The organism is Bifidobacterium sp. ESL0764 (genome assembly GCF_029395515.1).
In the GTDB taxonomy this organism is placed as follows: Bacteria; Actinomycetota; Actinomycetes; order Actinomycetales; family Bifidobacteriaceae; genus Bifidobacterium.
This window is the reverse complement of sequence record NZ_CP113919.1, coordinates 57,672-115,342: the sequence shown is the minus strand read 5'-3', so window position 1 is coordinate 115,342 and position 57,671 is coordinate 57,672. Positions and strand designations below refer to the sequence as shown.

Below are 57,671 nucleotides of genomic sequence, written 5' to 3'. Positions count from 1 at the left end.
CGGTCAGGACCCAGACGGCCACGAATCGCGTGATCGTGGAGATATTCGAGAGCACGTTGAACTTGATGAATTCCCACAGGTTCGGGTACTTGGCGATCAGGCGCTTGCAAGCGGCGACAACGCCTTTGCTTCCTTTTCCGGCATCCGACGCAGGTACGGAATCCACTGTATCGGCCGAATCGACCTGGGCTTGCTCTTTCTTGCTCATGCTGTCCTCGTTTTCATTTACGGTCCCATTCATTGTCTTACTCATCTCGCCCGCGGCCGCTCACTGCCTTTCAAGCTCCTTCGCCACGCGCTTGTTGGCCGAGATATTGCGGAAATAACCGGCGACGAGCGAGCCGATACCACGGAACGTGTGGCCATTCGCGATCTTGACGACGGCCTCGACCATCGCCGAGTCGACCATGCCCTGCGTCATCTTGCACATCGCGCGCGGCGGCATGTTGAGAATGAAGAGGGTGTTGAGGTCGGGCTGGCCGGTTTTCTGGCGAATCTTCGCCTCGCGCTTGCTCAACGTTTTGGCGATGGTTCGCGCGAGGAAACCGCGGGAATCCGCCCAAGAGGAGATCGGATCGTTCTCACCGAAAACCGTCGGCTTGCCGGGAGCGATCACGCCGTGGCCGAAGAGCGCGGTCATCTCGTTGTCGGTGACGTCCTTGACCTGGCCTTTCAAGTAATGGCCGAGCACCGGGTTCGGCGGGCAGAGATCGATGTCTCCTTGAATCATCTGGGTGGCCTTGAGCGGCAGATTTTCCACGCTATCGCCGACCAGAATCTCACGCTCGCCGGTCTCGGTTTTCCACGTTCCGGGCACCACGTCGTAATGACGGAACGTATAGCGATCAAACGGGATCGTGACCGTCTGGGTCTCGTGCGCGGCAAGGAACACCTTCCTGAAGCCCTTGAGCTCGCGGTCGGGACGCATCGCGCCGCCCTTTGGCCCGCGTACATACATCTGGGCAACGGTGGCGCCGGCGACGTCGGAATCGTTGGTGACGGTGAATGTCACGCCCTTTTCGTCACTGGTCAAGCCGGAATACGTGAACGAGCTGTAGCTCAAGCCATAACCGAACGGGAAGCGCACGGGCACGCCGGCGGTCTCGTAATACCGATAGCCGACGAACGAACCTTCGCGGTAGATGGCGTCGCGGCCGATGGCCGGGTACCAGCCGGAGCTGGGGGAGTCCTCATACTTAAGCGGCCAGGTTTCGGCGAGATGGCCGGAAGGATTGACTTTTCCGGCGAGCACACGGGCCGTGGCGGAAGCGCCAGCTTGCCCGGAAAGACCTATATATAAGAGAGCGGCAACGTCGTCGAACCACGGCAGCTCGACAGGGGAGCCGGCGACCAGCACGATCACCACAGGCTTGCCGGTGGCCACCAATGCTTTCACCAGCTCGTTCTGGCCTTCGGGAATGGCCATCGTGGAACGATCGAGCCCCTCGGATTCGCTGCGTTCGTCAAGTCCGACGACGGCGAGCACCACATCGGTCTTGTCGGCTGCGGCCAAGGCGACGGCATCCTCGATCAAAACGCAGTTCCTGCCGCCGTGACGCTCATAGCCCTGCTCGTAGCCCGCGACCTCAACGCCGTCGATCTTCCCCAGTTCGTCAAGCAGGTTTTCCTCCTGCGTCGCGTTGACTTTGGATGAGCCGGAACCTTGATAACGTGCGGTTTTCGCCATATCGCCGATCACCGCCACGCGAGTGCCGTGCCTGAGGGGGAGTACCGGCACGGCCTTACTGCCGACCGCGCTGCCGTTCTTGAGCAGCACAGCGGTATTTTCGGCTACGTGACGGGCAATCATATGATGCTGCTCGGCAATATAATCGCTCAACAGATCATCACGGCCGACACCTTCGAAACGCGTGCGCCCCGCGAGTTTGGCCACTTCACCAGCCCGAACGTTGAGATCGGCCTCAGCCAGCGTCCCGGCTTTGACCGCGCCGACCAGCTCACGTACGGAAGTGTAACCGGGCGACGGCATCTCCAGCGTTCCGCCGGCCTTCACCGCCGCCACGGCGGAATCGGAACCGCCCCAATCGGAGATGACCGCACCGTCGAAACCCCATTCTTGACGCAGGATTTCGGTGAGCAAATGCTTGTTCTCGTGCGCATACGTGCCGTTGAGCTGGTTGTAAGAACTCATGATGGCCCACGGACGGGCCTCACGGATCATGATCTCGAAACCAGTCAGATAGAGCTCACGCAGCGTGCGCTCGTCAACCACGGAATTGGAGGCCTGACGGCGCAGCTCCTGGCTGTTGACCGCAAAATGCTTAGGGCAAGCGGCCACGCCGTTGCTCTGAATGCCTTTGACAAGACCGGCGGCCATGCGCCCGGCAACCTGCGGATCTTCGGAATAATACTCGAAATTACGGCCGCACAACGGGTTGCGCTTGATGTTCATGCCCGGGCCAAGCAGCACGTTGACGTCGAGATCGTGCGCCTCGCGACCCAACGCCTCGCCCATTTCCTCGGCAAGAGCGGGATCCCAGGAATTGGCCACCGTGCCGGCGGTAGGGAAGCAGGTCGCGGGCTTGGAGGCACCGATGCCAAGGTGATCGCCCTCGCCCAGCTGACGACGCACCCCGTGGGGGCCGTCGCTCATCACGAAACTCGGAATCCCGGCCCGCTCGTTGCCCCGAGAGTCCCACTCGGATGCGCCCGAAAGCAGCGCGGCCTTCTCGGTAACGCTCAGTTCTTCGAGTTTCATACCTACTCCTTATAATCCTTGTACCAATGACGCAATCGTCCGGTTCCGATGGCGCAACACCGCCCACGCCAATAGCCGCACCGGCTCAACGACCGTCATGAACCTAGTCGGCACATATATGCGACACCGCACACCTTGTGCTACATCGCATACCATCCACCACTAGCAATTGTTTATTTAACCAGCAACCCGGCAATCGCAGAAACGTATCGCCCAAGCTGTCATTTCCCTGACACGAACAGCACTGTCGCGCGCTTCCACGTGCCTTTGTCGTCTATAGTTCCATCGCTCGGCCGTATAACGCCGAACGGCCGGCAGATAACCGGTCGGCCAAATCCTTATGGCTGGATCTGGCCGACCGATTAATAGCCAACCGGTTACTGAACCACCGTATCCGACGTATCAGCGGAATTTGCGGGCTGGTCAGCAGCCTCGACGGACTCAACCGTCACCGCGGTCTTGGCAGCGGCGCGACGACGACGGAAGCGCATGATGGCAACCACCTCGAGGCCGATGAAGAGGACCGCGACGACGGCCCAGACCACGTACATGACCGGACGCCAGAACGGAACGTCGACCTTGGGCTCGCCGTTGGCGTACTGCCAGCCGTTCACCACGGAGTAGAGCACATTCTTCGAAGCCTGACGCATCGCGAGAAGCGAGGTGGCGGACTTGTCGGTGATGTGGTTGGTCACCTTGGTGGTGGCGAGCATAGTGTCGCCGCCATTGCGGATGATCTGGTCGGCGTTCTGCATCGGGTCGCCCGAGAAGTAATCGGTGACCACGAAGCCCTTGAAGCCCCACTCGCCGCGCAGCACGTTGTTGAGCAGCGCGTTGCTGGCACCGTCATAGGTGGGTCCGAGGTAGTTGAACGAGCTCATCGCAGCGGTCGCGCCGCCGGTCTTGACGCCCATCTCGAACGGCTTCAGGTAGATCTCGCGCATCGACTGCTCGTTGGCCCAGGTGGCCAGCATGTTGAGGCGGTTGGTCTCCTGGTCGTTGAGCGCGAACTGCTTGATGAAGGCGTAGACGCCCTTGGACTGCGCGCCCTGGACCTGGCTGGAGGCCAGAACGCCCGCGAGCTCGCCATCCTCCGAGAAGTACTCGAAATTACGGCCGGAGAAGGCGCTGCGGTGCGTGTCCATACCCGGGGCGTACCAGCCGTCCACGTGCATGTCGTGCGCCATATCGGCGATCATCTCGCCGAACTCCTTGTTGAGGTCCTTGTTCCAGGAGCAGGCGAAGGAAACCTCAGCCGGGAAGCCGATCGAGCCGACCTTGGTGAAGTTGTTGTTGAGCGCCGCGGGGCCGTCGGCGTCGGTGGTCTTGATCTTGCCGATCGAATCCACCGCCGGGGTGCCGTAGCCGCCGTTGGCGATGAGGTTGTCCATATCCTTGAACGTCATCTCGTCGAGCAGCTTGTTCCACTCCGGATCGTCGTAGGACTTGCCGCGCAGGTCTGCCAGGCGGATGTTGTTCTTCGCGCCCGTGGTCGGCATCTTGTCGCTCGCCTTGTTGTGGGCGGCGGCCTTGTAGTTGCCGTTGTTGACGAACTCGGACTTGATCTTGTCGCTCATTGAGAAGCTCTTCGGAGCGGCGGTGGCCTGCTGGTAGTTGGCGAAGTGGTTGGCGCGCGACAGATAGGTCACGTCGCCGGCAACGTCGTCGAACTCGTTGGTGGCCGGAGTCTTGTCGCCATCGTGGGTCTTGGACTTCGTGTTATAGGTGATGGTCGCAGGAACGTTGACGTTCTGCTGGTCGATCACCGTGTGGGAATCGGAGTTGATGGAGACGGCGTAATCGCCCTTCTCCAGCACCCAGGCCTTGGCTCCCTTGGAATCATAGGAAGCCATGTCATCGTCCTTGAAGGAGATCTTGACGTTCTGGGATTCGCCGGGATTGAGCACGCGGGTCTTTTCGAGCGCGACGAGGTTGGCCGAGGCCTTCTCGATGCCACCGTTGGTATACGGCGGGTTGTAGTAGGTTTCTACGACGTCCTTGCCGGCTTTGTTGCCGGTATTACGAACGGTGACGTCGAAGCTGACCTTGCCATTCTCATGGCTGATCTTGCCCATCGACTGGCTGAACTTCGTATAGCTCAGGCCGTAACCGAACGGATACTGCACCACGTCGTCATAATTAATCAGGCCTTCCTTGGCGGCCGTCTCATAGAACTTGTAGCCCAAGTAGATGCCCTCGGAATAGTTGACGAACGTCGGGGTCTTGGTCTTGGTCTTGCCGTCGAAACCGGTGGTGGCCACGCCGAGGCTCTGCGCATTGTCGTACTTGAAGTCGCCGAAGTTGTTGAAGTTGACGGCCTGCTTGAGGTTCTTGAGGAACGTGTCGGAAGTGCGGCCGGACGGATCGATGGCGCCGGAAAGCACCTTGCCCAGGGCGTTGAAACCGGTCTGGCCGGCGGGCGGGCACCACAGCACGGACTTGATCTGCGGATAGTTCTTCAGGAAGTCGAACTGCATGGTGTTGCCACCGTTGTATACCAGCGTGACGTTCTTGAAGTTCTTGGTGACCATGTCGAGCATGTTGCGCTCGGTCTGGTCGAGCTCGAGGAAGGACTGACCAGCCTTGAAGTCCTCATAACTCTTGGAATTGTTGTTGAACGAAACGCCCTTGGCCTTCATGTCGGTCGGCAGATCGTTGCCCTCGCCGCCCTGGCGGGCCAGGAACACAACGGCCTGGTCGGAGAACTTCTTGGCGTCGGCGATCGTCTTGGCCGGGTACTTGTCGACCGGGGTCTCCGGAAGCTCCCAGTTCGGGGCGAACATGGCGCCCTTGACGACCGGGCGCTGCTTCATATAGTCGGTGTAGACCTTCGTAAGCTCGGTGTTGGTCTGGATGCCGGCGTTCTTCATGCCGTCGAGCACGCCGACGGTCTTGTACTGCGTGCTCATCGAACCGGAGCCGGTGCCCGAGAAGATCGGGTTGGTCGAGGCCCAGCCGAAGACGTTGACCTTCTTGCTTGAAAGCGGCAGGTTCGCGTCGTCGTTCTTGAGCATGGTGATGCCTTCGCCCTCAACCTTCTCGGCGAGCGTCTTGGCGCGGTCGATGGTGGACTGGGAAAGCGTGTACTTCTTGGATGTCACATTGTTGAGCAACGTGGACATCGGGCCGGTGAGCATCATCGAGACGGCCGCGACGATGGCCACCAGGGCCACCAGCCAGGTTTCGCTGCGCACGAGCTTGCGTGTTCCTACATTCTTGACCGTCTTCTTGTTGACGGCGACACTGATGACGATCGCCAGTACCAGCAGGACGCCGATGACCACCAGATAGGGCACCAGCGACTTGATGACGTTGACGACATCGGCGATGTTGATCTGCAACATGGCTTTGTCTCCTCCTTATTCCTCTTACGGAATAACGGCATGGCACCGATAACCTTTACCGACGCCGAGCAGACTCGCGCGACATCCCCGCCACGCTCGTCTGTCAGAGGCGTTTGCCCTTGCAAACAGACATCGTACGACACTGCGGACCACCACTGCGCTACCCGCTGCCTCGCTACTTATCCGTTGGCCCAAACCAACACCTCGTTATGCCAAGCTGCTTCATTTCACCAGATTTCGCACCACACCTCACCACAACAATCATGTTCTGTAGCCACAACCGCATAAATTGCATCCGCAGGGCCCATTATGTCGTATGCCCCGCCGCTCTTATGCCCACGGCCCACCCTCATCCGTGCAGCCTCATCAGTGCAGCCGCATCCGCGCAGCCTCATCAATACGGCCTCATCAGTGCAAAAAGTGCGTTTTAGTACCGCCAAATCGCACCTTTCGCACGACCATGTGCAAAAAGTGCACTTTAGTGTGGGTAAATCGCACTTTTTGCACACGGAAGCGTAGAAAGTGCGCGCAACCGGCCCACAACGCAAGACGCACCCCGGCGGCGGACTCCGGAATCGAACCGGAACCCACAACCGGGGTGCGCGGGGATGTCGGCAGCGGCACGGAGGAGACCGAAACCGCCACCAGCCAAGTCGCCGGGCCAGGCGCCGCACGATCACGCCGCCGGGCCCGTCAACAAGCCTTGCCTTTATCCTCTATCCTTGCCAGCCATCACTTCTTCCGTGCAGCGCGCTTTTCGGCACGCTTCGCCCTGCGCTTTGCCTTACGGGCATCCACACGACGAACTGTAGCCGGGATCCAGCGCCAGACCGAGAAGAACAGGAGCAAAGCGATGAGGATAACGCAAACGGCGTTGAAGATCACCTGAATCGTGGTCACTGTAGTCGAATACTTGAACCCGGCTCCAGGCAGTGCGCCGTTCATGCAATTGCTGTTAGCAGCTGTGTACAGCGTGCGGTGCATAGCGTCACGGCCATATTGGTACGTCGCGGGATCATTGAAATTGAGCTTCTCGCCGGTCGGATCCTTGGCGCTCAGCAGCTTCAAATCAGAACCGGCCTCAATCATCTGATAGGCACTGATGAACTTACCGGTATTGGCGTTGTCGGTCATCACCAAACCGTTGAAGCCCCATTCGCTACGCAGCAGATTGTGAATCAACGGATACGAGCCGCCAACCCACGTGGCTCCGATTCGGTTGAACGAAGTCATCATCGCCTGGGCCGCAGGCATCTGGGCCACAGCGTTGCGATACTTGCCGTCAGCACCTTTCTTGACGTACTTCATGGGCACAGTGCCCGACTTGATGCACATCTCAAACGGCTTGAGGTACAGCTCACGAATCGCTTGCTCGTTGGACCAAGTCGCCACCGAGAAATTACCCGGCCGGTCGCCACGATGGTCCTCCTGATCGTTGAGCAGGAAGTGCTTGATGTACGAGTAGACTCCTCGGGTCGCCGCACCTGTGATCTCCTGCTTCGCCATCGAGCCGGACATGAATCCGTCTTCGGAATAGTATTCGCCGTTGCGCCCGGAGAAGGGCGTGCGATGAATATCCATGGAAGGCGCATACCAGCCATTGGCGCCGCCGAGCAAAGCCTCATCGCCAATCATCTTGCCGTACCTCGTGGCCAAATCCGTATTGTAGGTCTGAGCCAGAGTCATCGGGCTGGGGAACATACGATTAGTGCCGCCGTAGACCAGTCCGGTCGCCGAATCGGCATCTACCTGATACGGTTTCTGCACGGATTTCAGATATCCGATACCGTAACCGGAGAAACCGATGGTCTGCTGATAGTCCTTTTGCGTCAATTCATCGAGCAGTTTGTCCCACTTCGGGTCGTTATAGGCCGCGCCGCGCAAATCGGAGACTTTCAGCCCGTTCTTCTTGCCGAAAGTCGGGGTGGCCTTGACGGAAGCGCGCTTCACGGGCGTACCGGAATCATTGCCCTCCAACTGCTTCAACAGCTGCGAGCTGGCCGTCTTCTTCCAAGTGCAGGAAGCCTTGGCACCCTTCTTGTCGGTGCAGTTGATTTCGTCGCCCCAGGTGTCGATGGAGTCCGAAGGCTCGCCGTAATGCTTGGGGAAAGTCTTCGTCCAATCGGCACGGGTCAGATATTTGACACCTTTATCCGAGGCGAAGTCGAAGACATTGCTGATCTTCTTCTTGGTCTTGGAATCAAGCGCAAACGTGGTGGAATCAACGTCGGTGTTCGCCGGAGTCCAATGCGCCACCATCGAGGTGTCGCCGTCCTTGGTCATGCCCGCGGACTTGTTTTTGCCTTTATCCGCGAGGAAGTTGTTGGTGGCCTCGTTAGCGTTTCGAGCGGCGGTGAAGCGATATTCACCAGGATCCATGATGTAGGTCTTAGCTTTCCTATAGTCGTAGGACTTCAGTTGGTCTTCGTTGAATTTCACCGTGACGGTCTGGCTTTCACCGGGCTGCAGCACCTTGGTCTTGGCGAAACCAACCAGGTTCGCGGATGCCTTCTCAACGCCGTTGTCCTTGTCATACTGCGTGTAAGGAGCCTGCGCATACAGTTCGACCGCGTCCTTGCCGGCTTTGGAACCTGTGTTCTTTACCGTCACGGTGGCGTTGAACTTCTGCCCGGCAGCGTTTACCGAGAAGCCGCTCCAGTTGAATGTTGTATAGCTCAGGCCATAACCAAACGGATACACGACCTGCTTGGCATAGTTATAGTCGCCGGCGTCACCCTGGCCGAGCACCTTGTCTTCGTAGCGGGTCTCATAATACTTGTAGCCCACATAGATGCCCTCAGCATAGTCGATATAGTTGTATTTCGTGGGCTTGCCGTTCTGGTCGTAATACTGGTAGCTGCCGAAGTTCTGCGCCGCGGGCGAGGCAAGCGGATCGGCCGCGAATGTGTCGGTGGTACGACCTGACGGGTTGACCTTGCCCGCAACGATCTGCGCGAGCGAATTGGTGACATTCTGCGAATACAGCACGGCCTTGATATGAGGGAACTGCTTCAACCAATCAAGTTGCAGCGCGGCGTTCGACTTGACGTACAGCAATACGGTGCCGAAATTATCGTTCAGGTATTTAAGCAGTTCGAGTTCCGTTGAATCCGGCTGCAGGTAGGTCTTTCCCTTGTCCGCCTGCGAAGTCGCATGGTTGTACATGGAACGAGGCATATCGCGCCCTTCGCCAGCTACGCGGCTCAACACATAGACGGGAACCGTGCCTTTCACCGAATTCAGAAGCCCCTGCTGTGAGCGCAGAACGGACAGCGGTGCTTCGTTGATGCGGAAGTCCTCGGCATCGCCGAAATTCACCGAGCCCTTGGCGAGACCATACTTTTTGCCGGTCTTCGACTGGTAGAAATCCCAAAGTTTTTGGTTGACTTTGAAACCGGCTTTCTGGAAGCTGCTTTGCAAAGTAACCGATTGCGCACCCTCGCCGATGGGAAGTACCGCGCGGGTCGTCCCGTCTTTGCTGTTGGCGCTGAAGAAACTGAATTTCGTGCCTTGCTTCATCGGCAGAGCATGATCGTCGTTTTTCAGCAGCACCGTGCCTTCGTCGGCGATATCGTTATAAAGCTTGTCCTCGGCCTTCTTGATGCTGTCCTTGGTATAAGAAGTCGAGTAGTAATTTGCGTTGACACCTTGCGCGTCGATCTTCGAATTATCCGCCGACTGATGATTCATGCCGAGTATATTCGACAGCATTTTCTTGTTCATCGACAATTGCGGATTCGCCAGTGCCATTGCCACGATAAGCACCACCGCAAGAATTATCGAAAGCACGGTTTTTATTATTCGCGCGACGGGAATCTTCCTTTTCGCTTCCATATGCTTCTCTTTCTCTAAAACGCCAAACTCCTGCGATTGGTGCGCTCGAACAGCTTCCACGCCTCATACACCATCGTTACAGCTAACGACCACCTTGGTCTTGTTGCGCCTATTTTTAGGAAACCACTATTCCAACAGACTATTCTCACCTGCACTCATCCTGTCGTTTATCACGCACAGTCTGTGCCGCGAATCACATCGATGGCTCCCGACCGCTTTTCGGCATCCGTGCAAAAAGTGCATTTTAGACATGCCTCATCGCACATTTCGCACTGTTATGTGAAAAAGTGCATTTTACCTCGTGTAGAACGCACTTTTTGCACACGGGAATGAAAAATATGCATGAACCGGTTCAAAGGTGGATAAGTTTGGTGCGACACGCCCGAATTGTGCATAACCTCGAGCATTCGACCACAGTAGCCCGCAAAACTTGCGCTCCTTTTATTGCAACACGTAACGTCGAAAGCATGCGACGAAGCCCAGAGATAGAACGCCTAACAGGCAAGGCTGAAACGCAACGCCACTTTATTTTCGGCACAACAGCCAATCAGCGTAAAGTCCTGCGAACGCGGTGGCTGGCGCACGAATACATACGTCTGTGTCCAAACGTCTACGCGCGGCTGGAATATTTCAACGAGCTTAACCCAGTCGAGAGGACGTTGCACCTCATACGCACACTCGCACTCAAAAATCCTCGACGCGTATTCGGCGGCCTGAGCGCGGCGCTGGTGTTGGGACTCGAATGTCCTTGGCGACTGAGCGAAATGGGACATGCGCAAATCGCGACGGAGGAATCCATAACGCGACAGCCGGCAGGGGCCGTGGAGAAAATCCATGTTCATCCACTGACATTCATTGTGCATGATGGCATTCGGGTCACACCTCCAGCCCAAACATTGGTCGATTGCGGACTTCGATACCCCTACGCCCAAGCTCTCGGTATTTTCGACTCCGCTTTACGCATGGGACTAGTAACAACTGACGCAATCGAAAGAACCTGTCAACGAAGCAATAACTGCGAGCCCATGCACAGACTTCTTCGCGACGCCGACCCCAAGAGCGAAAATGGAGGCGAATCGTTCTGCCGCGCAGTAATACTTGATTCCGGATTCGCGAAACCGGAATTACAACACGAATTTCGCGATCCCGCTAATCCAACGCATATTTTTCGCACTGACTTTCTTTGGCTATGCAACGGCAACGCCGTAGTCCTCGAATACGATGGCATGGAAAAGTACACCAACCAGCACATGACAAATGGGCGCAGTACACGGCGGGTGGTCTACGACGAACGGAGGCGTGAAGATGCGCTACACCGCGCAGGAGTCGCAAGCATTCTACGCACCGATTATCAAGAAGTGACTTCGCGAAAGCCACTAATTCAGAAGCTCATCAGCAATGGCATTCCCATGCAGCCAAGCCTCAACTAGCTTAGCCGCCAGTGGCCCTGTAGCCAATCACCTTCCCTACCTTCGTGCAAAAAGTGCCTTTTACTACCACCAAAACGCACTTTTCTCACTTACCGATGAAAAAAGTGCGATTTACGTAAGCTAATTAGCACTTTTTGCACTCTTCAGTGATTAATGTGCCAGATAAGTACAAAGAAGCGGATCTCCTACCTCAGATTTGACCGACAACTTTCACACACCAGAACCCGTACCCGTTATCCACCAAGCGCAACAATCATTTCAATGACGATTACATATACAGCTTCATAAAATAATTATGAAGTTACGCACCAAACTTCTAACAATAATTATGAAGCTGGCTGATAGTCTCTATTGAGGTCAATCACCCAGAAAAATATTCGCGCCGAGAATGACACCCTCTCGACCGACGCCCGCAGTCATTATCTGGTCCTTGTCGATATAACCCTGATCCAAGTTACATGGGCCAGAATCGAAAGCGACACGACGGGTTTGTGCCAGATTCTTCTTCCTGTCTTTGGCACTGCGCTCGCGGTACGCAATGACTTCGGAAGCCAGAACCATGCGACGGCCTGAAATTCCGCGCCGTTCACTTGGCATCTCGCCGGCGTCCACCATGCGGGCGACGGTTTTTGCCGACACCCCAAGTATCGTCGCCGCTTCGCCTGTCGTCAGTATCTCCTGCCGACCCGAAAAGCCGCAATCACGCTCTGGACGACCTTATACGCTTCGTCTCCCAGAAAAGTCTTCTTGCCGTCGCGGCTCATTACGTACGGAGCCCGACTATCAGCCATAGCAGAAGAACCACTCATAGTCATCGTTCCCTTGTCAACAAGTAATTTGATATAAGCGTGCCGCAAACGGACAAACCGGACAACATAACCAATCCATAGCCGCCCTAACGCCATCCATTTGAGCACAGCAAGAAGTCCACCGAAACCGAATCATGCCTAAACGGCACCAAAACCGCCGAACAGATTGCTATGGCGCAAAAAAGAAATCATGGACGCCTTTTCTTCGAAGCCGCACAAGACAGTAGTATCAATAGAAATAGCAGAAAAGAGACCTTATGCAGCCAACGGGATTGAACAGACACTGGCAGGTCCGTCACCTGAGCAGCGACGAGGCGTTTACGCCGGTGACGCTGCCGCATGACGCCATGCTCTATGAGCCGCGCTTTGAAGACGCGCCGGGCGGCACCAACACGGGGTGGTTCGACGGACGGGATTACGAGTACGTCCGCCACTTCAAGCCCGGTGAAGCGCTGCGCGGCAAGGCCATGATCCTCGAATTCGAGGGGGTCTATCGGCTCGCCGAAGTCTTCGTCAACGGCAGGAAAGCCGGTTCATGCGACTACGGATACAGCGGGTTCACGGTGGACGTCACCGACCTGGTCACCATCGGCGAGGACAACGAGATCCGCGTGGTGGCACGTAACGCCGACCAACCCAATTCCCGCTGGTATTCGGGAGCCGGCATCTACCGGCCGGTCACGCTTTGGACAGGGCCGCGCGAGCATATCCGTTTCGAAGGCGTCGGGGTACGCACGATTTCGGCGGCACCGGCGAAGGTCGAAATAACGTTGCAGACCACCGGAACCGGCAAAGCGCATATCGAAATTTTCGAGGGGGAGCGGAATACCTCTATATCTATGGGCACTACGCCAAGCGTTTCTGCATCAATGTCCGCTGCCTCACTGGTCCCTTTACCGGTATCCGCTACGTCAATTACACCCGCATCTGCACGTATTGCACCAATAACTTCCGCACTACCGACAGCAGCAGCATCGGCCGACTGCGAAACCGACGAACAGGGCAACGCGACCGTTGCGATCGACATTCCCGACGCGAAGCTCTGGAGCCCCGAACATCCAGATCTCTACACCTGCCAAGTAACTTACGAGGCCGAAAACGGCCAATTTGCCGCGGCCGATGACACTGGCAACACCAACGACACCGGTACAACAACCGACACCGCCAGCACGGTGTTCGGCATACGCACGCTGGACTGGGGCGACAACGGATTCCTGATCAACGGCGAGCGCACGATCATGCAAGGCGCATGCGTCCACCACACCAACGGCATACTCGGGGCCGCCGCATTCGACGACGCCGAACGACGCAAGGTCCAAGGGTTGAAGGCCCAGGGTTACAACGCCATCCGTTCGGCCCACAACCCCTGTTCCAAGGCGTTGCTCAAGGCCTGCGACGAGCTGGGCATGCTCGTCCTCGACGAATACATCGATCACTGGTACATCCACAAGACCCTCTACGACTATGTCGATTACTTCGAGGCCAACCGGCAGGACGACCTCAAAGCCATGGTCCGCAAAGACCACAACCACCCCAGCGTCGTCATGTATTCGATCGGCAACGAAGTCAGCGAAACCGCGGAAAAGAAAGGCATCGCGCTGACCCGTTCCATGGTCGGCCTGCTGCACGGCCTAGACCCCACCCGACCGGTGACCTGCGGGGTCAATATCTTCTTCAATTTCCTGAGCTCCATCGGCTTCGGCGTCTATTCCGACAAGAAGGCGCGCAAAGAGGTCGAATCGCAATCCGCAGAGCACGTTTCGGCGTCACACGGGGAGTCCGTCGTTCCGGGAGCGTGCGTGGCTCCGCGCGCAACAGACGGGTCGGCAAAATCCAAGCACAAGGCCGTGGGCAGCGAGTTCTTCAATAATCTGGCGGGCATCATGGGTGCCGATTTCATGAAAACCGGCGCCACGCTGCACGCCTGCGACGTCAAGACCCGCGACGCGTTTGCGCAGCTCGATATCGCCGGCTACAACTACGGCATCAAGCGCTATCGCAAGGACCTTCGCCGCTATCCGCACCGCCTGATCCTCGGTTCCGAAACCTTCTGCGCCGACGCCTATCGGTTCAAGACCATGGCCAAAGACAACCCGCGCCTCATCGGCGATTTCGTCTGGGCGGGCATGGATTATATGGGCGAGACCGGCGTCGGCGCGTGGGAATACGGGGACGACGCCCCGGCGGAAAACGGCTTCGGCTGGCTCACTTCCGGCTCCGGCCGCCTCGATCTGACGGGGAGGGTGACCGGCGAGGCGCTCTACACCCGCGTCGCGCTCGAAGAAAGCCATGGCCCCTACCTCGCGGTGCGACCGGTGAACCACACCGGCGACAAGCATTCGCCGAGCGCCTGGAAAATGACAGATGCCGTGCCTTCCTGGAGTTGGGAAGGCTATGAGGGGCACAAGGCCGACGTCGAGGTCTACGCGCGCGCGGCGAGCGTCGTCCTGATATTGAACGGCAAGGAAATCGCACGCAAGACGTTGCAGCATGACTGCCTGGCACGGTTCGGTTGCACCTACCAACCCGGCACCCTCGAGGCCGTGAGCTTCGACGAAAGCGGTGCGGAAATCGGCCGGTGCGCGGTGACCAGCGCCGAAGGGCCGACGAAGCTCACCGCCTCGATGGAGCCTGTCGACGGTTTCGAGGAGTCCCAATACTCTTCGTCCGATACACCAAAACGCAGGGACGGCAACGCTTCCAGCACCTGCAGCCCCGGGCATCTGGCGTACGTGCGCGTGCGCTATACCGACGCCGCCGGCATCACCAAACCTCTGCAACACGGCACTCTCAGCGCAACAGTCAGCGGCGGCCGGCTGGTCGCGTTCGGGTCCGCGGCCCCCTACAATCCGGGCAGTTTCGTCACCGGCAGCACCGGCACCTACCGCGGCGAGGCGCTGGCCATCATCGAGATGCCCGATTCACAAGCAGGGCGGCAATCCGGCGGCAAACCAGTGGCGACACTCAACGTCACCGATGGCAAACTGGAGACCAGCTTCACCATCAAGGCAGAGTAGACGGCTCCAAACGCTCAACGCGAGTGCAAAAAGTGCGTTTTAGCCTCCCTAAAACGCACTTTTCTACCGGCCCAGTGAAAAAAGTGCGATTAAGACGGGCTAATTGGCACTTTTTACGCTTTTCTGCCATTATGCCGCGGCCAAACCAGCCCGAAGCTGTTTCGCGCCCTCGGTAGTATGAGGGTATGAGCGACTTGAACGCGTTGGATTTGGAACCCGGGGAGATTGTCGGCGGATATACGCTGATCTCGCGGCTGGGCGGCGGCGCGATGGGTTCGGTCTGGCGCGTGCGCGACGACGGCGGGCAGATATACGCCATGAAGATCCTGCGGGATTCGCTCAAGGACGATAACGAAACCGGCGATAATCATTATCAAAACGAGGATATGCCATCGGAAGGCAATCCTGAAGGCTACGGAAACGCGGACAGCAACGCGACAGGCAACGGTTCCGCCGGTTACGATTTTACAGGCAACAACGCGGCCGACAATGAATATGGCACTTCCGGTTACGGGCAAGGCAACGGGAAGGTTGGTGCATATCCGTCTCAGCCGAAGTACGGCAGCGGCGGGCAAAATGGCGATCGAGGCGCCCAACCGCACCACCGCAGCCGCGATCCGCACGTCACGGCCCGCGAGCGCATGCGGCGCGAGGCGGTCGCGATGCGCAAAATCAACCATCCCGGGGTATGCGCCATCGTCGACATGGAACTTGACGATTCCCTCGCCTTCATCGTCACGGAACTGATTGAGGGCAAGAACCTGCGCGACGACGTGGCGGCGAACGGACGATACGTCGGCGACGACCTGCAACGCCTCACCTCCAAGCTCATCGACGCGGTCCGCGCGGTGCACGCCCAAGGCATCATCCACCGCGACATCAAGCCCACCAACGTCATGGTCTCGGCCGCCGGCCCGGTCTTGGTGGACTTCGGCATCGCCATGTCCGCCGGCGAAAGCCACGTCACCCGCACCGGCCTGGTGATGGGCACGCCCGGCTTCATCGCCCCGGAGATCATCGACGGCGCGGAAAGCAACGAGGCCACCGACTGGTGGTCGCTCGCCAGCGTCATCGCCTTCGCCGCCACCGGCAGGCCGGTGTTCGGCAGCAAGCCGATGATGGCGGTGCTCGAGCGCGAGGCGAGCGGCAACGCCAATCTCGCAGGCCTTCCACCCAACACGTTGAACGCCTTGCGCAGCGCGCTCAATCCCGACCCGGCCAAACGCTGCAGCCCCGACCAGCTGCTGCAAGCCGTCACGCTTGATGCGCTGAATCCGTTCGAGAACGGTGAGCTGGACGACGAAGCCGACGAAAACGGCGGTCCCGAAGGGGTGGTGCCCCCTTTTGGCCGAACGCCTCGGCCTGATCCGGCTTCCCAGGTCGCGTCCACGGATAATCCCCGTTCCGCCTGGACCGACGACATTCCTACGGCTGTGACCCAAAATAGTAATACAATATCGGGTAGCACCACCGACAACGCCGTCACCACAACCCCGGTATCGACGGGGCAGCAACGCCGCCAGATACGCGGGTCAACGCGAGCGATGCCATTCGCGCCGGCCACAGACCGGCTGGCCGGAACGCAAGGAACCGCATACAACAGCGCCCGACCGTCAATGCATCAAGCGCCGCAAACACTTCTCAGCCTGTCGTCACTTCCAAGCGACGACGCCACCCAAACCTTGCCGCCGCCTTCGACGCAAGATCTGACGGCAACCTCCGCGATGGTGCAGGATGGGAGCGTGGTCGGAAACGGAAACGACAACGCAACCGCCACCATGCCGCTTGACCCGGCTGCGACGCGAGTCCTCAAGTCAACCACACCACTGCCTGCCGCGGCGCCGAACACGGCAAACCAGACAGGCCAAGCGAATCAGACAGGCCAGACAGAAGCCGGCACGATGCCGATGGCAGTCGCCCCGGCCACTCAAATCCTGCAGCCCGTGCAGAACGCGCCCTACGCACCTGCACCTTATATATATGGACAGTCTGCTCAGGCCAGCCCGGCGCCCCAACCGATGGAATCGGCCCCGATTGCGAACCCGGCTGACGTGCGGCGCGGCAAGCTTCTTTCGCGCTCGATTCTGCCGCTTTGGCTGCTGGCGATTCCGCTCGCGTTGCTTTCGGCTTCGGTGCCCCTTATCTCGATCTGCTGCGCCACGGCCTTGCTTTGGTTCCTTCTGACACTTGGCTACAGCGAAGAAGCGCAACTCGAGCGCGAAGGCCGACGCGGCGGTATCCGCAAAGGCGGGGACACAGCGCTGCGTACGGTCAGCCTGCCCTGGCATATCCTCAAAGCCCTGCTCTTCACCGTCCCGCGAGCGCTGGTTTTCGTCTTCATCGCCGGCGTGGGCCCGGTGGTCTTCAATCTGGTTTCGGGACTTCCCACGCATATGGTCGCGTTGTCGGCCGGTTCTCTGAACCTTCCGCTTCCTCTCCCCGCCGATCTTTCGCTTTCCTATTCGAGCCTTTCACTGGCGGTATTCATGGCCGCCGCATGGCTTGTCGTTACTTTCGGGCCAAAAGCCACGTCGCTGCGCATCGGTGCCGGCCGACTGCGGGGCGCCGCCTACCCCGAGCCGGACCAACCGTACATCGCAGCGCAACCCGAGTTCAGTTCGCCGAATTCGGCAGATGACGGATACAGCAATCTGCAGAATCAAGAAAACGATACCGACGGCAACGAAGACGACATCGGCATAAACAGCGCAGGATCCACCAAGCACCATTCGACCCACCACTGGCTATTGTTGGCGATTTGGCTGGTAGCAACGCTCGCGGCACTTGTGTTCGCCCTCGCCAATCACCAAATCGATTGGGTTCCGTTTCCAAATCCGCAATTGTAATACACGTTGACTAAGGCACGCACCTTACTATTTGGACAAACTTGCAATATCCGCAATAAAATATCAACGCACTCGGCTCTCAGACTATTTCATCCACCCGTACGTGCAAAATAAGAAAGCATCGAGTCTACAGTACGTTGGTTGCGTTGTCGCCATAACGGCGGATAAACCGGCGGTTGACAGCATTTTGCAATCATAAAGAAGGACATATGGCACAGCAAGGCAATAACAAGAAGCAAAAACGCCAGACGAGAGCCAGACGTCAGGCCGAGGAAGCGGCACGTCAGAAAGCGCTCGAGGAGGCCGCCGCCAAGGAACGCAAGCAGCAGACCATCATCGGCGCCCTCGTCGTGGCCATCCTCGTCATCCTCGTCGTCATTGTCGCTGCCGTCAGCTTCCGCTCCATCCACAAGAGCAACGAAGCGAAAAAAGTCACCGCGGACGCCTCTTACTCTTCGCTGCAGAAGGTCAAGACCAAGCCGAAGTACGCCGACGACAAAGGCGGCATCCTGATTTCCAAGGATGGATACAACAAGAAGATCGACAAGGTTCCGACCGTCGAAATCTACATGGATCCGCTTTGCCCCGGTTGCGGTTCACTGCACCGCCAGATCGACACCGACCTCGCTAAAATGGTGAATTCCGGCCAGATCAATCTGGTCTACCATGTCATGAATTTCCTGGATCAGGATTCGACCGACCAGTACTCCACCCGCGCGGCCGGAGCCATACTCTACGTAGCCAGCCACGACCCGAGCACGCAGCATCTGCTCGATTTCGTCAGCAACCTCTATAAGAAGGACTACCAGCCCGCCGAAGGCCCTGATTACAAGGCTACGAGCAATGACCAGATTCAGGCGCAGGCTGTGGCCGCCGGGGTACCTCGAGACGTGATCAGCAAGGCGTTCAACGGCACTTACAACAAGTGGCTTGAGGCCTCCTACAACTACACGATCAGACGCAAGGATCTGCTGAACACCGATGGCCAGCTGAGCACGCCGGCCGTCACGGTCAATGGCAAGCTCATGGATATGAGCTCGTTGTCGCAACTCGGCCTCACGCAGCAGCAGGCCCTGCTCAAGGAGCTGGGAATCAAGGAAGCGCAAGTAGGCATGAAAGGCGTTACACCGAGGATCGGTACCGGAGCACCTGAATCCTTGGACTGACCAACCGATCCAAGCCTCATAAAAACGGCGGCAGACCACCATTCGTGCGTGGCCTGCCGCCATTTTTATTCGCGATTGACACCGCTGCTTGAGGCATCCGACTGAGGGCATCAGCCAAGAGCCCAAGGTTATAAGGCACAGAATTAAGTTGCAAACTCAAGGCATCGCGCCAAGGCAAAGGCTGGCTACAGACGAGAGCGTCTGCTCAAAAGCGAGCTACCGAAATACGGACAAACCGCTGAAAGCGTACCGAAGAACCGAGATGCAGACTCATGGAATCAGAGTACATTCGCGAGGCCAGAATACGAAACCAGAATACGAAACCAGAGTAATTCACGCCGAGGGCTGGGTCTTCGGGAACGTAGGATTGCCATCGGCGCCGATCGCCGGCTGCTTGCCAGCCACGCCGATGTCTTCATTGGCGAGACCGATCGACTGCAGGATAGCCACCTTATAGGTGAGCCCGATGTCCGAAATCCCCGAAATATCAAGCATCTTGCCGTTGATGACCACCACCGGCGTGGTGAGCTTGCCCTTGAACTGGCCGCCGATGTCCTTGAGTTCCGGGCGACGCAGCGTATATTGCGCGGCGGCGGAAAGCCATGGTTCGTATTCGTTGCCGAAAGCCTTGCTCGCAATGTCCTCCGGAACGCCTGCCGCCATGGCTTGTTCCTGCAATTGCCGGTTGTTCACCGGTTTGTAGTCGGCGGCCTCTTCAGGCTGGAAATCGTCGCTATGGATGTTGGTGATGAAATCCAGAAGGTGGTTGGGATCCGGGTCATTGGATGCAATATAGGCCACGCCGTTATCGGCACGCGACGAATAATGGTCCGTCGACATATTGTCAAGGAACGTTACGGGATGAATTTCAAGATTGATCTGACCGGAATCCAGCAGCGCACGCAACGTGGCATCCATCTGCTGATGCAGGACGGCACAGCCAGGGCACATCGGATCGGTGTAGATTTCCAGCGTGGGAGCATTCGCGGTTTTCTTGCCGTAACCGGCCTTCGAAAAAAGTATGCCGCCTTTGTCGTTTGCGAATTTAGGTTTCAACTTTACGCCCTGCAACGCGCTGTAGGCCTGATCCTCGGTCACATTCTGCGCTGCGTTGCGCTTGGCGATGGAACGGTAACTCACCAGACCGATAACGGCAACGAAAATGACGACGACGATAAAAGCAATGAACCCGACAATACGACGCTGCTTACGTTCTTTGGCTTCCTGCGCCTGCCGCGCCTGAATCAATAAATCGCCAACGTCGGCGCCGCCATACCAAGAAGAATCCGCTGGCGCCTGTACGTAGTAGCCATTGCCTGTATGCCGAGCCATACTCCGTCCTCTATACTCTTTGCGCTAGCAACGTTGCCCCTTACCGTACCTTTGCGCATTACCGGCTAGTCATGTCCTAACATTCCTACCCCCAACATGCTATATGACATTCCTCTAAAAGAGGCAACACCATGAAAGATGTGCGAGAAGCAACGCTCTTTAGAATATATCATGAGTCAAAACCCGACGAATTTTGTCTCGTTTGGCGAAGTCGTTTTGCGCAAAACGCAACACCCTTCCATATGACGTAAAACTAAAAAAATATCGAGAATCCATTCATACCAACGATTCTGAGTTCCCGATATCGTTGTATTCAGAAAGTAAATCATACGTAGAACGTTTTACGCATTATTTGATACGAACAATTTCTATTCCATGTTATTTCTTTCACAAATACTGCGTGCGAGAGAAAATCGATGATTCAAATTCCCCGGTCTACAAACCGGACCAACACACACAAGTAATCGAGCCTTGCTGTTAAAGTGAGGGTCTGTCTGGTTTTGTCGGATACGATTGAAACCAACGCCTCCTTAGCTCAGATGGCCAGAGCGGCCGCCTTGTAAGCGGCAGGTCGTCGGTTCGATCCCGACAGGAGGCTCACCGGTGCAATGTTGCGGTGAGAGACATGAGTTGTTTGTGTTGTAGATGTTTTCAGTTGGAGCAGACGGCACGCTTTAACTGAGGCAGTAATGAATTTGTTGTGAAGCCCACGAGAGTGGGTTGTGTGCGTTGTGGCGGCAAGCATTGTCAGACCCAACGATTCCGGCGTGAAGGAGGCGCCGACGGCATTACTCGCGCTCGAGTAAGTAAGCGTTGTTCCTCTTCCATATGGGGAGCGACGTCCAAGGGCGAAACTTCCCCCAATTTGCTTCGCCCTTTAGGGGCGGGAATATCCCCTTCTCTCCCGCCCCTTTCCCCTTTTTAAAGGGCTTTCCCACTGGAAGCCATTCATCTGACGGCTTCGCAAGGGACCCCGGCACCGGTTCGATCGCACTCGTTACTTGCTGTGGTTTCTTTGTAAAAACTTGCCCCCGCAACCCGAATACGTATTGCAATCTTCACGGTGAAACCGATAGACTGTAGACTGGGTATAGCAGTAGACATGGCCGGTACATTACGACATGTCAGATACATCATTTCAGGGGGTTTGCATGGCACGTCGATGGACTCCGCGGCGGTTCGTCACCTTGCGCAGGGTTCGCGTGGCGATTTGCGTGGGAGTGGTGCTGCTGGCCAGCATCGTCTTCTTCGCCATCACCGCGCGCAAGAGCGTGGCCCTGACGGTCAACGGCGCGACCAAAACCGTGACCACCTATTCCGCCTCAGTCCCCAGATTCCTTGAATCCCAAGGCGTGAAGGTCAAAACCCACGATTTCATCGACTCGACAGACGAGAAGGCGGGCCTCAAGAACCACGACGTGGTCACCGTGCGCAGCGCCTATCAGTCCACCATCAACATCGAGGGCCAGGACGTGCCTTTCTGGACGTACGCCACCAGCGCCGACCAGCTGCTCGGCTTCTTCAAGGCCAATGCCAAGAACGCCACAAAGGTGTCGGTCAATGTCACCAACGTCTACAACCAGCTCACCGGCGGATTCGTGATCAACAAGGCCGGCCCGGTCACCGTCATCGCCGACGGCAAGACCAGCGTGGCACCCAACGGCAAGCTTACGGCCGCCTCGATTCTCGATTCCAAGAACATCACCATCGGCAAGGAAGACCGAGTCAGCGTCAGCGAGGACAACGGGCAGACCATATTGCGCGTCCAACGCGTCACGCACGGTCAGGAGACGAAGGACGTCGCCGTGCCATTCGCCACACGCACCGTGGTCGATTCCAACCTGCAGCCCGGCCAGACCGAGATTCGTCAGGCGGGCCAGAACGGCAACAAGCAGCAGGTCTACGACGTCACCTACGTCGACGGCCAGGCCGAAAGCTCGACGCTCAAATCGGAGACCGTCACCCAAGTGGCGGTAGACCAGATTGTGGCGGTCGGGCCGGCCGCTGCTGCCACTCCCGCACCTTCGACCGGCGGCAGCGGCAATGGTGATTCCAGCACCGGCACCGGTTCAAACGGCAGCAGCGATTTCGGCACAAGCAAAGACAAGGACAAGGGCAAAGACGACTCCGGCAATTCGTCTTCGTCAGCCCCGGCACCTTCAGCACCTGCACAGCAGCCGAACCAACCGTCGCAGCCTTCAACGCCTGCTCCGGCACCGGCGCCAGCCCCTGCACCCGCACCTTCAGCTCCCGGTCACGGCGGCCTGTGGCATGCAAGCCCTGCGGCGGCGCAAGAGTATGCCTGCGCAATGGTGATGCAACACAGTGATTGGGGCTGGAACCAGGCAGACTGCCAACCGCTCATCAATATGTGGACCCTCGAATCCAGTTGGAGCTGGAGCGCGCTGAACCGGCAAATGGCGGACGGCACTCCGGAAAACGCGCCATACGGCATACCGCAGTCATACCCCGGCAGCAAAATGGCCTCGTTCGGGGCTGATTGGAAAGACAACGCCGGCACCCAGATCGATTGGGGCCTGAGCTACATTCACAGCGCGTACGGCAGCCCACGAGGCGCCTGGAGCTTCTGGCAAACCCATCACGCCTACTGACCTGCGCGTACGCGAGGATCACTGGCTCCTTACCGAATCTGACAGCTACCGATATCGCCTGTCACGTCAACAATCCGCGCATTTGGCCCGTGTTTGAGAACAATCGCAGCAACTCAATCTGAGCCGTTTGAATCCCGGAACGTAAGCTGTGCCTGGCACCGTCAGTCAACTATGCAAAGACGTCAGCGTCATCCACCGCTTACGATTTCATATTGAGAAGAAGAAACGCAAGCAATAGCCGACGCTTTTAGCCATGCATCGGCCAAGCCTCGAACACATCGATTCGCGCGTCAAGGGTATCTTTGAAAGTATGAGTGAGCAAACAACGAACGGGAGCAGTGTGACAGACGGCGTGACGGCACATAACGGCCACCTGCTGGGGGCGGGGGACATCCGGCGGATCGCGGCGGACGCCGGCATCAGCCCGACCAAGAAATTCGGACAGAATTTTGTCATCGACCCGGGTACGGTGCGGCGCATCGTGCGTGAGGCCGGCGTCACCGCCGATACCCGCGTGCTCGAAGTCGGGCCGGGTTTGGGCTCGCTCACCTTGGCGCTGCTGGAAACCGGGGCCGCGGTGACGGCCGTGGAAATCGACCCGGCGCTGGCGGCACGGCTGCCCGAGACCGTTGCCGAATTCATGCCGGAAGCGGCCGACCGGCTCACCGTCGTCACCGCCGACGCGATGAGCCTAAGCCCTGAAACACTGCCGGAGTTTGCAGCGAATGCGCCGAACGCAACGCACACACCAAGCAGCCAGACCGACGCCACCAGCAGGGGAGAAGACACCCACACGGCATCCGGCAATCCGTTCACCCTCGTTTCCAATTTGCCATACAATGTGGCGACTCCGATACTGCTGACGTTGCTCGAGCGGTTCGAAAACCTTGACCATTTTCTCGTCATGGTGCAGAAGGAAGTCGCCGACCGGCTCGCCGCCAAGCCCGGCTCCAAGATCTACGGCACGCCTAGCGTGAAGCTGGCGTGGTACGGCCAAGCCGAACGCGTGGGTCTCGTCGGCCGCAACGTCTTCTGGCCCGCGCCGAACGTCGATTCCGCGCTGGTTTCGTTTACGCGGTATCGCAATTATGATGGCAAAAACACGTCGACAAGCAAGATTGCCGCAGAATCAAGCCTTGACAACGACAACAAGCGCGACCAAAATGTATCACAATCAGCAAATACCATATTCGCGCCCACCTCGTCTATCACCCATCAAGCCAACCGCGAGAAAGTGTTCCGACTCATCGACGCCGCCTTCAGCCAGCGCCGTAAGACCCTTCACGCAGCTCTGAAAAAGCTGGTGCCATCCGAGGCATTCACGGCCGCCGGCATCGACCCCACCAGACGCGGCGAGACCTTGACCGTCAACGAATTCGCCGCTTTGGCCGCAGCGGTTGAGAACTGACTTCCTCTGTTCCTTTTATCGTTCACAAGTCAATATAATCCAACGAATTTTACTATGATATACAAGAAATAATCTTCATCGACGGTATCTTCTGTGCGTCACACTCTCACGGTAAAGTAAAAACGTCGGTATTTCGCCAAATCCTATGCACGCCAGGCAAGGCGCGCGTTTTGAGAGAAATGGCGCAGGCACGGGTTGACAGGAATGAACAATGCAGCAATTTAGCGACGAACGCAAGGCGCGCAAGGAGTACGTGCATCACCGTCAGGTGCGTGTATTTTCAACGATTGCGGCCGTATTGGTCGTGGCCTTGGTGGTCTCGTTCCTCGTCTTCTTCCGCACCATCGGCAAAAGCAATGCAGACGTGCCACAGGCACAGACCAACTACGGCGCACCGCTTGTCTGCGCATCTGAAGACCCCAAGAAAAGCCCGGCCACATACCAGCCAAACGGGAGCGTGGAAGTCAACGTGCTGAACGGCACCAAATCGGTGGGTCTTGCGGGAGCGGTAGGCGAGGCCTTGCGGAATCGTAATTTCAACGTTTCCGCCGTCGGCGATTTCCCTTCGCGAAAAGTGGAGCGGACCACCATCTACTACGGGGTGAACAACATGTGGCAGGCCTATACGGTCTACAGCAACTTCACCGACGCCGAACTGGTGATGGACAGCAGGACGGACGGGGTCGTCAGCGTGGCCATCGGCTCGACATTCAGCGACCTGACCCCCAAAAAATCAGTGCCGCCCCAAGACTCTAAAATAAAAAACATTCCAGGCTGCACACTGCCCAGCAAAATCGACAAGGCCAAGCTGCCCAAGGATTTCCGCCAAAAGAAGTAGCACTTATTGCGGATTGTCGGTTCAGCTGGCAGCCTGCACAAGTTTCCTTTGTGGCCATCAGGGCCATCAATTCGGCTATTCGGAGACTAAGCCAACTTCAGCGGCCCAACGCCTGAGCTCGGTAACCGCGGTGTCGTGGTCGGCAGGGCCGTGGTCCAGGCGGTAATCGAGCATGTGCTTGTAGGCGCGGCCGACTGCCGGGCCGGGCTTGACGCCCAGGATCTCGATGATCTCGTTGCCGTTGATGTCCGGGCGGATCGCGTCGAAGTCCTCCTGTTCCTTAAGCTTCTTGACGCGGGCCTCGAGCTCGTCCATCGCATCCGAGAACATCAGCGCCTTGCGCTTGTTCTGTGTGGTCGCGTCGGCGCGGGTCAAGCGGTTTAGGCGCTCGTAAAGATGCCCGGAATCCTTGACATACCGGCGAACGGCGGAATCCGTCCAAGGCTCATCGACGTAGCCGTGGAAACGCAAGTGCAGATTCACCAGTTCACTGACGTCCTGGATAAGATGCTTGTCGAAACGCAGCGCCTTCAAGCGCTTGCGCACCAGTTTCGCACCCACCGCGTCGTGGTGGTGGAAGCTCACCTTGCCGTGCGGCTCGAAGCGGCGCGTGGCGGGCTTGCCGATGTCGTGCAGCAACGCGGCCAGACGCAACGTGAGATCAGGCGCGGGCACGGGGCCGTCGGGGCCGGTTTCCAGGGCGATCGCGCGGTCGAGCACCATCAGCGTGTGCTCGAAAACGTCCTTATGACGGTGATGCTCGTCGATCTGCAGCTTCAGCGCAGGAATCTCAGGTAATACAATATCGGCCAAGCCGGAATCGACCAGCGCCTCGATACCCTCGTGCGGACGCTCGGAGAGCAGCAGCTTGGTGATCTCGTCGCGAACGCGCTCGGCGGAGACGATGGAAATACGATCGACCATATCGGTGATGGCCTCGGCGGTGTCCGGCTCGATGCGGAAACCGAGCTGAGCGACGAAACGCACCGCACGCATCATGCGAAGCGGATCGTCCTCAAAGGACTGACGCGGATCGACCGGCGTGCGCAGCACGCCTTTGGCCAAGTCGCTGGCGCCGCCGAACGGATCGACGAATTCAAGGTCGGGCACGCGCAGGGCCATGGCGTTGACGGTGAAATCACGCCGCGAAAGATCACCTTCCAGCGAATCCCCATAGCTTACTTCGGGCTTGCGGGAATCGGGATCATATTTATCGGAGCGGTAGGTGGTGACTTCGACCTTGACTTCGGTGCCGTCCTTGCGGCGCCGCATCGCGCCCAACGTGCCGAACTTGCGGCCCATATCCCAGAAACCATCGTGACCGAAACGCTTGAGAATCGGTTCGAACTGCTCGGGCCTGGCAGAGGAGCAGAAATCGAGGTCGTGGCTTTTGCGGTGCAACAGCAGGTCGCGCACGGGCCCGCCCACCAGCGAAAGCTCGTACCCCTGCTCGGCGAACATGTGCCCCAGCTCAATGGCCTCAGGCCACACCTCAAACTCCACAATTGCCTCCAACGTTCGGATTTCACGCGACTTCCAGCATACCGTCACCGTTGCCCGCGCCGCATGCCGGCAATCGGCCGGCAATTGGCCAACATCAATCAATATCCAACCGCCCTGCCAGTTTTTGTGCCACAAACCGGTCATTCATGCCCCTTGGAGTAGGTTTCCGGCCATCAAGCCACCGTGATGGAGCTCGTACCGGTTTACGGCACAAGTCAAGCAGAACAGCCGGTTACCGGCGATATCTCTAAAGCAAAAAGCGGAAATCGCTAGTCCCTTCACCCTGATTCCGGCCGGTTTTGTGCCCTTTGCCATCCCGTTACCCTACCTGCACATCCTTCTGAGTAAGCTAGGTTGTATGATAACGCCCGCAGACATGGCTCGTATGATGGCCAACGCCTCGGGCAACCATGCCCAAAACGCGAATGGCGAGAATTCCGACAGGCGTGACGACGGCAACAGACTCAACCAGCCCGACACATTACTGTATACTTCGCAATCCGAACGTCATATCGTCCGTTTCATCGAACCGGACGGTGCGCCGACGCCGAAGATGATGCCACATCACCGCGCCGGCCATGGTCCGACCAAGTTCGCCACGCTCGACGCCCAGGAACTGCCGGTGGCCCGCGAATATTCAGCCGGCGGCTTGATTTTCGATTCCCACAACCGGGTCGCGCTCATCGCCCGCCATTCGCGCAGCGGCCACCTCGAATGGTGCCTGCCGAAAGGCCATATCGAAAAGGGCGAGACTCCCGAGCAGACCGCCGTCCGCGAGGTCCACGAAGAGACCGGCATATTAGGCGAGGTCATCGATTCCATCGCCACCATCGATTATTGGTTCACCGGCCAGGCAGAGCGCGTACACAAGCTCGTCCACCATTTCGCACTTCGGCAGATCGGCGGCTTCCTCACCGTGGAAGGCGACCCCGACCATGAGGCCGAAGACGCCATCTGGGTGGATTTCGACGACCTTGACAACGTGCTGAGCTATCCTAACGAGCGTAAAATCGCGTGGCTTTACGCCAAGAAACTGAACAGGCAGGCAGAAGGTTGAAGCACTGGCACCCCTGCGTCCCCCGCACCAATATGGACAGCAAACAATCGCCCCTCTCTTCCAAGATCTCGGCGATCGTTTCATCTGCCATAGCCCTGCTGTGCGCATCCGCATTGGTTCTTTCGCCCGGTGTCGCAATGGCTGCGGAAACCTCAGAGACCGACGCATCCTCGGATACTTCAACGACCAATCCGGGAGGCTCGGGCTCTTCGACCACTCCGGCCAATCCTTCCACTCCCGGCGACAACACCGGCAAGGAACCAGCCAAACCCGCAACACCGTCGCAGCCGACCCAGACGCCGGAAGACGGGACTTCCGAAGAACAGACTCCGGGCCTGCAGACATCGCCATCGACGCGTTCCTTCAACAATCTTTCCCCTTCGTCGAGGCAAACGCTGCAAGGCACTGCGGGCAATGCCGATCAAAACGGCTCAGCGTCCAACGAACCGGGCGCCAAAGGCACACAAAAGGATGCCGAGGTGACGATTACCGCGTCAACACCCGTGGTCACTTCGAACTCCGGCTATCATCTGAGCGCGGTCATCAAAAACACCAGCGACAGCGCGTTGCCGGCGGGCACACTGAGCGTGGCCGTCAACGACTATTACACCTTCGTCTCGCGCTCGGACCTGCAGCAATGGGCACAAGGGGATTCACGAATCCAAGTGCCCAACCAAATCGGGCAAGTCAACGTGCCCGAAATCGCAAAAGGCGAGAAGACCAGCGTCACCATCGATGCAAATCCTGACCAGCAGAGCCTGAAAAACATGCTTTCGTGGGGCCCGAAGCCGGTGCGCGTCGACTATTCGTTCGTTCGGAATTCAAGCGACGAAGGCAAATCTGCTTCAAAATCACAGAAGCCATATCTCAATACCACGCATACGTTCCTGACCCGTTCCGGTGACGGCCTCAATACCGCCAACACCCCTCCGATGGACATCACCATCGCCATGCCGCTGACCAGCGAGGGCTGGCAGGTCGACGGGCAGAAGCTCACGGAGTTCATGACCTCAGGCGTTGGGGACAGCGCCAAAATCCTCAGCACACACAAACTTTCGCAACCCGTCGAACAATTGATCAGCAAGCATCCGGGCCTGCAGGTCATCACGGATCCGACGCTGGCGCAGAGCCTTCCCGTGCCGCCGAAAACCAGCGGAATCATGCAGTCCGGCGACTTCGACATCACCGCATATTCCGCCCTGAACAATGGCAGCGAGTACGAGAAGGCAGGCATTGCGTCCAAAGACTGGAACGCGGAAACTGGGTTGAAGCAATATCGTGACGCCACCGGCGACACCAAGGCCAATATGCCGTCCTACGCTTGGCCGGGCCGCGGACGGTGGACGATGGGTTCGTTACAAACGGCGAGAGCACAAGGATATTCCACCGCCATCGCCACCGACGTTACCGGCGTGGAAGACGCCGATGACAATTCCACAATCCACACCGGCAAATACATCATCCATACCTCGGCCGGCGACATCACCGTGCTCACCGCGCAGGACGAGTTGAGCCGACTCGCGCAAGGCCTGCCCACCGACAAAACCGTCGACGGAGAGTCGAGCGCTGCCGGCAGGCTTGCGCGTTTTATGGCGCAAAGCGCTTTTTACCAGATGGAGAGCCCCTACGCCGCGCGCAATCTGCTGATCTGCTTCGACACCGGCACCGCCAATTCCGAAAACAACGCGCAAAATGCCGATACCTTGATGCAGGCGGTGGAACAGGCACCATGGCTGAAATTGCGCAGTATGAGCGAGCTGAACCAGACCGAAGCCTATCTTTCCGGGGAGAAAGCCGCCAGTGCGGTTCCCGATTCGGCCAACATACACGCATCCGTTCTCGAAAAAATCCGGCAGTCACTTTCCACGCTCGCCGCAAGCAAAAACGACATCGACCGATTCACCAATTCCATTCTCGACGAATCTTCGGCAAAGACGTCAGAGAACTCGGGCAATTCGGGAAACTCGGAAAAATCCAAGACACCAAACGATAAAAACAGTCCATCCAAGGCCGATTTGAGCTCCTCATCCGCAGCAAGCTCCGGCTCAGCTTCCAATTCCGGCTCAGCAGCAAGCTCCGGCTCAGCTTCTAACTCCGGTTCAGCATCAGGTTCAAACGCGACCTCGGGTTCCTCAGCAGACGAAACATCGGGGCAATCCGGAACGTCTTCCTCAAAAAACGGCAAATCCGGTAAATCTGGTAATACAAATAAGTCCGAAAACTCGTCACCCTCTTCATCTTCAAACGCCAACAGCAACTCAGCCAACGGGGGCACCACCAACAACGGCAATGTCAAAGGAAACGCAAACGCGGGCAACACCAAAGTCGACACCGGCGACGCGCAATCCCTTGCCCGCCAGGACGCGGACGCCACGGCGAAGCGCTCGAAGAACGGCTGCGACTGGATGGCCGCCATCTCCTCCTTGCAAAACGCCATCGCCCTCCACGCCCTTTCCTGCAACGACACCGTCGCCAAACGCATGGACGCAAGCGCCCAGAACCTCGCCGGCCAGCTGATGGGTGGCATCAAAATCACTCCTTCGGAATCCATCACCGTCTTGAGCGAATCCGCGAAAATGCCGGTGACGGTGAGCAACAACCACCCTTACCCGGTCACGGTCAAGATCTCATCGCTGTCCAATTCGATGGAAATCGTCACGACACGTTTCGCCACGCTTTCCATCCCGGCGCGCAGCGAAGCCCAAACCACGTTCAACGTCCGCGTTTCGACTTCCGGCACAGCCACGGCGCATCTGACCCTTACCGACCGCCGAGGTGACGCGTTTTCCACCCCGGAATCGACACGCATCACGAGCACTTTACGCCTGAGCGACATGAGCGGCATGATCTTCATAGTCATTGCGCTGTTTCTAGGCGTGCTCGGCCTCTGGCGCCAATTCAACCGCAAGAAAGATCCTGACGAATGAGCTCTTCCGTAGGTCATAATTCGATGGTTATGGCCGTGGGGACGGCGGCAAGCCGCATCACGGGCCAGGTTCGCACCATCCTGCTCGCCGCCGCGCTCGGCACGACAGGCATGGCGGCCGACGCCTACCAGGCCGGCTCGCAGATTCCCCAGGTCATCTTCACGCTGGTTTCCGGCGGCATCTTCAACGCCGTGCTCGTTCCGCAGATCGTGCGCACGCTCAAAAAGAAGGACGCACAGGACCGGCTCAACAAGCTCGTCACCCTCGCCATCGCGCTGCTGCTAGGCGTGACGCTGCTCGTGGCGCTGCTGACCCCTCCGCTCACGCGTCTCTACGTCAACGGCGACCACGACATGCTGGCCTTGGCGACCTCGTTCACCTTCTGGTGCGTCCCGCAGATCTTCTTCTACGGCCTTTACACCGTGCTCGGCCAGATCCTCGCCGCCAAAGACCGTTTCGGCACCTACGCCTGGAGTTCGGTGGGCGCCAACGTCATCAGCTGCATCGGTTTCACCGCGTTCATCCTCATGTTCGGCCGCGCGAACAGGCAACCCCTGAGCTTCTGGACCAGCGGAAAAATCGCCTTGACGGCGGGCATGTGGACGCTGGGCGTGGCGTTCCAGGCGCTCGTCCTGTTTCTGCCGCTGCGCAAGATCGGCCTGCACTATCGGCCGAGCTGGGGCATCCACGGCTTCGGCCTGCGTTCGATGGGTTCCGTGGCGGCCTGGGGCATCGGCATCGTCGTGGTCGATCAGTTGCAGACCATCGTCAACCAGCGCGTGCTCACCAGCGTGCCCGGCAAGGCGGCGCAGCTGCGCCTCAACGTGCTCGATATGGCCGGCAACGCCAGCTATTGGAACGCCAACACCATTTACATCCTGCCCTATTCGCTCATCGCCACCTCCGTCGCCACGGCGATGTTCCCCAAGATCTCGCAGGCCATCGCCGACCACGACCTCGACGGGGCGCGCGAAGATCTCAGCGGTTCGCTGCGCAATGTCTGGCTGATGATGTGCCTGTTCACCGTGATGTTCATCGTCATCCCCACGCCGATCACGCTCGCCCTGCTGCCCAGCGTGAGCGTCAAGGAGGCGGTGCTGATGGCCGGGCCGCTCGCCGCGCTGTCGATCGGGCTGCCGTTCTCCTCGACCTATCTGATCATCCAACGCACGTTCTACGCCTTCGAGGACGGCTACCACCCCTTCTTCTTCACCCTGTTGGTCTCGGGCGGGCAGGCGCTGATGATCGTCATTGCAATCCTGTTCATCTCGCCGTTCAACTGGGCCACCACGGTAGGCGTTACGATGTCCTTGTCGTTCATCCTGGCCTTCCCTGTCATCATCACTATGATGCGCAAGCGTTTCCAAGGCCGGCTCGACGGCAAACGCATCGCCACCGCGTTCGGCAAAGGCATCATCGCCTCACTGGTCGCCGCCGCGGTCGGTTGGCTGCTGCGCTACCCGGTCTACGGGCTGTTCGGCGCCGATATCGAGCCGGGCTCGGGCGTGCGCGGCGGGCATATGAACTGGTTGCAGGCCGTGGGCGTCTGCTGTGTGCTGGGCATCATCGTCACGCTGCTGTATGTGGGTACGTTGTGGGTACTTCGTACGCAGGAACTGATGCCGATCGCACGTTCGCTGGCCGGCAGATTCGGTATCAAACTTCCCGGCAATGACGGCACCGGCAGTCAGGGAAACGGTTATCAAGGAAACGGGCACGACACCTCTGATACCGAAGAGAAGGATTCCCAGACTGCGGGAGACAAATTCCCTTTCGGTACAGGTCATCCGCGGCATTATGACCCGATTGGCTTCAACCCGTTGGACAGTGGCACGACGGACGATGATGTGGATCGCGAAAACCTGAAAGTCGACGCAGAAACCGGCAATGGTCCCGAGCCCGCTTCGGCATCGCACGAAACCGAGCCGGCGGCAGCAGCCCCTGAATCCCAAAAGCCGAATCAATTCCCGGTGGTCGAGATATCGGACGACCTCACGTTTGCTTCCGTTTCCGCGATTTCACCATTAGGCGAAACAGCCGATACGGAACTTCCGCCGCTTCCTATCGAACCCGTCAATTCCGCCGATACGTCTTATGGCGATCGCTCGGCCCAACAAATCAAGCCGCTTTTCGACCTCGGCGACGCATCGTCACACCAAAACGGCGCTGAAATCGAGACCGACGGCGACGATGCCCAATCCGGCAATCCCACCGAATCCGGCCTCGAACGCCCGACCTCAGCCGCTGATTTCTCGTGGCTTACTGCGGCATCGTTGGGCTTGCCACCGGTTGCCGCGGACGACGCAATGGCGTTGGAACGGCAAGTCGGCAAAGCCGCCCGTCACCGCGCTCGCTGAGACGGCACCGAATCCACACGCGCCAAGCCGCAGACACCAAACAAATCGACACGAAACCTTGCCACAAAACCTTCCGCCCCGGCCACGGCCATGGATAGAATAAAAGAGGCGCTTTGCCGCCTGATATTGTTTACATTCGTTTGCGCGTAGGGTCGAGGACATTATGAAGCCACAGCTGGGAGATATCGTCATCAACAGATATACGTTGGTGTCGCCGCTGCGTAGCGTACCCGGGCTCGAGGCGTGGAAGGCCAACGATCGGGTCCTCGCGCACGACTGCCAGCTGTTCATCGTCACCGACAAGGCCGCCATCCCCAGTTTCGAGGCCATAGCCTCGACGCTTACCCTTTCTCGCAACCCTCATTTCACGCCGGTCATCCAGATGCAGCGCGTCGGCGACGTCCCCGTGCTCATCACGCAACTGGATCGCGGGCTTTCGCTCAACGATTTCATCGGGCACGGCAAACGCAAGCTCGGCTACGATGCCATGCATTCCGTCATCGCCGAAGTCGCCGATGGGCTCGAAACGCTGTTGCGTGACGATTTGAGCATGAAGTCTCTGAGCACCGATATCGTCCGTATTACATCAAAAGGCGTCCAGATTGCCGACGTCCCTCTTCAGGCGATGTTCACCAATGGCCCCGTGAAGCAGCACCTCAAACCGGAAATGCTCGCAGTCCACGAGCTCGCATCGCTTCTTTACGCCATGCTCATCGGTAAATGGACTTCGGAAATCAAGGATTTCGACCTTTCCGCGCTGCCGGAAGACACTCCGGAAGAATTACGCATCATCTGCGAACGCGGGTTGTCCATCAACGACGCGAACGGCAGTCCGACCCTTTCGATGGTTTCCCTGTCCGAGCTTGTGGCGCTGCTGGGCGAAGTCAAACCGCTGGCAAAGCTTCCGGCAAACGAAGTGAAACGCCCCAATTCCGATGGCGAGGCTTCCATTACGAGGCTTCCGCTGCGCAGGCCACGGCCGAGCGATCTGCTTGATTTCCCGCAGGACCTTTCGACCAACCAGTTGCAGTTCCGCGCGCGTCAAGCCTCCAGTGCAGCGAAATCCGGGGCGGCACAGGGCGTCGCCGCTGCCGCTGCAGGAACCGGCGCTCTCACCGGTGCAGCGCAGAAGCAGGCGGGTGCTGCGGCCAACCGCGCCAGTTCCGCTGCCGCTGCTGCAGCTTCTGCAGCTTCTTCGTCCGCTGACGTCCAGCACGGTGGCAAACCGGCGAAGGCGGATTCAACGAATCAACCGGAAACCGCAGAAACAAGCCACGATTCCGCTGCCGGCAGCGCGCCGACCGGACCGAAGCCGGCGTCGTCTCAGAGCAGCCCGGCAACTTCACCAAATAAAGGCACCGCGTCAAATTCTCAGGCCGCTTCCAGCACTTCCGGCGCTGCCGACAACGCCCATAGTACCAACGAAAACCCAGCCTCCGCACAGAATTCGGATTCGGCAAAGCCCGCACAAGACAAATCCTCGAAGTGGTGGCGCCAACGCGGCAAGTCCGGCAACAATCAATCCGGCGCCTCCGACGATTTGACCAACGCCCCGGCCCCGCGCTTGGATCTGCACGATCTGACCGCCGCAGAAATGGCGGACGCTTTCAAATCCTTCGATTCGACCGCCGACGATTCCATCTTCCCGGATTTCGATCAAAATACCATACAAAACACCAATCCGACGATGCAATTCGACTTCGCCGTCAAAGGCAACGCCACCGGCACGCCGGACATCACCCCCGGCAACCGCACCGAAGCCACAGGGCGTATTCCGCTGTTCGACGCCAACGGGAATCCCATCGAGCCCGGACACGAGTCCGCGCAGGCGCTCCAAGCAGAGCAAGAGGCCATCGACGCGGTCAATCCTGTTACACCTCCCAGCTTCACCCCTCAGCAGCGGGCCCAACAGCAATCCGCCAACCCGACCGGCGATGACATCGCCGACACCCCGTTACTCGGCAGACTCACGACCAAAGTCGTCGCCATCGTCGCCGTCATCGTCCTGATTCTCGCGGCCGCAGGGGTCGCCGCGTACGTGCTGGTCGGCCACAACAGCAAAAGCACCGGCACTTATCAACAAACCAGCTCCGACCCGTGGCCCAAGATGAACCTCAACAAAGTGCCGTTCGGCGCTCAAAGCAACGGCGGCGGTGAGGAACAGGGCTCTGCCGATTCCGGCAACTCCGGCGAGCAGAACGGCGGCTCCGCCAATGACTCGAATTCGAAGTCCGAAGGCGAATCCAACTCCAAAGCGACCAAGGCCGACAAGGTCGCCAAGGCCGTGCCTGCGCCGTCGATCCCGGTGAACAACACCCCGCTGACCATCGATAAGCAGCAGTTCTACGAAAACCCGGCCGGCCAGAACGGCCTCGCGTATTACATGCATGTAAGCCAGCCCGCGGACGTCACTCGGTTCGTGGTCCAGATTCGCACTTCCGGCGGCACCGGCTACCTCATCGCCAATTCCGCACAGGATCCGAACGCCGGCCAGCAGGTCGCGCAGTTCACCTTCGACGCCAGCGGCACCACCGAGGTCAAGCTGAAGAAGCCCGTCAAGTCGCAGGACTTCCTGCTTTGGGTCCCGATGAACTCGCTGCCCAACAACTCCCTCTACATCAACCACGTCCAGCTGTTCTAGGAACGAAGTGTGCACGGCACGGCAACGCCGATACCGCGTATCGTCCTGGTTCTCTCCCAATCGGAGCACGGCTCGTTTGAAGGGAAATGGATTGCATCTAGCATTTTTCTGGTATCATTATTATACCTTTCTGATATCAAAGGAGTTATAATGGCAACCACTACCGCTTTTACGATGCGTATGGACAGCGATCTCAAACGACAGTTCGATGCCATAGCCAATGCGTTGGGGCTTTCCGCAACAGCGGCATTCAACGTCATGGCCAAGAAGTTCGTCGAGGACCGAGGATTCCCCTTTTCGGTACGGCTTCCCGAATCGTTCAATCCAAACCAAACAACCATCGAAGCCATGCAATATGCACAGGAAAGAGCCGACGGCAAAGTACCCGACGACTCGCCGGCGTTCACCAACGCGGCAGACGCCATGGCGTATCTGAACCAAAAGGCCGATCGTGTTTCAGATTAAGATTGATTCGCAGTTCGTCAAGGATTACGCGGCGTTCAGACGACGATACCCGTATCTCGTTGCCGAATTGCAGTCCGCCATCGATGAGCTGGCCCAGAACGGCAAGGTATCATCAGGATATCGCCCGCATCCGCTAAACAATCCAGGCGGCAACTATAACGGCCACATTGATTTCCACCTTTCCGACGGAGAAGTTGACGTAGTCGTTCTGTATCTGCCACACAAATCGAACCCCGTTATTCGTCTCGTGCGCATCGGCGAACATGCCCAACTCTTCCAAGGGCCGCTACAGTGATTCTTCTTCAGCTATCTGTGCATCGGATGTCACCGAGCGCACATCGGCCTCAACCCAACCGACGGAATTCCCATCAGACACATCCAAACACCTGAGATATGAGCTTCTATAACTACGTATAGCGCGATAGCTCTTAGCCCCTTCCCCATGAATCGCCGGAAGCGTGTTGAAGCGGTGCCGGTTTTTCGTCAGCGTTTGCAAGGCTGGCAGTGGCGACTAGAGTCTTCTCTTATATTCTTTAATCACGTGATCTGTTTGGAAGCGTCCACCTGAGTCGAGGCCGCAACCGAAGAAAGGCATGGAGTCGATGTCTGAAACCGAAAACCCCAAGTCCAAGGTCTTCAACAGCGACCCGTGGTGGGACTCGTACGCGGCCCGCGCCGACAACATGCGCGCCTCCGAGATTCGCGCGCTTTTCGCCACGGCCTCGCGCCCGGACGTCGTCTCGCTGGCCGGCGGCATGCCATACCTGAAGTATCTGCCGTTCAAGGAACTTTCGCAGCTCATCGCCAAGATGCTCGTCGACAAGGGCGACGTGGCCTGGCAGTATGGTTCGGCGCAGGGCGACCCGCATCTGCGCGAGGACGTGCTGCAGATCATGGCACTCGAGGGCATCAAGGACGTGCAGCCCGACGACGTGGTGATTTCCAACGGCTCGCAGAACGCCATCGACCTGGTCACTCGCATCATGTGCGACCCGGGCGATGTGGTGATCACGGAGGCCCCGAATTACGTAGGTGCGCTGGGCGTCTTCGCCTCCTTCCAAGTCGAAGTGGTCAACGCGATGACCGACGCGGACGGGCTCATCCCCGAATCGTTCGAGGAGACCATCGTCGCCCAGCAAAAAGCCGGCAAGAAGGTCAAGTTCCTCTATACCGTGCCCAATTTTCACAACCCCGCCGGCGTGACCATGAGCGTGGAACGCAGGCCGAAGATCCTCGAGATCGCGCGACGCCACCATGTGCTCGTCGTGGAAGACAATCCCTACGGACTGCTCGGTTTCAACGGCCAGACCTACCCCGCGCTGCGCTCGATGGACGCCGAGAACGTGGTCTACCTTTCCAGCTTCTCCAAGATCATCGCGCCGGGCATGCGCATCGCGTGGATCGTGGCGCCTCCGGGGATCCGCAAGAAGCTCATCCTGGCCAACGAGGCATCGATCCTCTGCCCGCCAAACATGAGCCAGATGACCATCACCACCTACCTCGACAATTTCGACTGGAAGAAGCAGATCAGCCAGTACCGCGGCATGTACAAGGAGCGCTGCGACACCATGGACGCGGCACTCAAGAAGTACCTGCCATACTGCTCCTGGAACAAGCCGAAAGGTGGTTTCTATATCTGGCTGCAGATTCCCGAAGGCCTCAATTCCAAGGAGATGCTGCCGCGCGCCATCACCGCGAAGGTCGCCTACGTGGCCGGCACCGGCTTCTACCTCGACGGCAGCGGCACGCACCATATGCGCCTTTCGTTCTGCTACCCGACGCCGGAGAAGATCACGCTGGGTATCAAGCGTCTCGCGGGCGTGATGAACAGCGAACTCAAGACCGCGGAACTCTTCGGAACGGCCCCGGCCGACGCGGATACACACGCCAGGCACGAGGATAGGAAAGACTGAAGGAGCAAATCATGGCAAAGCATATCAAGACCACCAAGCGTTCAACCAAGGCACAAGACCATGCTCCCATCGACCGCGCGGCGACCAAAGTGCTCGTCATCTGCGGCGGGATGAGCCACGAACGCGACGTCTCGCTCGCCAGCGGCCACCGCGTCTCCGGCTACCTCGAAAAGGCCGGCTGGAACGTCGCCGTACACGATATGGACAGCGAACTGCTGCCGTATCTGAGCGACCCTGAAACCCGCCCCGACATCGTCTGGCCGCTGCTGCACGGGGCCAACGGCGAGGACGGCTCGATCCGCGACATCCTCGAGCTGGAAGGCCTGCCGTATATCGGTTCACGCGCCAAGGCCTCGCGCACGGCCTGGAGCAAGCCCATCGCCAAGAACGTGGTGCGCAAGCTCGGCGGCCTTTCCACCCCGGTTTCGGTGACGCTGCCCGAATCGACGTTCCGCGAGCTGGGCGCGAAGAAAGTGGTGGATCTGCTCGTTTCGTCGCTCGCGTTGCCGCTTTTCGTCAAGCCTACCCAAGGCGGATCGGCGATGGGCTGCACCCGCGTCGACAAGGCTTCCGAACTGCCGCAAGCCATGGTCAACAGCTTCGCGTACGGCGACGTCGCGCTGGTGGAGCGGGCCGTCACCGGCACCGAGATTTCGGTCTCCGTGCTGGAAATCGACGGCGAGCCACTCGTGCTGCCGCCGCTCGAGGTGGCCACTTCCGACGGCGACTACGACTATGAGGCGCGCGTCAACCCCGGCCCGACCGATTTCTACGTGCCTGCGCGTCTGCCTGAAGCCGTTCTGAAAGCGGCACAGGAAGCGGCGCTCACCGCGCACAATACGCTGAGCCTGCGCGACATCTCCCGCACCGACTTCATCGTCGACGCCGATGGCACCCCGCAGTTCCTCGAGTCGAACGTGGCCCCCGGCATGACCGCAACCTCGCAGCTGCCCCAGGCCGCCATCGCCGCGGGCTACAGCCTGCCCGACCTCTACTCGCAGCTGGTCGAGTCCGTCCTGCGCCAGCATCGCGCCGCCTGACACCACAGGCTTTAGCCTGATCTCAGCATCACGCCGTCTGACGCCACCGAATAGGTCGCCCGATTCCCAGCATCGCCCACCCAACCCATGTGGCATCAATTGTGTTAAAGCCCCCACTCACTAACCGTCAGCGGAGATTCACCGCATACACTCATGCCAGCATGCACAAGCCCCTCCCGCTGGACGATTATCAGCAGGGGCTTCTGCGCAATTAAACCTGCGCAGGCACTATACAAGCCTCTTTTAAGTCCGATAGCAGCGCGACAAAAAGCACAACAATGTCTACGGCAGATTTTGCAGATTGAGATGTTTCGCGAACAACTCCATCTGAATCACCCACGAAGGCGTGACCACCACTGCCAACACCACCAGCAGCACAACCAGAATCGCGCCGTAAACCAGCATCCGTACCCACAGCGGGCGGCGACGCAGCGCGGGAATTCCGTCCAGCAGCAACCAAGTCAGCAGCAGGCCAATCACGAATCCGCCGACATGAGCCTGCCACGCCACGTGCGGGATAAATAGCGGCATCGCGAAATTGATGGCGACCCACACCAGCATGCCGCGAATATCCGTATGCGTGCGATAGGCAACCAACAGCAGCATCGCGGTAAGCCCGAACAACGCGCCGGAGGCTCCGTAGCCACCAGTGGCCCAATCATGGGTGAAATAGCTGGAAACCATCATCCCGTCAGCGGCACCGAGACCGCAGATCGTATAAAACGCGAGGAAGCACCAATGGCCAAGCATCTTTTCCAGAAACGGACCGATGGCAATCAGCGTAAGCATATTGCATAGCACGTGCAGCACGTTGGGATCATGCATAAACATCGAGGTGAACCAAGTCCATGGCTTCAACACCGCTTGCCCCGGAATGAACGACCAGTTGAAAAGCATAACGTCGAATTGCTGCGGAGAAGCGTATTTGCAGAGGACCTCCACCAGCCACACGGCCACACAAATGACGACAATCGCCCAAGTCATTACCGGGCCTTCACTCGCCCACTCATACCTAAGTTTCCGATACCATCGTTGGATGCCGTTCTCATTGGTCATTGGGCCATTTTATCGAAGAACGGGTACATATACCCGCTTTCCTTCACGACGTCAGAGGCCAGACATAGGGAACAAAACCTTGATGCCCACTTCAAGAAACCTTGAACTTTTTACTTTTCTTGAGGTTTTCCACCCAATTGTCACAGAACATCGGCTAGGATAGAAACAACGTCGGCTTGGACGCGCAGGCCGACACTTATGAAAGGAGCCGTCATGGAGAACAAGTCTTCTAACGGTTGGAAGTTCTTTGCGCTGCTCTTCGGCGGTCTGCTCGCTGCAGTCGTCGGTTTCTATATGTACAAGCAGCAGAACCCCGACTACGATCCGTGGGAAGAGCCGTGGGAAAACAGCTCTTCGCCAGTCGATTTGGGTCTTGATAAGGAAGCCGACCCGAAGCCTGAAGAAGGCCCGGAAGCCGCTACCGCCTGATTTGCGATTTATTTAAGAAGGGGAGTCGACAGTTGTCGGCTCCCTTTTTTGTGCTTATATGACTGCATTGAAATGGCAGACACACTGAAAATCACAAAAACAGGGCCAAAACCATGCTTCCCAACGCGTTGGATAGATAGGCTGCGTTGAAAATCACAAAAACAGGGCCAAAAACGTGATTTTGATTGCGTAGAGCCGATAAATGCAACGAAAATCACGGAAATGGGGCCAAAAATGTGATTTTCAGCGTATCTTCGAATCGCAAAGCGACAAAGCAGCCCGGCAGCAGAGGCCCGTTAGTGACCCGTCACCATATACAATGACGGTATGGCAGCGATACGGGAACAGGACATTTCGAAGGGTATGGCGGCGCTGGATGCGTGGCGCAAGGCGGCGGACGTGCATCGTGGCGAACCGCCTGAGGCGAGACTTGCGTTTTCACCGGACGGCTTGCCGCGCAACACGTGGGCGATGGCGGTGCGATATTCCTTGTATCTGTTGGAAAACAAGGCTCCCGGGCCCGGCGTTGAAGTGCGCGTGGCGCCGTGGAGCGCTGTGAAAATCCTCGACGGCCCGGAGTCGGACCCGCACAATCTCACCCCGCCCGACGTCATCGAGCTCGACCCGGATGTCTGGCTGCGCTTGGCCTGCGGACTGACGACGTGGGCCGAGGAAAAGGAAGCCGGCCGTATCAGCGCGGTAGGCGAGCGCGACGACCTCAGCGCGCTGCTGCCGCTGGATTGAAACTGCTCAGGCCTCGCTGGCCTTGGGCTTCGGCTTGCGCAAAGCGCTGGGAACAGGCATATGAATCGGCTTGTGCGGCTTCGGCATCGGCGCTTTCTTGGAGCTGGAAGCGGATGCGGATTTCGCATTGTCACCGCTTGCCGCCTTTGCCGCGGCCTCGGCGGCCCACTTGGCGTAATCATCCAAATCGTCATCGGCAACCGGCGAGTCCCCATGCTCGTCTACAGCTTCGATATGCGTGTCGTTATCAACCTTGCCGTGAGCCCTTGAATATTCCTTCTCGACCTCGGTGAACGGATCCGCCGACCCGCTGCCCGGTTCCTGACTGCCCAGCTCCTTCGCCAGCTCGTCGTAATCGGTGTCGGTTGTCAAATACTTCAGCTTACGGGCCATTTTCTTCTGTTTAGCCTTTTGACGTCCGCGGCCCATTTGACCCCCCGATTATTTTCAGTCGCAATTTAATCCATCAATATAGTAGGATACCACCCAAATTGTTACGTTTCATTGTCGGCTCAGACTTTTACCATAAAAACAAGATTTTCAAGGATTTCGAACGATTCGAGGGGCAGTCATGGCGGACACGCAGAACGATGCGCAAACAGAACAGGTAACGGCGGCGGGCAACGAGATCAGCGCGAGTTTCATTGCAGCGAAGAAGCGTTCCGACGCGGTTTCGGCGAAACTTGAGAAGGAACCCGGCAAGTTCACCATGCTCACCGGCGACCGTCCGACCGGCCGCCTGCACCTCGGCCATTATTTCGGCACGCTCAAGGGCCGCGTCGAGATGCAGAACAAGGGCGTACATACCAACATCCTGATCGCGGATTATCAGGTGATCACCGACCGCGACACCACCGAGCACATCGGAGAGAACACGCTCGGCCTGCTGCTCGACTACCTCGCGGCGGGCATCGACCCGAACAAAACCATGATCTTCACGCACTCGGCCACGCCCGCCGAGAACCAGCTGATGCTGCCGTTCCTCTCGCTGGTCACCGAGGCCGAACTCGAGCGCAACCCCACGGTGAAGGCCGAGAAGGAAGCCAGCGGCCACGCGCTCACCGGGCTGCTGCTCACCTACCCGGTGCACCAGGCGTGCGACATCCTCTTCTGCAAGGGCAACGTGGTGCCCGTGGGCAAGGACCAGTTGCCGCACATCGAGATCACGCGCACCATTGCGCGGCGGTTCAACGAGCGGTACGCGAAGAAGCACCCCGTGTTCCCTGAGCCGGTCGCGATCCTCTCTGACGCGCCGGAGATTCCGGGGCTTGACGGACGCAAGATGAGCAAGTCCTACGGCAACGCGATTTCGTTGAGCGCCACAGCCGAGGAGACGGCCAAGCTCATCAAAAAGAGCCCGACCGACTCTGAGCGTCGTATTACATTTGACCCGATCAAGCGGCCGCAGGTCTCCGCGCTGCTGACCACCGCCGGCCTGGTCACCGGCCGCGACCCGAAGGACATCGCCGAGGAGATCGGCGACGCCGGGGCCGGCGCGCTCAAGCAGTACGTCATCAAGTCCGTGAACGACTATCTGGCACCGCACCGCGAGCGCCGTGCCGAGCTCGCCAAAGACATGGACTCCGTGCGCGACATCCTGCACGACGGCAACAAGCGCGCCAACGCCATCGCCGAGGAGACCCTCGATCAGGTGCGCGAAGCCATGGGCATGAAGTACTAGAAGCCCGCATCGATAGCCTCAAAAGGTCGGGCGATACGATTTTAGGAATGGCTGATTTTGTCATTCTTGATTTCGTAGCGCCCGACCTTTTACTATTCGATCGTCCGATAAGTCTGCTTACTACTATTCGGTTTCTCCGGTATCCCCAGCGCCAATTTGCCTGCTTTAACCAAAGGGTTCACGTAACGCTGCATGGCATATCCACTGCCCAGATCGACAAATGCCGAAAGTTCCTTACGCGTTCGCGGAGTGCGGCAATATTCGAGAATAGCCTCAGCATTACGATGGGAAATCGCCTCTGCCGCATGTTGCACGGCGGTCGTGCCCAATTCAACTTTGGGAGTGCCAAGAGATAAGGGATTACTGGCCCTCTGCGGAAGCCCGGATATACTTGTTCCCGTCGTATCAGTTCGTTCCGTCATCCTCAAAAATGCCCGGAATTCACCACCCTTGCTTTCAAACTCCGGAGTAGGCAAACCGGCCGCTTTAGTCAAGTAGCGAACAGCGGGGATGCCAGAATAACGATTCTCTGTTAACCCCATAATCTCCATGGTATTTGCAATGACCGGATTCCTGGTGTCAGGTTGGGCCTTGCCAAGTTTATCCACAGTCATACGCCCGTACAAGCCACCAGGATTGGTAACGACCAAACGATCAGCAAAAATCTGTAACTGGATTGGCATACCTTGAGTGTGAATGCTGTAATCCCTGTGGATAAGAGCATTCAGAATCAATTCGCGAACAGCGTCCAATGGGTACTGCGGTCGGTCAACTCGCCGTCCCTCTTTGGTAATCGTGACGGATACTCTTATATTTTTCCGCACAAAATCTATCGCTCCCTGCAATTGTTGGTCGAGCGTGCCTTCAATCCTCTGGTTATCAACAAAACGTTCGCCAGATATTCCTACTTCTCCTGGTTCGGTTCCCGGCAACATTGTCGCAATAATGTCAAGCTGGGGAAAGAAAGCCTGCGGGTATTCTCCCAGTATCAACATGCCAGCGAGCGTGGGAACACCATCTTTAGTCATACCCATAAGATCAAGAATCCGGGAATCATCAAGCTTCGCCAAATTCGGTCTGTTCTCAATCAGTTTCGCTTTATATTCCGTCAGTCTTGCAGCAGATAAATCCTCAATGCTCGCCCTTTCGACCGGTCGCAACTCGTCCTCATACTTCTTACGGAATGCTTCATAGCCGTAAATCTCATTCTCGTCCATAGGCTCATCAGCGTCACCTACACGAACATACGAACCCTTGTAACGCCCTTTACTCGCATAAAAACATGGACGTTCAGCAACATCAAGCGCTGGTATTTCAGCGCTAACTACCGTTTTGCCGCCGATATCGCAAAGCGTAAAGACAGCACGAACTTTAGGACGCATTTGGTCGCATTGCTCTACAACACGTTTTTGCAAATCCTGAGCATCATAGACACCACAGACCGCATAATCTTCTCTTTCATCGACCCCAAAAATGATGATGCCACCAGCATCTTGATTTGAAAAACTTGACAACGTGTCATAAAGATGTGTCGGACAGCCCGATTTTGCAGCCTTAAGCTCAATTGTCGTTGATTCAGCTTTTACCGCTTGGATTTTTTCAACCAAACTTTGCAATTCGATTTCTATCATAGCAATCCTCTATATGGAATTTATCAAATTCATATATTCAATTTATCAAATTCATAAAAATTTATCAAATTCTTCTTTTAAAAAATATAATTTTTGTAAAAATAGTTAAAACTACTGATAATTCTTAGAAGTATGATACTTATTCTAAGAATTTATAAAAATAAATCACCAATATCTCTCTTCTTGGCAAATTTCGCAAACGTCACACGTCGTAACGCCAGGACTTGTCGGTGATCACGCGGGCCATCGCGAGGCCAATCGGCAGGCAGAGGATGACCATGAAGGCGCGGAAGGCCCAGTCCAGCGCGTTCAGGGTGTCGAACTGGCCGAGATAAAACATCGCGCGGTACATATACAGGCCGGGCACCATGATGACGATCGACGGCACGGTCAGGCAGATACGCGGGTAGCCGAGGTAGGGCGGCAGGAAGCCGTGGCGCACCGACGAACGCCAGAGCGAGGCAAGCAGGCCGGCGAGCATCGCGCCCAGGAACGCGGCGGCTTCCGGCGGCATGCCGAAATCGACGATGGTCAGGCGCAGGGTGTCGGTGATCGCGCCGATGACGGCGGCCGTGAAGCACATGCGCTGCGGCGAGTTGAAAAGCACCGAGAATCCCCAGACCCCGCCGAACGCGCAGAGAGCACGCAGGGCGGCGTTGACCCACGGGTTCAGGCCGAGCGGCTCGAAGCCTTGCGGACTCAGGTGGACGATGGACGCCACCATCCAGCCCGCGAGCGTGGCCATGAGGATGAGCGCGAGCGTATAGACCAGTCGCTGGATGCCGCTCGGGAGATCCATTTTGGCGATATCGAGGCCGCCGGTGATCAGCGGGAAACCGGGGATGACGAAGAGCATCGCACCGATGTAGGCGGTGTCGTGGTGCAGGGCCACCGGGTCGAAGACGCCGATCAGCCGCAGCGTGCCTACACAGGCGAACGCAGCCACCGCCACGGCCACGAACGTGACGAAGAACTGGTTCAGGTGGTAGACGAACAACCGTCGACGCACCCAATGGCCGATGTCGGCGCCGATGAACGCGCCGATCATGTCGTAGGGGCCGCCGCCGAGCAGGAAGACGAAGCACGCGCACGCCACGGCCGAGGCGATGGCCGAGAACCACGGCGCATAAAGCGGCTTGCGGTGCTGGATAAGGCTCAGCCGTTCGTGCGCCTGCCGGACGGTGATGCCGCGGCTGGCGTTGGCGCTGGGTTTGGACGTGACTTTGGTTTTGGACGTGACTTTGGTTCCGGATTGGGATTCGGATTTTACCGATTTCGTTGCAACAGAAGGAGTTGCAGCAGAAGAATTAGCGGCGCTGGCACTATCGACATTTTGATTTACTGAGTTATTGACCTTGACGGAGTTACCCAATGTCTGATTAGCGCCATCAACGCTGCTGGAATCATGATGAATAAATCCAGAACCAACTTTCTTACCGGCAGTATTATTGGCGGCTGCGGCTTCACGCTCGGCGGCGATGTCTTCGCGGGTCTTGCCGATGTGCTCGAAATGGGCCGCGTACTCGCCCTTCGGCGGCTGGAACCCACGCTTTTTTGCACGCTTGACCGCCTTCTCGTGAATCCGCTTACGCCGCTCGATCTCACGGTGCGCCTTCTGCGTGGCCCGCAACATGGAACGCTGGGCGTCGGGGTTGTCGAGCTGTTGCACCATCTCTTGCGACACCGCGGTCTGCGCGTGGTAGGTGGTCGCGGGTGCTCCGATATTGACGCTGAACCAGTCGGCGAAGTGCTCAAGCAGCCAAATACGCTCCGTATTGACTCCGGTTGTCGGCAAATCGACAACTTGCGTAATCCTGCTGACGCCATCGCTGCACGATACGCCCATATCGGTCAGGTTGATGTTCGCGCGCACGTGCACGCCGAGTGGATAGCCGATGCGGTGCATCAACTCGCGGATACGGAAGCTTCCCGTGCCCGCACGCAGGTCGAGCAACCCGACACGCGCGATGATGCTCGCCTTCGCCGCGATGCCCGCGTCGACCACCGGCGTATCCCAGTCGCGCTCGATGTCGGCGGTGTCCAACGGCATGTAATGCGTCAGCCGATCGTGGACCTTGGCCCGATGGTCGCCGCGAGCCCCGTAACCGGCCCTGTCGCCGCTGTCGACTTCATCGTCAATCGAGGCCACCGCCGCAGCCACGCGCCGGTATTCCTCGGAATCGGATTCGTCCAATTCGCCAAAGATATCGTCAATGCCTTCGTCACCGCGCTCGGCATCGTTGACCCCGTCAGTCACGTTGACCGTTTTCTCGATATCCTCGGCCACCGCGTCCATGCCGGCTTCCCTGACCGCACCGGTATTGTCGTCCGTCAAACTCGTCCCTTTCCTCGCCATAACAGCAGCAACTTCCCCCATCGTTCCGGCATCCCACGTTCATCCACGCGCTTCAAGCGAGAATCTCCACGCTCAAACTGCACGAAAATACAACAAACACCGACACGTTTATATAAAAACCTTGACCTTTTGACACTCTATTCTTAGCACGCACGAGGTAAGTCTCCACCTCCCGGAAAATCCGTCCGGAATATGGCCATTATTTCGTTTCGTTACAAAAATGTCGATTAGGTCACCTTACAATCGAACAGGACTCGCCAAGCAATGGCTTTGGGTTCGCAACAGATGGCACCACAACCGCGGAGGAGCCGCGGAATGCCGACAGACCGAACAACCGGAAGCTTGGTTTGAAGGAGGTCTGAATGGCTACAAGTACCAAAAATAACAAGCCAGCAAAAAATCAACCGATCACGCAGCCTGATGCCGCATTATTCACTTCCGGAGTCGGGACCAAAGGCCCCGAGGAACGTGATCTTCCCGAAACGCTGAAAGACGATCTGGCACTCTGCCTTGAGATTCTGCGCACCGTGCTCGGGGAATACGACAAGAACCTGCTTTCCACATTCGACACCGTTCGCGGCTACGCCGTCAAGGCGAGCGCCGAGCACTATGCGGAAACCATCGGCAAGGAAAAGCCCAAGGAAGACAACCTCGAAAAGGCCGAAAAGGTCATCGACGCCCTGGACGTCCATCAGGCGCAGCTGCTCGCACGCGCACTCACCACGTATTTCCACCTGGCGAACCTTTGCGAGGAGAACTACCGCGTTTCGGTGCTGCACAGGCGCGAATCGAACGTCGCCGAGGATGCGGCGACCGATCCGGTCAACGAACTGACCGGCGCCTATCACCAGCTCATCAATGAGATGGGCCCGGCCAAGGCCAAGAAACTCCTGAACAAACTCGAGTTCCACCCCGTCTTCACCGCACACCCCACCGAGGCCCGCCGCAAGGCCGTCGAGGGCAAGATCCGCAGAATCGCAACGCTTTTGAGCGCTGGCAAGCTGCTGGGCGGGTCCGATAAGAAGGAAAACTACCGTCGTCTGTACAACGAGATCGACGCGCTCTTCCGCACCTCGCCGATCGGCGCCAAGAAGCCGACACCGGTCGAGGAAGCCGACACCATCATCGATATTTTCGACAACACGCTTTTCGACACCATCCCGCAGGTCTATCGCCGCTTCGACGATTGGATTCTGGGCGATCAGGCCGGAATCGCTGAGCCGCAGTGCCCCGCGTTCTTCCACCCCGGCTCCTGGATCGGCACTGACCGCGACGGCAACCCGAACGTCACCGCCAAGGTCAGCCGCGCCGTGGCCCGCAAGTTCAGCGACCATGCCATCGAGGCGCTGGAAAAGGCGACCCGCACCGCCGGTACGAACCTGACGATGGAAGCCGTCACGACGCCTCCGAGCGACGAACTCGTCAACCTCTGGAGCCATCAGAAGGAGATGAGCGAGCGCCTGACCGACAAGGCCGCCTCCACTTCCTCGCACGAGCTGCATCGCGCGGTCATGCTGGTCATGGCCGATCGCTTGCATTACACTGTGGTGCGTGACGCCGACCTGATGTACAAGAGCTGCGATGACTTCATCGCCGACCTCAAGATCGTGCAACGTTCGCTGGCGGCCGCCGGCGACAAGCGCGCGGCTTACGGTCCGGTGCAGGATGTCATCTGGAAGGCGCAGACCTTCGGATTCCATCTCGTCGAGACGGAGTTCCGCCAGCATTCGCTCGTCCATTCCCGCGCCCTGGAGGACATCCGCGAGCACGGCCTGCACGGCGAACGTGGCGAACTGCAGCCGATGACCCACGAGGTGCTCGACACCTTCCGCGCACTCGGCGCCATCCAGAAGCGCAACGGCCAGAAGGCCGCCCGCCGCTACATCATCTCGTTCACCAAGTCCGCGCAGAACATCCGCGACGTCTACGAGCTCAACCGCATGGCATTCTCGAACCCCGAGGATGTGCCGACCATCGACGTCATCCCGCTCTTCGAGCAGCTGCAGGATCTGCAGAACTGCGTCGACGTGCTTGACGAAATGATCAAGATCCCCGAGGTGCAGGCCCGCCTGAAGGCCACCGGCGGCAAGCTCGAGGTCATGCTCGGCTACTCGGATTCCTCCAAGGACGCCGGCCCCACCACCGCGACGCTTGCGCTGCATTCGGCGCAATGGCGCATTGCGGAATGGGCCAAGAAGCACGACATCGACCTGACGCTCTTCCACGGACGCGGCGGCGCTGTCGGCCGTGGCGGCGGCCCTGCGAACCGTGCGGTGCTCGCGCAGCCAGCCGGTTCCGTCAACTGCCGCTTCAAGCTCACCGAGCAGGGCGAGAGCATTTTCGCCCGCTACGGCAACCAGGCACTGGCCATCCGCCACGTCGAGTCCGTGGCCGCCGCGACGCTGCTGCAAAGCGCGCCGAGCGTCGAGAAGACGACCACCGAGATGACCAAGAAGTACGCGCCGATGACGCAAAAGCTCGACGAATCCGCCCACAAGCGCTTCCTCGACCTGCTCAATACGCCTGACTTCACACCTTGGTTCTCCACGGTGACCCCGCTGACCGAAATCGGCCTGCTGCCGATCGGTTCCCGCCCGGCCAAGCGCGGCCTCGGCGCCAAGTCGCTCGACGATCTACGCACGATTCCGTGGGTCTTCTCCTGGGCCCAGGCGCGCATCAACCTGGCCGCATGGTACGGGCTCGGGACCGCGTGCGAGGAATTCGGCGACTTGAAGACCCTTCGCGGCGCCTACAAGGAGCTGCCGATGTTCTCCACGTTCATCGACAACATCGAGATGTCGCTGGCCAAAACCGACGAGCGCATCGCCAAGATGTATCTGGCGCTGGGCGACCGTGACGACTTGCGCGACAAGGTGTTGAACGAGATGGAGCTCACCCGCAAGTGGGTGCTCGCCATCGTCGGCGACGATTGGCCGCTGCAGCATCGCCACGTGCTCGGCCAGGCCGTGCGCGTGCGTTCGCCGTACGTCGACATCCTTTCCGTCATCCAGGTGCTTGCCCTGCGCAGCCAGCGTGAACTGCAGAAGAAGCAGGACGCACAGGCCGCCAAGGCGAAGGCCAACGGCGAAACCCCGGCGAACGCCGGTGCCGTCGAGCCCAAGAAGACGGACAACGAGGAGCTGGCCCGCGACCAACAGCGCGGCGGCTTCACCTACCTCATCCTCTGCACGGTCTCCGGAGTAGCCGCCGGCCTGCAGAACACCGGCTGATTCTTAAGCCCATAAGCGGTAAAACGAAGCCTCGCCGGCAATCCTGATTTTCAAAGGATTCCAGCGAGGCTTTGTCGTATTTACTCGAAATTACCGGATAGAAAGGCAATCCGCCTATTCTAAAGTGCGAAAACTAGCAAAATCAACATTTAGCATATTGAAAACAACTTGCTAAAGTACGAAAATGGTCAAAATCGCACTTTAGAGATGCTATATAAGACATCAAAACGATGATTTTCGGCAAAACGATATGTATGAAATATAAAAGATCCGCAACGCAGCCACGCAGATTCTCTATATTCTTATTCAGCAACAGATACGCACAAAAGTCACCAAATCCAAACCCAAAACGGCGGAAACCCGCCAATCCTCTTCTGCTATTTGGCGACCTTTGTACTCATTGGCCCACTGACCCCGACACGCTTCACACCACCAGCTGATCGACGTCGTCGAGGGTCAACAGCCGACCGAAACGGGTGTCGAAGGCTTGGTCGCCGCCGTAGACGACGATGCGCCGGTCGGTGGGTAGGCCCATGGTTTCGCCGAGCTCATCGACCCGCGCGAACGCATGCAGATCGTAAGTGGCAGAGGCTTTGACCTCAACCAAATACTGGACTTCGCCGCCTTTTTCGATAACCAGGTCGACTTCCTTCTGATTGGTGTCACGCCAAAAATAAAAAGTCGGCTTTCGCCCGCGCACGTAGTATTCCTTCATGACTTCATTACTGACTGCATTCTCGAAAATCGGTCCACGATATTTGCTGAGCAGAAGCCTATCCGGCGAAATAATCCCCAGAAGATAAGCCACCAACCCTGTGTCATAAAAGTACAATTTAGGTGTCTTGACAAGCCGTTTGCCGTAATTTTTATAGTATGGATACATACGATACACGATGAAACTGGCCTCCAACACCGAAAGCCAGTCCTGCACCGTTTTCACATCGATTCCGCAGGCTTTCGCCAGCGACGCATAATTGATAAGCTCCCCAACCCGAATCGCGCATTGCACTAGAAAGTTTCGGAAGGCCGACAGTTTGCGAACACCGAGTTCTTCTCGAACGTCACGTTCAAGATAGGTGTCAATGTAGCTACGGAAATATTTCTCTGGATTCACCTCATTGGCAGTGTCATAAAGCCGAGGATATCCACCACGCCACATCCACTCATCCATCGTGCCAAGATCTTTGCCTGCCGCTTTGAGCTCACCGCGCGAGAACGGCATAAGGTGCAGCACCGCGACCCGACCGGCAAGAGACTGCGTAATGGATTTCATCAACAGAAAGCTTTGTGATCCGGAAAGGATGAATTGCCCCGGCTCCTGATGGCGCTCGTCCACAATTCCTTGAAGATACGAGAACAGGTCAGGCATACGCTGAGCCTCATCGAAGATGACATGTATACCATAACGAGCGAAAAATGTATCAGCGTCGGTCTGCAACAGTTCACGCATCCGAGGATTCTCCAACGAAACATATGCGTAATCGCTGAATACCTCGCGCAATAAAGTCGTTTTGCCGGTCTGCCTAGCACCAGTCAGTGAAACGATTGGAAACTGCCGAAACAGGTCATGCATTTCAGCAGTGATTTCCCTTGGTATCATTGGCCTCTCCTATCATTCCCTAACTTTGGGTAATAACGATACCATCCCCGTTATTCCCTGATTAACATACACTCTACTCCCTGATTAACATAAAGTCTATTCCCGGATTAACATAAAATCTATTCCACGATTAACATAGGGTCTACTACCTAATTAACATAGGATCTACTCCGCAATCAACATAAAAAGACCTCCGCCGGGATGAGCCGGGGAGGTCTTGAAAATGAGTTTGTGGCTTGCGCCTCACGCCGCGAAACCGTAAATATCTGATTTTGCCTTCGTACGCTTCGCGCTTTGCGCTTCACGCCTCGTTGATGAGATCGAGCATCTGGGGGACCGACTTCTTGCCGAACTCGACTTTTTGGGTGGTCGTGCCATCAGCGGCAGTCTTGTTGACGACGATGCAGGGCACGCTCATCGCGCCGTACTGCTTCTGCAGCTCGGGGAAGTGCGAGATGTCGTATGCCTCGGCCCGCACCTTCGGGTTGTCGGCGGCGATACGCTGCGAGGAGAGCACCGTGGTCGGGCACATCGTGCAGGTCAGCGAGACGAGGACCATCACGTCGGTGGTGTCACCGTCCGCGCCCAATGCCTCGATGCGCCGCTGGGTGTCGTCGTCCACCTTCTGGCCCGGTCCGGCCGCGTTATAGAGCGCCAGCACGAACGAATTGAACTCATGGCCGCTGGGAACGCCGTGGAACGCCAGTCCCGTAGGCTCCACGACTCCGTCGCCTCCCACCTTGCACAGACGCACGCAGGGACGGGCCATCGGCATCACTTCCGCGGCATCGAACTTCGCACGGCCTTCCGCATCCTCTTCGCCCTCGGCGTCAGCAGAATCCGGCGCCACAACGGCGGAAAGCTTGCCGCCGCTCAAACCGACCAGCTCGTCGATGAAGCCCTTGAGCTCCTGCGAAAGCCTGGTCTTGTCGAGCGAAAGCTGAAGCACCAGCGGCTGGCTCATGCGGCCGAAGACCACATCGAGCTGCTTGCGGATGGCATCGTCGAAGAATCCGGAGGTCTTGGCGCGGCCGCCTTGAGCAGCAGCGCCGGCGTCGGACGAGGCCGCAGACGAGGACGAGGAAACCGGAGCCGGGGAAGTGCCGGAATTGGCGGCTTTCCGAGCCTCTTCGGCCTCACGCTTCTCGTAATTCGAGCTGGTCGGGCGAGGCGGCACCAGGCCGGTCTTCTCGCTCAGGTCCTTGGCATAACGCTCAAGTTCCACGCCGGCAACGGCACCGTCGGAAACGGCGGTGACCACCTGACGCAGGTTCTTTTCGCGCAGGTCGCCGGCCGCGTACACTCCGGCCGCAGTGGTCTCAAGATAGCCGTGCGTAATCACGTAGCCGTACTCGTCGAGGTCGACGACGCCTTTCAGAATCTCGGTCTGCGGCACGTAACCGGCAAAGACGAACACACCGAAATTCTTGCTCTTGGTCGGCTTCCATTCAATGTCTTCGCCGGTTTGGCGATTGTGGAACACGGCGCTTACCAGGCCGCCTTCGCCGGCCGAAACGGACTTCAGCTCGGTGTTGTAATGAATCTCGATATTGGGGTCGTTTTTGGCTTCGTTGGACACGGAAGCATCGCAAGTGAAATCGTCACCACGCGCCAAAATCGTGACCTTGCTGGCATATTTGGTGAGGAACACCGATTCCTCTGCCGCCGAGAAACCGCCGCCGACGACGATGACCTCCTGGCCATTGAAGAACTCGCCATCGCAGGTGGCACAGTAGGAAACACCGCGGCCGGCATACTCGGCTTCGCCCTCGAACCCGATTTTACGAGGATTGGCACCCGTTGCGACCAAAATACCGAACGTCTTGAGGTCGCCGCGATTGGTGTGTACGGTTTTGATATCGCCTGCAACGTCAAGACCCGTCGCATCGGCCGCCATGAACTCCGCACCAAAGTCCTCGGCCTGCTGGCGCATGGTTTCGGTCAACGCACGACCATCCGTGCGCGCAATGCCGGGGTAGTTCACCACTTCATTCGTGATGTTGATCTGGCCGCCGAAATCCTCCTTCTCGAGGATCATTACACGATATCGAGCACGAGCCAGATACAGGCCTGCGGTAAGCCCAGCCGGCCCGCCACCAATCACCACTACGTCGTACAAATCGTCTTGCTGCTTCATGTTGTCCTTTATATCGTATTCACTATTCGCAGGTCACCGGCCTTCTACGATACACCGCTTCGCCGCAGGCAGGCACCAACGTTGGGAGGCATTCACCACCAAACAACTTGCATAACGCCATAGACGTCATACAAAATCTTTAATTATCATTGTACAGGCCTTGACTTCCAAGGCTCACATTTCCTCAATCAAATCCAGGATTCCCGGAACCCCTTTCTTTCCGAACTCGATCTTTTGAGAGGTCGTGCCGTCAGGCTCGGTCTTGTTGACGACAATGCAGGGCACGCTCATCGCGCCGTAATACTGTTGCAGGTCGCGGCAATGCGAGACCTCGTAGGCCTCGGCATGAACCCTGGGATTGCTGGAAGCGATGCGCTGCGTGGCCAGCACCGTCGGAGGGCAGACCGTGCACGTCAACGAGACCAGCACCATGATATCGACGCTGCCGCCGTCCGCACACAACCGGTCGATACGCTTCTGCACATCGTCGTCGAGCACTTGCCCCGGCCCGGCAACGTTGTAAAGGGACAGCACGAACGAGCTGAACTCGCGGCCGCTCGGCATGCCGTGGAACGCGATGCCCGTGGGCACCGGCTCGCCGCCATCGCCTACCGTGCAGACGCGCACGCAAGGCCGCACCATCGGCAGGTTCTCCTTGATGTCATACGCGACGTTGCCCTTTTCGTCCACCTCAACGCCGTCATCCGCAGGCGTGGAGGAGCGCACGGTCAACTTGCCGCCGCTCAGCTCCGCGAGCTCGGTGACGAATCCCAGGACCTGCGGGGAAAGCGGGGTCTCGTCCAGCGCGACCTTGAGCATCAGCGGCTTGGCCATCACACTGAAGACGACCTTGAGCTGCTGGCGGATCGTGCTGTCGAAGAAACCGGCGGTCTGCACGTCTTTGGTGACGTCGGAATCCTTGCGCTGCGGCTTGAACTCGGTGTTGGACTCGTAGGCCTGCTCGTGCCGTTCGTACTTGGAATTGGTCGGGCGAGGCGGCACCACGCCAAGCTTCTCGCTGACGTCCTTGGCGTACCGTTCGAGCTCCACGGCCGCGATGCCGCCGTCGGAAACGGCGGTGATCAGCTGGCGCAACGTCTTGCGGCGCAGGTCGCCGGCGGCGTAGACACCGGCAGCGGAAGTCTCAAGATATTGGTCGGTAATGACGTACCCTTCTTCATCAAGGTCGACCAACCCCTCAAGCAAGCCGGTCTGCGGCACGTAGCCAGCGAAGACGAACACGCCGAAATGCGGATTGCCCTCAGGCTTCCATTCGACGTCCTTGCCGGCCTTCCGATCAGTGAAGACCGCCGAAACGAGCCCGCCTCTGTCGGCGGAAACGCTTTTCATCGTCGTGTTGTAACGAACCTCGATCTTCGGGTTGCTCTTGGCCTCGTCCGAAATGGATGCATCGCAGGTGAAGTCGTCGCCGCGCACCAGAACAGTGACCTTCGTGGCGTATTTGGTAAGGAAAACGGACTCCTCGGCCGCAGTAAAGCCGCCGCCCACGACGATGACCTCCTGCCCGTTGAAGAACTCGCCGTCGCAGGTGGAGCAGTAGGAAATACCATGGCCGGCAAATTCGGTCTCGCCTTTGAAGCCGACCTTGCGCGGTACGGCACCCGTTGCCAAAAGAATGCCAAAAGTTTTCAGATCTCCATGGTCGGTGTGCACGATCTTGATATCGCCGTCGATATCTATTCCGGTGGCGTTCGCAGACATGAATTCCGCGCCGAAATCGGCAGCCTGCTGGTGCATGGTCTCAGCCAGTGCACGACCGTCAGTGGAAGCAATTCCGGGATAGTTCACCACTTCGCTGAGAATGGTGATCTGGCCGCCGAAGTCCTCCTTCTCGAGGACAAGCACACGGTATCGCGCACGGGCCAGGTAGAGCCCTGCGGTAAGTCCTGCCGGGCCGCCGCCAATCACCACGACATCAAACAAATCATCTTGCTGCTTCATGATCCTCTTTATCAATCACTGCTTCGACTCCGCCAAAATCGCCAACAGCCGTGAGCCCCAGCCTGATCCTTTCGGATTCCGGCACGCAGGTTCACGGCTTGACTCTTTGACGATGAATGCTTCGCTTTAGAGCTGGCCGACGAGGTCGAGGCTCGGGGCGATGGTCTCGTCACCCGGCTCCCACTTCGCGGGGCAGACCTGATCGCCGTGCTCGTAGACGAACTGCGAGGCCTCGACGCGACGCAGAATCTCCTCGGCGTTGCGGCCGACGTTGGAGGAGATGACCTCGTAGGCCACGACCTTGCCCTCGGGGCTCAGGATGAAGTCACCGCGCTCGGCCTGGCCGTTGACCTCGTCATAGCTGTCGAGATCGCGCGAAAGCGTGTTGGTGGGGTCGGCGACCATCGGGAACTGGATCTTGGCGATCTTGTCGTTGGCCTCGTGCCAGGCCTTGTGCACGAACTCGGTGTCGTGGGAGACGCCGTAGATCTCGCAGCCGGCCTTCTTGAACTCGTCGTAGTGATCGGCGAGATCCTCGAGCTCGGTGGGGCAGACGAAGCTGAAGTCGTTGGGGTAGAAGAAGATCAGGGACCAGTGGCCGAGCACGTCAGCCTTGGTGAGCTTGCTGAACTTGTTGTCCTGATAGATGTTGGCCGTGAAATCGGTCAACTCGTGCTGAAGCATGGTCATAGTTTGTACCCCTTTACCTCGAAATGCTATATGTCTACGCGACTTCGGCCTGTATAAGTTCCCGTTCCACGCTCTTTGCGAACGCCCGTAACCAATACCCAGCACCTTGCAAGAGCGCTTGTGGAACCGCCTATCGCTGCGACCATATTATCGTAACGCCGAAAACAGCAAGATCGGCAGTTCGCATGCGCCTGAAGGCACTTCTTTTCGTGAACCGATATAGACACTGGTTTATCCGTCAGTTTGTGCCGAATAAAGCGTTAATAACTAGTCGAATTACCCTCACTTGTCATAATAAAATTGCCGATTATGAACAATCATTTTGTGCGATTTTATATTAGATTGAGGCACGCCGGGAATCACTGCTCTCCGACGCACCTCCTATGGGAAGAAAGAATCAGAGCCGACTGGCCTGATTACGTTTCTTCATCGCGATGAACGAGCCCATCGCAGCCGAAGCGAGCGCGACCACGGCGAGCGCGGAAACCGCCGCGCCCGTTTTGGCGAGCTTCCCGGGCTTTGAACCGTTGGCGGCCTGCGCTCCGGGAGCCTTCTGCTGGTTGCCGGCAGGCGTTGACGTCACCTTGGTCCACAGCGCGTCCAGCGTGATGTCGCCGGTGACCGGGGCGCTGAAGTCATAGAGCGTCTTGCCGTCACCGCCGTGCAGCGTCCAGCCGGCGAACTTGTAGCCCTCCCTGGTCGGGTCGGCGGGCTTGCTGGCCTCACCGTGACCATCTCCGACCCAGCTCAAATCCTGACCCGGCACCGACGTGCCGCCGTTCGAGTTGAATCCGACGTGCACCTTGTGCTGCACCGGCAACGGGGTCATCGGCGTGCCCGTGGTCTTGCCGCGGTGGATGCCCAGATTCTCGGTCTTGCTCCACGTGCCATCGCTGC

Annotated in this window: 35 protein-coding genes and 1 tRNA gene (2 of these 36 cut by a window edge); 20 read left to right on the top strand and 16 right to left on the bottom strand. The window is 58.1% G+C overall.

All coding sequences use genetic code 11. The features are described 5' to 3' along the window. The 4 genes from OZX71_RS00360 to OZX71_RS00345 all read right to left on the bottom strand — a co-directional run. A protein-coding gene (locus OZX71_RS00360) for a GtrA family protein (RefSeq protein WP_277160091.1) crosses the window boundary here: on the bottom strand, positions 1-208 show its start. The gene continues 389 nt to the left of window position 1, outside the view; 208 of the gene's 597 nt are visible here — the first part of the coding sequence; it begins with the start codon at positions 206-208; its stop codon lies beyond the left edge, outside the window. A 60-nt stretch (positions 209-268) separates the two neighbouring features. Further along, positions 269-2,719: a glycoside hydrolase family 3 C-terminal domain-containing protein gene (locus tag OZX71_RS00355; RefSeq protein WP_277160090.1), complete on the bottom strand. Its 2,451-nt coding sequence runs from the start codon at positions 2,717-2,719 to the stop codon at positions 269-271. Between the two features lie 377 nt (positions 2,720-3,096). Then, positions 3,097-6,063, bottom strand: a complete 2,967-nt coding sequence (locus OZX71_RS00350; protein ID WP_277160089.1) for a glycoside hydrolase family 3 protein — start codon at positions 6,061-6,063, stop codon at positions 3,097-3,099. Between the two features lie 732 nt (positions 6,064-6,795). Continuing rightward, positions 6,796-9,897, bottom strand: coding sequence for a glycoside hydrolase family 3 N-terminal domain-containing protein (locus OZX71_RS00345; protein ID WP_277160088.1), 3,102 nt, complete (start codon positions 9,895-9,897; stop codon positions 6,796-6,798). Positions 9,898-10,265: 368 nt separating this feature from the next. Here OZX71_RS00345 and OZX71_RS00340 point away from each other — a divergent pair, with 368 nt between their 5' ends. Next, positions 10,266-11,327 (top strand): CTP synthase, encoded by a 1,062-nt coding sequence (locus tag OZX71_RS00340; RefSeq protein ID WP_277160087.1) that lies wholly within the window; start codon positions 10,266-10,268, stop codon positions 11,325-11,327. Between the two features lie 357 nt (positions 11,328-11,684). Here OZX71_RS00340 and OZX71_RS00335 read toward each other — a convergent pair whose 3' ends face one another. Beyond that, positions 11,685-11,999 (bottom strand): helix-turn-helix domain-containing protein, encoded by a 315-nt coding sequence (locus tag OZX71_RS00335; RefSeq protein ID WP_277160704.1) that lies wholly within the window; start codon positions 11,997-11,999, stop codon positions 11,685-11,687. A 394-nt stretch (positions 12,000-12,393) separates the two neighbouring features. On the opposite strand from OZX71_RS00335, the gene OZX71_RS00330 reads away from it, so the two are divergent. The 3 genes from OZX71_RS00330 to OZX71_RS00320 all read left to right on the top strand — a co-directional run bounded on the left by OZX71_RS00330 (position 12,394) and on the right by OZX71_RS00320 (position 19,165). Continuing rightward, positions 12,394-15,153 (top strand): glycoside hydrolase family 2 TIM barrel-domain containing protein, encoded by a 2,760-nt coding sequence (locus OZX71_RS00330; protein WP_277160086.1) that lies wholly within the window; start codon positions 12,394-12,396, stop codon positions 15,151-15,153. 185 nt (positions 15,154-15,338) lie between these two features. Then, positions 15,339-17,999: a serine/threonine protein kinase gene (locus tag OZX71_RS00325; RefSeq protein WP_277160085.1), complete on the top strand. Its 2,661-nt coding sequence runs from the start codon at positions 15,339-15,341 to the stop codon at positions 17,997-17,999. 209 nt (positions 18,000-18,208) lie between these two features. Continuing rightward, complete coding sequence (locus tag OZX71_RS00320; protein WP_277145921.1) at positions 18,209-19,165, top strand: thioredoxin domain-containing protein; 957 nt, start codon at positions 18,209-18,211, stop codon at positions 19,163-19,165. Positions 19,166-19,498: 333 nt separating this feature from the next. Here the strand turns inward: OZX71_RS00320 and OZX71_RS00315 are convergent, their stop codons facing one another. After that, complete coding sequence (locus OZX71_RS00315; protein ID WP_277160084.1) at positions 19,499-20,497, bottom strand: thioredoxin domain-containing protein; 999 nt, start codon at positions 20,495-20,497, stop codon at positions 19,499-19,501. A 524-nt stretch (positions 20,498-21,021) separates the two neighbouring features. Between OZX71_RS00315 and OZX71_RS00310 the strand changes: the two genes are divergently transcribed. The 4 genes from OZX71_RS00310 (at position 21,022) to OZX71_RS00295 (ending at position 25,355) form a co-directional block, all read left to right on the top strand. Beyond that, positions 21,022-21,095 (top strand) — tRNA-Thr (locus tag OZX71_RS00310). Positions 21,096-21,648: 553 nt separating this feature from the next. Further along, a complete protein-coding gene (locus OZX71_RS00305) occupies positions 21,649-23,109 on the top strand; it encodes a G5 domain-containing protein (RefSeq protein ID WP_277160083.1) in 1,461 nt (486 codons plus the stop codon). Positions 23,110-23,419: 310 nt separating this feature from the next. After that, complete coding sequence (rsmA, locus tag OZX71_RS00300; RefSeq protein WP_277160082.1) at positions 23,420-24,517, top strand: 16S rRNA (adenine(1518)-N(6)/adenine(1519)-N(6))-dimethyltransferase RsmA; 1,098 nt, start codon at positions 23,420-23,422, stop codon at positions 24,515-24,517. Between the two features lie 211 nt (positions 24,518-24,728). Next, positions 24,729-25,355: a LytR C-terminal domain-containing protein gene (locus OZX71_RS00295; RefSeq protein WP_277145925.1), complete on the top strand. Its 627-nt coding sequence runs from the start codon at positions 24,729-24,731 to the stop codon at positions 25,353-25,355. Positions 25,356-25,430: 75 nt separating this feature from the next. Here the strand turns inward: OZX71_RS00295 and OZX71_RS00290 are convergent, their stop codons facing one another. Next, complete coding sequence (locus OZX71_RS00290) at positions 25,431-26,858, bottom strand: CCA tRNA nucleotidyltransferase (RefSeq protein WP_277160081.1); 1,428 nt, start codon at positions 26,856-26,858, stop codon at positions 25,431-25,433. A gap of 358 nt (positions 26,859-27,216) precedes the next feature. On the opposite strand from OZX71_RS00290, the gene OZX71_RS00285 reads away from it, so the two are divergent. The 8 genes from OZX71_RS00285 (at position 27,217) to OZX71_RS00250 (ending at position 39,258) form a co-directional block, all read left to right on the top strand. Further along, entirely contained in the window at positions 27,217-27,915 is a 699-nt protein-coding gene (locus tag OZX71_RS00285; RefSeq protein ID WP_277145927.1) for an NUDIX hydrolase, read from the top strand. A gap of 137 nt (positions 27,916-28,052) precedes the next feature. Next, positions 28,053-30,842 carry a DUF6049 family protein gene (locus OZX71_RS00280; RefSeq protein ID WP_277160080.1) on the top strand — a complete coding sequence of 930 codons (2,790 nt, stop codon included), beginning with the start codon at positions 28,053-28,055 and terminating at the stop codon, positions 30,840-30,842. A 29-nt stretch (positions 30,843-30,871) separates the two neighbouring features. Beyond that, positions 30,872-33,199: a murein biosynthesis integral membrane protein MurJ gene (murJ, locus tag OZX71_RS00275; protein WP_277160079.1), complete on the top strand. Its 2,328-nt coding sequence runs from the start codon at positions 30,872-30,874 to the stop codon at positions 33,197-33,199. Positions 33,200-33,362: 163 nt separating this feature from the next. Continuing rightward, positions 33,363-35,840 carry a hypothetical protein gene (locus tag OZX71_RS00270; RefSeq protein WP_277160078.1) on the top strand — a complete coding sequence of 826 codons (2,478 nt, stop codon included), beginning with the start codon at positions 33,363-33,365 and terminating at the stop codon, positions 35,838-35,840. 150 nt (positions 35,841-35,990) lie between these two features. Then, positions 35,991-36,305: a type II toxin-antitoxin system RelB/DinJ family antitoxin gene (locus OZX71_RS00265; RefSeq protein WP_277145931.1), complete on the top strand. Its 315-nt coding sequence runs from the start codon at positions 35,991-35,993 to the stop codon at positions 36,303-36,305. Then, a complete protein-coding gene (locus OZX71_RS00260) occupies positions 36,292-36,600 on the top strand; it encodes a type II toxin-antitoxin system YafQ family toxin (protein ID WP_277145932.1) in 309 nt (102 codons plus the stop codon). The genes OZX71_RS00265 and OZX71_RS00260 overlap by 14 nt, the downstream gene beginning before the upstream one ends. 307 nt (positions 36,601-36,907) lie before the next feature. Further along, positions 36,908-38,218, top strand: a complete 1,311-nt coding sequence (locus OZX71_RS00255) for a PLP-dependent aminotransferase family protein (protein WP_277160077.1) — start codon at positions 36,908-36,910, stop codon at positions 38,216-38,218. An 11-nt stretch (positions 38,219-38,229) separates the two neighbouring features. Beyond that, positions 38,230-39,258 (top strand): D-alanine--D-alanine ligase, encoded by a 1,029-nt coding sequence (locus tag OZX71_RS00250; RefSeq protein WP_277160076.1) that lies wholly within the window; start codon positions 38,230-38,232, stop codon positions 39,256-39,258. 282 nt (positions 39,259-39,540) lie between these two features. On the opposite strand, the gene OZX71_RS00245 is transcribed toward OZX71_RS00250, so the two are convergent. Further along, entirely contained in the window at positions 39,541-40,314 is a 774-nt protein-coding gene (locus OZX71_RS00245) for a rhomboid family intramembrane serine protease (protein WP_277160075.1), read from the bottom strand. 213 nt (positions 40,315-40,527) lie between these two features. On the opposite strand from OZX71_RS00245, the gene OZX71_RS00240 reads away from it, so the two are divergent. Beyond that, entirely contained in the window at positions 40,528-40,743 is a 216-nt protein-coding gene (locus OZX71_RS00240) for a hypothetical protein (RefSeq protein ID WP_277145936.1), read from the top strand. Positions 40,744-41,070: 327 nt separating this feature from the next. After that, positions 41,071-41,487 (top strand): sterol carrier family protein, encoded by a 417-nt coding sequence (locus OZX71_RS00235; RefSeq protein WP_277160074.1) that lies wholly within the window; start codon positions 41,071-41,073, stop codon positions 41,485-41,487. Between the two features lie 6 nt (positions 41,488-41,493). On the opposite strand, the gene OZX71_RS00230 is transcribed toward OZX71_RS00235, so the two are convergent. After that, positions 41,494-41,916 carry a DUF3073 domain-containing protein gene (locus OZX71_RS00230; protein WP_277160073.1) on the bottom strand — a complete coding sequence of 141 codons (423 nt, stop codon included), beginning with the start codon at positions 41,914-41,916 and terminating at the stop codon, positions 41,494-41,496. 142 nt (positions 41,917-42,058) lie between these two features. Here OZX71_RS00230 and trpS point away from each other — a divergent pair, with 142 nt between their 5' ends. Beyond that, a complete protein-coding gene (trpS, locus tag OZX71_RS00225; protein ID WP_277160072.1) occupies positions 42,059-43,168 on the top strand; it encodes a tryptophan--tRNA ligase in 1,110 nt (369 codons plus the stop codon). A gap of 92 nt (positions 43,169-43,260) precedes the next feature. Here the strand turns inward: trpS and OZX71_RS00220 are convergent, their stop codons facing one another. Beyond that, on the bottom strand, positions 43,261-44,799 hold the full coding sequence (locus OZX71_RS00220) for an ATP-binding protein (protein WP_277160071.1): 1,539 nt from the start codon (positions 44,797-44,799) through the stop codon (positions 43,261-43,263). Between the two features lie 202 nt (positions 44,800-45,001). Continuing rightward, the gene (locus tag OZX71_RS00215; RefSeq protein WP_277160703.1) at positions 45,002-46,849 is read right to left on the bottom strand and encodes a threonine/serine exporter family protein; all 1,848 of its coding nucleotides are present in this window, start codon (positions 46,847-46,849) and stop codon (positions 45,002-45,004) included. A gap of 668 nt (positions 46,850-47,517) precedes the next feature. Between OZX71_RS00215 and OZX71_RS00210 the strand changes: the two genes are divergently transcribed. Next, positions 47,518-50,385, top strand: a complete 2,868-nt coding sequence (locus OZX71_RS00210; RefSeq protein ID WP_277160070.1) for a phosphoenolpyruvate carboxylase — start codon at positions 47,518-47,520, stop codon at positions 50,383-50,385. Positions 50,386-50,809: 424 nt separating this feature from the next. Here OZX71_RS00210 and OZX71_RS00205 read toward each other — a convergent pair whose 3' ends face one another. The 5 genes from OZX71_RS00205 to OZX71_RS00185 form a co-directional block, all read right to left on the bottom strand. Next, a complete protein-coding gene (locus tag OZX71_RS00205; protein WP_277160069.1) occupies positions 50,810-51,985 on the bottom strand; it encodes an ATP-binding protein in 1,176 nt (391 codons plus the stop codon). Between the two features lie 301 nt (positions 51,986-52,286). Beyond that, positions 52,287-54,122: an FAD-dependent oxidoreductase gene (locus tag OZX71_RS00200; RefSeq protein WP_277160068.1), complete on the bottom strand. Its 1,836-nt coding sequence runs from the start codon at positions 54,120-54,122 to the stop codon at positions 52,287-52,289. A 174-nt stretch (positions 54,123-54,296) separates the two neighbouring features. After that, positions 54,297-56,084 (bottom strand): FAD-dependent oxidoreductase, encoded by a 1,788-nt coding sequence (locus OZX71_RS00195; protein WP_277145943.1) that lies wholly within the window; start codon positions 56,082-56,084, stop codon positions 54,297-54,299. 126 nt (positions 56,085-56,210) lie between these two features. After that, entirely contained in the window at positions 56,211-56,774 is a 564-nt protein-coding gene (locus OZX71_RS00190; protein WP_277145944.1) for a redoxin domain-containing protein, read from the bottom strand. Between the two features lie 397 nt (positions 56,775-57,171). Further along, on the bottom strand, positions 57,172-57,671 hold the end of the coding sequence (locus tag OZX71_RS00185; protein ID WP_277160067.1) for a BspA family leucine-rich repeat surface protein. The gene runs 2,722 nt beyond the window's last position; only the last 500 of its 3,222 coding nucleotides appear in the window; the start codon falls outside the window, past its right edge — the gene reads right to left on this strand; the stop codon is at positions 57,172-57,174.

Excerpts from the sequence above, each read along its gene's own strand:
- OZX71_RS00355 (WP_277160090.1), bottom strand. The coding sequence starts at position 2,719 with ATGAAACTCGAAGAACTGAGCGTTACCGAGAAGGCCGCGCTGCTTTCG.
- OZX71_RS00350 (WP_277160089.1), bottom strand. The coding sequence starts at position 6,063 with ATGTTGCAGATCAACATCGCCGATGTCGTCAACGTCATCAAGTCGCTG.
- OZX71_RS00345 (WP_277160088.1), bottom strand. The coding sequence starts at position 9,897 with ATGGAAGCGAAAAGGAAGATTCCCGTCGCGCGAATAATAAAAACCGTG.
- OZX71_RS00330 (WP_277160086.1), top strand. The coding sequence starts at position 12,394 with ATGCAGCCAACGGGATTGAACAGACACTGGCAGGTCCGTCACCTGAGC.
- OZX71_RS00325 (WP_277160085.1), top strand. The coding sequence starts at position 15,339 with ATGAGCGACTTGAACGCGTTGGATTTGGAACCCGGGGAGATTGTCGGC.
- OZX71_RS00320 (WP_277145921.1), top strand. The coding sequence starts at position 18,209 with ATGGCACAGCAAGGCAATAACAAGAAGCAAAAACGCCAGACGAGAGCC.
- OZX71_RS00315 (WP_277160084.1), bottom strand. The coding sequence starts at position 20,497 with ATGGCTCGGCATACAGGCAATGGCTACTACGTACAGGCGCCAGCGGAT.
- OZX71_RS00305 (WP_277160083.1), top strand. The coding sequence starts at position 21,649 with ATGGCACGTCGATGGACTCCGCGGCGGTTCGTCACCTTGCGCAGGGTT.
- rsmA (WP_277160082.1), top strand. The coding sequence starts at position 23,420 with ATGAGTGAGCAAACAACGAACGGGAGCAGTGTGACAGACGGCGTGACG.
- OZX71_RS00295 (WP_277145925.1), top strand. The coding sequence starts at position 24,729 with ATGCAGCAATTTAGCGACGAACGCAAGGCGCGCAAGGAGTACGTGCAT.
- OZX71_RS00285 (WP_277145927.1), top strand. The coding sequence starts at position 27,217 with ATGATAACGCCCGCAGACATGGCTCGTATGATGGCCAACGCCTCGGGC.
- OZX71_RS00280 (WP_277160080.1), top strand. The coding sequence starts at position 28,053 with ATGGCTGCGGAAACCTCAGAGACCGACGCATCCTCGGATACTTCAACG.
- murJ (WP_277160079.1), top strand. The coding sequence starts at position 30,872 with ATGGCCGTGGGGACGGCGGCAAGCCGCATCACGGGCCAGGTTCGCACC.
- OZX71_RS00270 (WP_277160078.1), top strand. The coding sequence starts at position 33,363 with ATGAAGCCACAGCTGGGAGATATCGTCATCAACAGATATACGTTGGTG.
- OZX71_RS00265 (WP_277145931.1), top strand. The coding sequence starts at position 35,991 with ATGGCAACCACTACCGCTTTTACGATGCGTATGGACAGCGATCTCAAA.
- OZX71_RS00255 (WP_277160077.1), top strand. The coding sequence starts at position 36,908 with ATGTCTGAAACCGAAAACCCCAAGTCCAAGGTCTTCAACAGCGACCCG.
- OZX71_RS00250 (WP_277160076.1), top strand. The coding sequence starts at position 38,230 with ATGGCAAAGCATATCAAGACCACCAAGCGTTCAACCAAGGCACAAGAC.
- OZX71_RS00245 (WP_277160075.1), bottom strand. The coding sequence starts at position 40,314 with ATGACCAATGAGAACGGCATCCAACGATGGTATCGGAAACTTAGGTAT.
- OZX71_RS00240 (WP_277145936.1), top strand. The coding sequence starts at position 40,528 with ATGGAGAACAAGTCTTCTAACGGTTGGAAGTTCTTTGCGCTGCTCTTC.
- OZX71_RS00235 (WP_277160074.1), top strand. The coding sequence starts at position 41,071 with ATGGCAGCGATACGGGAACAGGACATTTCGAAGGGTATGGCGGCGCTG.
- OZX71_RS00230 (WP_277160073.1), bottom strand. The coding sequence starts at position 41,916 with ATGGGCCGCGGACGTCAAAAGGCTAAACAGAAGAAAATGGCCCGTAAG.
- trpS (WP_277160072.1), top strand. The coding sequence starts at position 42,059 with ATGGCGGACACGCAGAACGATGCGCAAACAGAACAGGTAACGGCGGCG.
- OZX71_RS00220 (WP_277160071.1), bottom strand. The coding sequence starts at position 44,799 with ATGATAGAAATCGAATTGCAAAGTTTGGTTGAAAAAATCCAAGCGGTA.
- OZX71_RS00215 (WP_277160703.1), bottom strand. The coding sequence starts at position 46,849 with ATGCCGTTGGACACCGCCGACATCGAGCGCGACTGGGATACGCCGGTG.
- OZX71_RS00210 (WP_277160070.1), top strand. The coding sequence starts at position 47,518 with ATGGCTACAAGTACCAAAAATAACAAGCCAGCAAAAAATCAACCGATC.
- OZX71_RS00205 (WP_277160069.1), bottom strand. The coding sequence starts at position 51,985 with ATGATACCAAGGGAAATCACTGCTGAAATGCATGACCTGTTTCGGCAG.
- OZX71_RS00200 (WP_277160068.1), bottom strand. The coding sequence starts at position 54,122 with ATGAAGCAGCAAGACGATTTGTACGACGTAGTGGTGATTGGTGGCGGG.
- OZX71_RS00195 (WP_277145943.1), bottom strand. The coding sequence starts at position 56,084 with ATGAAGCAGCAAGATGATTTGTTTGATGTCGTGGTGATTGGCGGCGGC.
- OZX71_RS00190 (WP_277145944.1), bottom strand. The coding sequence starts at position 56,774 with ATGACCATGCTTCAGCACGAGTTGACCGATTTCACGGCCAACATCTAT.